This window comes from Cohnella luojiensis, from assembly GCF_004564235.1.
GTDB classification, from domain to species: Bacteria; Bacillota; Bacilli; order Paenibacillales; family Paenibacillaceae; genus Cohnella; species Cohnella luojiensis.
In genome coordinates this window covers 1-57,671 of the sequence record NZ_SOMN01000011.1, presented here as the reverse complement: position 1 = coordinate 57,671, position 57,671 = coordinate 1, and the positions used below count along the sequence as shown (strand labels likewise).

The following is a 57,671-nucleotide window of genomic DNA, read 5'->3' as shown; positions in this document are numbered from 1 at the left end:
CGGTTGATGTACTGATTTCCGTGAAATTACTATTGGACCTCACCCACTGCGGCACGTGTCCAGTCGGGTCCCACATGTTAATGGGGTTATTACCGACATATGCATAGCGATTTTGTGTATAGGGTTCATTTAATACTCCCGGCCAGGTATCCTCGGTTAGGAAACGAGCAGATGTCGAATCATACCAACGGGCATCGTAATCCATCAGCCCGGACTTGTCGTCATAATGCTGACCAGTGTAGCCTGCAGTATTGTACGGTGCGGTAATGCCGCTGAAAATACCCCCGAATGCATCGTAACGATAGCTTTCGATAACGCTGCCGTGGCGATCGGTCAGTTCACTGACGGTATGCCTGCCGTTAGACAAATAATACATTAGGCCGCCGTTTGTATCCAAATCTGGTTCTTTGCTTGGATTAGTCAGTCCGTGTAATCCGAACATCTTGCGAGATACAACCTCACTACCTGGACCCATGTAATATTCTGCGTATGGGGAGCCCTTGTCGCTGTATTCTTTATGGATGATGTTGGACATGCCCATATACTGATAGACGGTCTGTTCTAAATCTGGCTTAATCGATGGAGCTGTCGGATCACCCGTACTAGGGTCACCGTCAAGATTCTTGTACAATCCGTATTTGTTGCCTTCCCCGTTTAAAAGTGCGTTCTCATTAGGTGTTCCTTTGCCATTAGAAGAACTATTCCCATTGCCATTGCCATTGCCATTGCCATTGCCATTGCCATTGCCATTGCCATTGCCATTGCCATTACCGTTCCCGTTGTTATCAACGCAACCCACTTTACCATAAGCATTTCCGTTATTTGCATGGTCGGAGTTGCCATTGCTATTGTTGTTATTACCATTGCCGTTGCTGTTCTTTGGCTGCTCTTCGATCGTTTTCGGACCTTCAGGCGTCCATTGATGTAACGTAAGCTCTTCACGAGATACTTTTCGACCCAATCCGTCGTATGCATATTTCGCGTAGCTGCCGTCTTCAAATATAACATCCGTGAGTTGGTTCGCATTGTTGTATGCATACTCAACTCGGCTATCAGGTCCGTTTTGTGCGATTTGATTGCCGTTATCGTCATATTCGTACGACGTATCCCCGGCTTGCAGCAGTTGATTTAAAGCATTATAGCTATACTGTGTCTCGGCCCCGTCAACAGTCATGGTTAATCGGTTTCCTACCGGATCATAAGAATACGAAGCGTGAGTATATCGGTCCATTAAATAGCCTAGCTGCACCTCCTTAAAAATTGGAAACGGAATCTCTTCGACTATCTCTGTTTCGCCTTCGTTGTCAATAGCTGTCGGTTTTACAATTCCCGGCTGACACGAGGGGGCACTGTAATTCTTATTGCCATTGCCATTGCCATTGCCATTGCCATTGCCATTGCCATTGCCATTACCTTTGTTACCATTACCATTACCATTGTTGTTTCCGCTATTGTTTCCGTTATTGTTTCCGTTATTGTTTCCGTTATTGTTTCCGTTATTGTTTCCGTTATTGTTACCATTGCCATTACCGTTGCTACTATCTCCGTTACCATTATTACCTTTACCATTATCGGAAGAGCCGCTATTACCGGTGGTACCTGCATCCGGGGAACTGGAATTTCCATTACCATTACCATTACCATTACTATTGCCATTTCCGTTATTGGAACTGCTCGAATTGCCTCCTCCGTTTTCGCTGCCATTTCCCCAACTGTTCCCGCCATTGCCATTGCCATTACCCGTCTCTTTATCAGCAGCAGCAACTTGGACATAAGGTGAATATAAATAATCGTTATTCAAGCTGGCTACTTGAGTAAAAGACTGATTTGAAGCGGCTTTTCCAGTTCCATAGCTAACATCAGTCAAACGATTTAATGCGTCATAGCCGTAGTCAATACGAGAGCCTGCTTCCGTCTCGGATATCTTTCTTCCTGCCGCATCGTACTCATAAGCGAAGGACGAAATCGTCGACCCGTCAGAGTTACGGTTGTCTACCTTTACAAGCTGGCTGTCTTGGTCGTACGTACTGATGATTTGATTTCCATTAGCTAAATCGCGTTTGGTCTCTATGCCCATGGCATTATATTCAAAAGCACTTCGATTTCCTTCCGGGTCTGTCATGCTGACCATCTGATCGCGAACATCATATTCGTAACGGGTAACTCGATCCTCACTATTCGTTAGCTGCGTAAGATTGCTGTTGGCATCGTATTCGTAATTGATTGATTTCCCTATAGATACATTGTTTTGTGAAATAACTCTACCAAGCTTGTCGTATGAGAATTGCTCCTTGGATGTATGATTGGAGACCTCGGACATTCTCCCCATCAGATCGTAAGCATATTCAACCTTATCATCTGTGGATTCTACAGCGGAAATCTGACCGCGTGGTGTATAGGAATACCGAGTTTGCTGATTCTTCGGATCGAGCATTTCCTTTAGCTGTCCAGCAGCGTCATAGCTGTACTGCGTATCCTTACCAAGTGCATTGATTTCTGAGAGCGGCTGTCCGTTCAAGTTATACGTCCAGCTACGGTTATTCCCGTTGGCATCGGTTAGTTTGGCAAGCTGTCCCATTCCATCGTACGTATAGGTTGTCTTCCCGTTTAACGAGTCTGTAACAGAGACTAATTGATTTAGTGCGTCATACTCGTATTGCGTTTTATGTCCCAATGGATCAATAAGTGAAGCGAGATTACCGTTGGCATCATAAACACGCTGCTCCACTGCACCGCTCGGGCTTGTCTGTTTCACCAGCCGATTGATAGGATCATAATCGAATGAAGTTGCATCTCCCAACGCATTGGTTACAGAGGTCAGAAGACCGGAGTCATTATATCCCCATAGGGTAGAATAACCCGCTGGGTCTTTCATTTCGGTCATACGACCGACTTGATCATAAGCGTATTCGGTCCTATGCTTAAGCGGGTCTTCCATCGCAATAACATTGCCTTCACTATCATATTCATAGATGTATACCGAACCTAGAGGATCTACTGTTCTGACGGGTTGTCCCAAAGCATCATATTCATAGCTCCAGATTGATCCCAAAGCATCCTTCTGATGAGTCAACCTGCCCAGCACATCGTACTTATAAACCGTCTCTGCTCCAAGCTCATCCCGCACTACGGTCGGGAGACCCATGGCATTATACTCAAGTGATTTCTGATAGCCTAACGGATTAGTTTCAGAAACAGCCCGGCCCAATAGATCATATTCCCACTTCCATATGCCACCTTCAGCATCTGTACGCTGCGTTAAATTCCCATCTGCGCTGTAAGTGTTTTGAATCGTTCCGCCATTCGGCAATACTGCAAGGGCAAGTCGATCCAGCGCATCGTAGGAATAGACCGTCACTGCGTTCAAGGCGTTTGTCTCTTTCGTTTGATTCCCCACTAAATCATATTCAAACTTCGTAACGTCACCCTTCGGATCCTTCACTTGGATCACTTGCTGTTTGGAGTTATATTCCCACGACGTAAGGTTCCCGTTAGCATCGAGTTGCTGAACGGGAGATCCCAAAGCATTGTATACCCACTCAGTAGCGTGTCCAAGCGGATCTGTGGATTTCACGATTCGATCCAGGGCATCTGTCTGTACGGTTGTTGAAGCTCCACTCGCATCAGTAATTGTCCGAATGCCTTGAATATCGTCATAGACAATCTCCGATCGCATGCCGCGACGGTCCTTCTCAGATGTTAAACGTCCAAGATTATCATACGAAAATTGTTTGGAAGCACCTAGCGCATCCGTGATTTCTAAAGTCCGTCCCGCTCCGTCATAACGGAATGCCGTCGTTTGATGGAGCGCATCTGTTACAGATACCGTTCGGCCTAATGCATCGGTCCGATACTCGGTCGCCGCACCCTGCGGATCAACGCTCCTAATCATCCTGCCTGCCTTATCATATTCATAGGTTTCCACCTGACCGAGCACATTCGTGATCGTGGCCGGCAAGCCAAGCTTATTATAAGTCCATGTTGTTCCGTGCCCTGTCTCATTCACATAATGGATCAGTTCACCGGATTTGCTGTAATCGTAAGAAGTGACTTGGCCTAAAGCATCCGTCATTCGTTTAACCTGACCGTTCGCATCATAATGGAAACTTGTCGTGTGTCCGAGCGCATCGGTCTGATTGATCATACGGCCCAGCGCATCGTAATCCAGCTTCGTAACTGCGCCTTCCGCTTCTTTGACTTCAATCATCTGACCGAGCGCATTATATGTCAACTCCTTCTTATGACCAAGCGGATCAGTCATTTTTGTGACTTGCCCTAAAGCATCATATTCCCATGACCATCTAGACCCCAATGTGTCGACTAACGCCGTTCTACGATCCATAGCATCATAGAAAAATTCGCTCTTACGTTCACGAAAATCAGTTACCGTAGTTACATTTCCTATGACATCGTAGGTCATTTCGGTCGTTTGATTAAGAGCATTAGTAACTTTGACGATCTGATCCATCTCGTTGTAAATGTATGAGGTTGTGGCGCCTTCCGGATCGGCGGTGCTAAGCAATCTTCCAATAGCATCGTAGGTGTAGGTCGTTTGATAGCCTAGTTCATCCGTGATTAGAGTCGGCAGCCCCATATTGTTATAAGATATGGTGCTGCTATGTTCAAGCGGATCGGTCATTCGCTTGATTTGATTCCGTAGATTGAACTCATAGATGTACTTTCCACCCAACGCGTCGGTCACAATCGTTTGGTTCATTTGATCATCATAGATCCACTTCGTTTCTCTGCCTTCGGGATTAACTGTACGAACTATTCTCCCAAGTAAATCGTAGTCGTATTGAATCGTCTGGCCTAACGCATCTGTCACTTTATTCAGTTGTCCGCCCTCATCATACTCATAAGAGATAATTCCTCCAAGCGGATCGGCAACAGACGTTAATAAGTCAGATTTATTATAGGCTAGCTTCAATGTGTTTCCTTTAGGATCAATTACCTGCTGCACACGATTAGCCTCGTCATACACGTACGTAATGGCTTGTCCAAGCGCATTAATGATTTTTGCAGGTTGTCCGTTGACCCCATAGATTACTTCGGAAATACTTCCGTCGCGGTAAACGGTTTTCATTAATCGATTGGCTATATCATAGACATACTGAATAGCCGTTCCATCCGGATACGTTGTTTTCTCGAGTAATCCCAAGCTGTTATATTCGTTCGCTATAAGGCTCCCGTCGGGACGCTGTTCGGTCAATACTCTGCCAGCAGCGTCATAGGTATAATATCGGGTGCGTCCTATAGGATCTCTAGCTTCAAGCAATCTGCCCATATTGTCATAGAGGAGTGTAGTCGTACGGCCATGTTCGTCTTTGGTCTTGGAAAGTTGTCCTGCAGCATCATATTCGTATTCCAGCTTGCCATTAGGCGACTCCACAGTTTTCACACCAAACGAACCGTATGTATATTGGGTGGTTCGTCCGAGAGAGTCGATCAGCACGGTCACTCTTCCAATCGCATCTCGTGTAAAAAGCGTTATTCGACCAATCGAGTCGGTTGCTTCCGATAGCCTCCCCATTCGATCAAATTTATAAGAATCTGATCTTTGCAGTCCATCTTTGATGTGTATCAAATTTCCTTCTTCAGTTCGCTCATAGGTCGTAACGAGGCCAAGAGGATTTTTCTCCTCGACGAGCAACCCATTAAGATCATATTGATATTCAGTTATGGCAGTATTACCAGTAATGAGACGAATCGCTATGCCATCTTTATCATAGGTCATATCCGCTTGAAATCCGCCTGGAGAGGTTTCTTTCACCAATCGTCCATTTAAATCGTACTCGTATAGAGTTTCAATTCCGAGTGGATCAGTCTTCTTAACAATATTTCCTGAATCATCGTAATAAAACTGGATTAATCCGCCCTCTTCATTAGACATCGATACGAGACGTCCTCTATCGTCGTACTTAAAAAGGCCGATAACGCCGTCAGGGTTGGTCCTGAGCTTAATATTGCCACGATCGTCGTACTCGAATGTTGTCAGTGAGCCTTCAGGATGCGTGATTCTCTTCGGCAGCTTCCATTGATCGTCGTATTCGTATCTCGTCACAGCGCCACTGACTTCTGTTAGTTTAGTTACATGGCCGTCCGCATTATATTCCGTCTTTTCAATCCCACGGACCGATTCTACTCTCGTGACCTTGTCCTTGTCATTGTATTGATAGCTGATCGTTTCTTCCAATGGGTTCGTGGTATATGAGACTTTGCCATCTGCTATGCCGTATACCCACAGGTTATTTAGCGCATCCGTCAATTCGGTCTTGTCTACGCTATAGGCAAAAGCAAGCTGAACCGAGCCATTGTTGTCCTTAATGGATACGACTTTATTCTGATTATTATACTGGAAGGTCTTGATTGCTCCTTCACCATTAATGATCGAGGACAAACGATTCTTGGCGTCGTAGTCATAGCTGACAGTCCTACCTTCAGGTGACGTTACCACAATAAGACGACCAGAAGTATCGTAGTTGAAGGTGGTTTCATTGTCCATTGGATCGATGAGCTTCGAGATTACTCCGTTCTCCCACTGGAGCTGGATGTGACGATTGGCCGTATCTGTAATATTAGTCAGATTGCCGCTATCGTTATAAGTAAATGACATCGTATTTCCGTAGCGGTCCTGAAGCTTCACCATTTTCCCTGCTCTAACATCCTGCACACTGCGCCAAGGCGCAAAATAACCAGAGTATGTAACCTTCGCCCCGCTGCTTGTGGTGACAACATATTCGTTCTCGTTGATTCTTTCCAATTGTTCCCCATCACTAGGCTCATAATGGCCTTTATGTAGCTCGTAGTTGACTTTATCGTCCCCGTCGTATTTCAGAATGTATCCATCGGGATCGTCTTTCATGAAGGTATAGCTCGCAGCTGTCTCATCCCAACGAAATTCTCCCATAGCATAATCTGAGTACATGCGAAGGAGAGAACTCCAATTATAGTCCCACCCAATCCCGAAGGCGCCCGGTTCACTTGCTGTACTATCATACTTTCGTTCTAAGTCGAAGCCGAACCCGATTCCAGGTAGATGAATATCGGTAGCTTGCAGCTTTAATAGACCCGTAGCCAAGTCTACTGGGTGGTTCATTGGATCTTCAGAAGTTGGGCTTATGGCCCCACCGGTTGCAGATCCCCCTTACGAGCCTGCTCCCGGAGCTGTCGGCCGTCCGGAACTTAGACCAGAAGGCAGAGAAGGAATAGCACCCTGCATCGGATTAGGCAGCGGCGGGTGATAGCCGTCCGCTTGTCCCGGCAGCTGCTTCAATATCTCTAAAGGGTCAACATAGCTAGGAACTGTACCATCACTTCCATTCCTGGCAAAAACGGATGCTTGAATGGAACTGATAATAACAGAAAATATCAAAAAACAGACGACAAAGCGCTTCTTCATAAGTACCCTCCCAAAATTCAAACCTATTAAAAAAACAAAAAAAACAACCCGGCACGCAAAGCCGCGAGGATTGCGTTGAGCTGCATAAAGGTTTTTTTGAAAATATTACGTTCACCTTTGGGCAACCTGGCAATCGTAGCTCTTTTAGAGCTTTAGACCCACGGCTTTGCGTCATCCCCTTTCGGAGATTTTGCCTCTTTCGCCTAAATTATTACAAAAAGTGTAGATGAACATTCATTATATGGTACAAATATACTAATTTCAACAGTTTTTTTATGAGCTTGGAGACTCTGCCATGACAGTAATTAGACCAAAACTACTAGACCCCTGCGCTCATAGGTCACCACCAAGAATGAAAAACATCGCTATTCCTAAACTTGGTGTTAATATGGAAATGATTAGCAATGAAAAACATTCTAAATGCTAGCCGTCTCCTGACTTCCATCTCAGAAAATGCCGAAGTACGATGAAAATCATTCCTATTTCTTTTCTTCAACACTCACTCACTAACAGAAAACAACGATAAAAAAAATCGTACTTCCGCCATTCAAGCAAATCATCGCACTATTCTCTAACAAGCAAAAAGCCTGCCGAGAAAATTCTCGACAGGCTTGAATTTCAATTCGTTTACTCCCACTCGATCGTCGCGGGAGGCTTGGAGGTGATATCGTATACGATTCGGTTAACGTTCTGTACTTCATTCACGATACGGTTGGAGATCTTCTCCAGCACGTCGAACGGAATTCTTGCCCAGTCCGCCGTCATTCCATCGATGGAGGTGACGGCACGGATGCCCACGGTGTGAGAATACGTACGTCCGTCGCCCATGACGCCTACGCTCTTCATGTTAGGCAGAGCGGTAAAATATTGCCAGATTTCGCGGTCTAAGCCCGCTTTGGCAATCTCGTCGCGCAGAATCGCGTCGGACTCCCTTACGATCGTAAGCTTCTCTTCCGTCACTTCGCCTAGCACGCGAATCGCGAGTCCCGGTCCCGGGAACGGCTGACGCATGACGATCGCGTCGGGAAGCCCGCACTCCGCTCCGACCTTGCGAACTTCGTCCTTGAACAAGGTCTTCAGAGGCTCGATCAGCTTGAACTTCATGTCCTTCGGCAATCCGCCGACGTTATGGTGTGACTTGATCGTTTGCGCGGTAGCGGTACCGCTCTCTACGATATCGGTATATAAGGTTCCTTGCGCCAAGAACGTAAAATCGTCGAATTTAGCGGATTCTTCTTCGAACACGCGAATAAATTCGGTTCCGATAATCTTGCGCTTCTGCTCCGGATCTTCGACACCCTTCAGATTGCCTAGGAACCGCTCGCTTGCGTCTATTTTCACGACATTCATATCGAATTTGCCTACGAACGTCTCCATTACGCTCTCGGCCTCGTCTTTGCGCAGCAAACCATGGTCGATGAACATGCATGTTAATTGATCGCCAATCGCCTTATGAATCAAGATGGCAACGACCGAAGAGTCGACTCCGCCGGATAACGCGCATAGTACCTTCTTGTCGCCGACTTCCTTACGGATGTCCAGGACCATGTCTTCGATGAACGAACCCATCGTCCAATCGCCTCTGCACTCGCATACCGCGAAAAGGAAGTTACGGATCATTTCGTTCCCGTAGACGGAATGACGAACCTCGGGATGGAATTGTACCGCGAAAAACTTCCGGTTCGGATCGCTCATCGCGGCAACCGGTGCGTGCTCCGTGCTTGCATCGACGCGGAAACCTGCAGGCAGCTCCGTTACGTGATCCCCGTGGCTCATCCAGACGGTCTGACGCGTTTCCAAGCCTTTAACCAAGTGGGAATCCGCAGTGAAATCAACATCGGACTTCCCGTATTCGCGTTTGTGCGCAGGCTCGACCTTGCCGCCTTGCTGGTGCGTGATCAGCTGCATGCCGTAACAGATTCCGAGAATCGGGATCCCCAGTTCGTATATAGCCGGGTCGACCGTAGGCGCTCCTTCGGCATAGACGCTCGCCGGCCCGCCGGAGAAGACGATCCCTTTCGGCGCGAGATCCCGCAGCTTGTCCGCCGTCGTATTAAAAGGCAAAAGCTCGCTGTACACGCCCAAGTCGCGTATACGGCGGGCGATTAACTGGTTGTATTGGCCGCCGAAATCAAGCACGACGATCATTTCATGCTGGTTAGTAGTCACTGTAAGCCGAGCCTCCCTAAATCAATTGAAGTTATTATAGCTTTGCGCCTTCGACAGCGTCAAGGCGAGCGGCTGCGGTCTTATTTCATTGCCATCAGAGCTTGCTTCACGTTATCGACATGTCCCTTTACCCTGATGTTGCGCCATTCCTGGACAAGCACGCCCGATTCGTCGATAAGGAATGTTGAACGCACGATGCCCATGTAGGTTTTCCCATATAGCTTCTTCTCCTGCCATACGCCGTATAGCTCGCATACTTGATGCTCCGGATCAGCTAGCAGAAGAAAAGGAAGCTCGTACTTCTCGATGAACTTATGGTGGGTCTTTATGTCGCTCGTGCTAATGCCTAGTATGATGGCGTTCGCGTTACCAAAATTTGCGTTCGCATCGCGGAAATCGCACGATTGCTGCGTACAAGCGGGAGTCAAATCTTTCGGGTAAAAATAGATAACGACCTTGCGGCCGCGATATTCGTTTAGTCGGACCGTTTTCCCGTTCGTCGCGGGAAGCTCGAAATCCGGGACGGGCAGTCCGACTTTCAATTGAGTCATTGGTGAGGCTCCTTCCAAAATCAACGTGACAAAAAGACGGATTTCATTTATTTTAATTGTATCATCATTTCATATTTTAGCGAGCGAAGCACGCCGCGGTCTCCTTTTCGGGAGGTCGCGGTTTTTGCTTTTTATCGCCTTCGAGGAGTGTATCGTATTTGTTCGAAGAAGCCTACGGACATTGGTTAGCAAGTCAACGCAGAGGTCGAAAAGGGGAATCGCTTCGTAAGCTAGATGAAGATCATGGGCATGCCGAAAAACTGTTCCTTCAAGAAGCGTGGTGGCCTGCAGTCGGAAATCTTGATTATCTGTTCGCCGAGCATGAAGTGGCCAATTACCGTAACAGCTCCTACTATCTCGATCTCGCGTATATCCGTTCTCCATACAAATTGGATTTGGAAATCGACGACTTCAGTTCGCACGCCAAGAACGTCACGCGCCGAGGCTTCGAATACGAAAAGGAACGGCAAAATCAGCTAATAGACGAGGACTGGAAAGTGTACAGATTCTCTCTGGACACGCTCAAAGAAAGACCTCTTCATTGTCAGCAATCCGTGCTCAGAACACTTGGGAGACTATACGGCGGCAAAAGCACTGCTCAGACCGACTCTCGGCTGCCTCTCAAGCAACGGGAAATCCTTCGTATGTCTATCAGGCTGGAGCGGCCGATAACTCCAATCGAAGTATGCGTTCAACTCGGAATCGGGAACCGACTAGCGCGCATGATCCTTCATGAGCTTGTTGAAAAGGAGTTGTTGGAAAACGGTGGCGGCGGTTCGATGCGGACACGAAACTATCGGATAACCCTGAAGGGGCGATCAATGTATTTAGATTAACGGCAGAACTGCCGCTACACAGGCCGTTGCCCGCCACTTGTTCTGGCTTAACGGCAGAAACTGCCGCTACGCGGTCAGTTGTCCGCCACTTGCGCGGGCTTAACGGCAAATTCTGCCGTTACGCGGTACGTTGCCCGCCACTTGCGCGGGCTTAACGGCAAAATCTGCCGCTACGCGGTCAGTTGTCCGCCACTTGCGCGGGCTTAACGGCAAAATCTGCCGCTACGCCACCCGTTGCCCGCCACTTGCGCGGGCTTAACGGCAAAATCTGCCGCTACGCCACCCGTTGCCCGCCACTTGCGCGGGCTTAACGGCAAAATCTGCCGCTACGCCACCCATTGCCCGCCACTTGTGCGGGCTTAACGGCAAATTCTGCCGTTACGCCACCCGTTGCCCGCCGATCGTGCACTCTTTACAGGCAAAACCTGCCGCTACGCAGCCAACTCCCCACCATTCGAGCAACGCGCCCACTTAGCTCCCCGCGCCGCGATACCGTCTGACGCCGTAGTTCCAGAACCAGAGCCCAAGCGACAGCACGACGATGCCGACAACCGGAGTCAACCAGGCCATCCACCAGTCGTCCAAGCGTCCGAGGAAGAACGAGGCCGGGTAGACGCCGACGAAGGCGAACGGCAGCAGCCAAGTGAGCAAGAACTTGATCGTTTTGTTGTAAATTTCAACCGGATATCTTCCGTAGTTCTGGATGTTATAGATCAACGGACCGATGCCCGTCGGCGCATCCGAGTAGAATGAAATCGCCGATAGCGCCGTGTAAATGCCCATATAGATGAAGCATGATCCCAGCACCATGATGATCAGCACCAGCGGATCGTACCAATGAAACGGCAAGCCGAGCGTCGTCCACGCGGTGATCATAATGACAAACCCAACGATGGAGCCTACGAATGCGGGCGGATCCATATTTTCGAGCATGACTTGCGACAAGGAGTGGGCCGGACGGGTTAGTACGCGGTCCATTTCCCCTTTGACGATATACCGCTCGCTGAAATTCCATGCGCTGAAGAAGGTCGAGAACAGCCCCGAAGCGATCATGAAGTAACCGTATACGAACACGACTTCGGCCTCGCTCCAATCTCCAAGCGTAGGGGTATGCAGAAAGACGACGAAAATAAACACGAGATTGAGTCCGTTAAACATCAAATCCGACAGAACCTCGATCCAGAAATCAGCGCGGTAAGATAATTTGGTTTTCAAATAATTGGCGAAATAATCACGGTACAAACCCAGCATAAACGCAAAACGGCTCATCCCATCAACCTCCCTGCACGAACAAGCGACGTCGCGCCGCCCGCCATACGAGCATAATCGGCACGATCAGCACGGCCGTCCAGATGACTTGAGTCAGCAGGGCATTCCATACATCCCCGCCCTGAATCCGGCCCGTGAACACGGAACCCGGCAAATACGTGATCGCTTGGAACGGAAGCCAATTCATGACGGATATGGCCCAGCCCGGGAAGAAGGCAATCGGCAAGATAACGCCGGACAGCAGATCCACCATGATTCTTTTCATCATCATGACGCCTTGATTGTTCTCGAAGAAAAACGCGCTCAGCCCCGTCAGAATGTTAAGCTGCGAATTTATCAGAAAGCTGAACCAGATCATGATGAAGAACACGATCCATTGCATAGGGTCGGTAGGCAGCTCGATCGGAAAAATAAACGAAACGATGATCATCCCAGGAACCATGAACAACCCCAAACGGAACAACCCTTCTCCGAAGCCCTGCATCATTTTCACGAAGAGATACGAGTACGGACGGATAATCTGGATCGCCACGCTGCCGTCCACGATTTCCCCGGATATTTCACGGTCTAGATTATTGAAGTAAAAAGCTCTCGCCATCCAAGAAACAGCCACGTAAGTGGACATCTGGATGACCGTGAAGCCTTGAAGCGTCTCGGCCTCCCCGAAAATCGCTTTCCACAGGAAATAATAAGCTCCGATATTAATCGCGTAAATGATAATACCGCTATAATAATTGACCCGATAAGCGAGCATCATGAGGAACCGAATGCGAACGAAGTCTAAATATGCGCTTGTCATGACTCACCGGCTCCCGCCTTTACCGGCTCCTTCTCGTCAACATCCGCAGAATCCGAGGAAGACAGAGCCGACAAGTCCCGGGGAGCGTCCGCGCTGCCCGACTGATAGATTTCCCTTACGATTTCGTCCGTGTTCGTCTCGAAAATCTTGATGTCGCTAATATCTTTCATGCCCACTACCTTGGAGAGCACTTCTGAAACGTTCATCTCGCGAGGAATCCACACTTTCGCGGTCAAATCGTTCTCGAGAGTCCATCGAACGTCCAACCCGCTTGTCATCAGGCTTACCTCGCCCAATGTAATCGGATCGGAGAATTGGAACTGCACCTCGCGGCCTTTTCCCCAACGCGTTTTAAGCTCCTCTAATCCGCCGTCATAAATAATGCGACCGTCATCAAGCATGATTACGCGCGAACATAACGCCTCGATATCCTGAAGGTCGTGCGTCGTAAGCAAGATCGTCGTGCCCTGCTCCCGGTTCAACCGTTTCAAGAATTCGCGGATTTCCGTCTTCACCACGATATCGAGGCCGATCGTCGGCTCGTCCAAGAACAGGATGGACGGATTATGCAGAAGCGCCGCCACCAGCTCGCAACGCATCCGTTGACCGAGACTTAACTTGCGGACAGGCCTGTTCAGAAGCTCCTGCAGCTGAAGGGTCTCCACCAACTCGTCCAGTCTGCGGCGGAAGTCCTCTTCGCTTACCCGATATACTTTCCGAAGCAAACGGAAAGACTCGATGACGCCGATGTCCCACCAAAGTTGACTCCGTTGGCCGAAAACGACCCCGATTCCCTGCACGAATTTCTCGCGATCCTTGTAGGGAATATAACCATTGACGACAAGCTTCCCCGAGGTTGGAACGAGGATGCCGGTCAGCATCTTAATCGTCGTAGACTTACCGGCTCCGTTCTCCCCGATGTAACCGCAGATTTCTCCTTGAGGAATCTGAAAGCTGATGTCTTTAACCGCAGCCACTTCGGTATGCTCTCGTTTGAATAAGTCCTTGAGCGCGCCCTTGAGGCCTTCTCTATTTTTCTGCACCTTGAATTCTTTGCGCAATTGATGTACGTCTATAGCCAGCATACGATCCTCCTGTTTTCAGTCGCGTTTCTTGGTTAGCGAATTCGGCCGACTTAGCCAAACTTGCTTATTCCTGCGCCGAAACTTTATAATTTTAACATACAGTACCGGGAGAGGACATCTATTCATGCGCAAAAAGTGGAAATACACGCTCATCGGCGTTCTAAGCCTCATGTTTATCGTATTATGCTTCGTTGGATGGAAAGTATATGGTCTTTATAATGTAGCGGACAACGTTCAAAAGTCGAAAGAGGAATCGCGCTTCGGCCATTTCGAAGAGAAGCCCGAATATAAGCCCCCGGAATGGGAGGGCTCCGAACGCGTTAACGTGCTTCTCATGGGCGGCGATGAAAGAGGTCTAAGGGAGGGCGACGTTGCCCGTTCCGATTCCATGCTCGTGGTTTCCTTCGATCCCGCCAGCAAGAAAACCCACCTCTTCTCCGTCCTTCGCGACACTCACGTGGATATTCCCGGCTTTAGGGCAAATCGCGCCAATGCGGCGATTACCCTCGGCGGTCCCGAGTTAACGATGAAGACGATCGGCAACTTAACCGGCTTGGACATTCAGTATTATGTATATGTCGATTTCCAAGGATTCATTAAATTGGTGGACGCGATAGGCGGCGTGGATTTCTACGTCGAGAAGGATATGAAGTATTCCGATTCGGCCGACGACCATATTTACGACATTGATTTGAAAAAAGGCCAACAGCACCTGGACGGCGACAAGGCGCTTCAATATGTCCGGTTCCGGCATGATAAAATGTCCGATTTCACCCGTACCGAACGCCAGCGGGATTTCCTGAAGGCTATCGCGGCCAAGCTGAAATCCGGCTGGAATTTGATCAAGCTTCCCGAAATCCTGGGCAAGGTTACTCCTTACATGGAGTCGAATATGTCCGCCAACGATATGTTGAAGCTAGCAAGCTTAGGTTACAAATCCCATCAAGCCGGATCGGCCCAGATTCCTCCGATGGAGCTTGTTACCGACGAGATAGTCGACGGTTCCTCCGTGCTTGGCATCCGCAGTCTTGATGCCCTCAAAGAGTACGTGCAGGAAACTTTGGCCAAGGACGACTCAATAGGGACGCCGTCTCCAACGGCAAGCGGAACTGCCAGCGGGAAAAAGTAAGTTCGAATCATCACAGCGGAGGCTCATACGGAAAATGAAACCCAGATTACGTTCATCCGAATTATACGAAGAAGCCCAGCAACACATCGTCGGCGGGGTGAACAGTCCCTCCCGCTCGTTCAAAGCGGTAGGGGGCGGAGCTCCCGTGTTCATGGAACGCGGGCAAGGCGCCTATTTATGGGATGTCGACGGGAACAAGTATATCGATTATTTGGCTGCATTCGGGCCTATTATTACCGGTCACGCCCATCCGAAAGTGACGGAGGCGATCGTCCGGGCGGCACGGGACGGTACTCTTTACGGCACGGCTACGGAGCATGAAATTCGGTTGGCTAAGGTTCTGAAGGAAGCGATTCCTTCCATGGATAAGGTTCGATTCGTCAATTCCGGAACGGAAGCGGTCATGACGACGATCCGCGTTGCCCGGGCTTTTACCGGACGCAACAAAATCATTAAATTCGCAGGCTGCTATCATGGACACGCCGACTTGGTATTGGTCGCTGCCGGCTCCGGCCCGTCGACCCTCGGGATTCCCGACAGCGCGGGAATCCCGCCTAGCATCGCGAGCGAAGTCATTACCGTTCCGTTCAACGAGCTCGACGGATTGCGGATTGCGCTTGAACGGTGGGGCGACGAGGTTGCGGCCGTCATGGTCGAACCGATCGTCGGCAACTTCGGGATGGTTATGCCGAAGCCCGGTTTTCTGGAGGGACTGTGCAAGATGGCAAGGGATGCGGGCGCGCTTGTCATTTACGACGAAGTCATTAGCGCTTTCCGGTTCCATTACGGCTCCTCTCAAACATTCTCCGCGTTCTCGGATCAGGATGCCATCCGCCCGGACTTAACCGCGCTAGGCAAAATCATCGGCGGCGGCTTGCCCATCGGCGCATACGGCGGACGAGCCGACTTGATGGCGATGATCGCTCCGCTAGGACCCGCGTACCAAGCGGGAACGATGGCGGGCAACCCCGCTTCCGTGTTGGCGGGTCTAGCCTGCCTCGAAGTATTAAGGGAACCGGGAGCTTATGAGCGGATGGAAGCTATGGCTGTGCGGCTAGCCGATGGTTTGCAGAGTTCCGCAGACCGTCATGGCGTTCCGCTTACGATCAATCGGATCGTCGGAGCGTTCTCGACCCACTTCTGCGGGCATCCCGTGACCAATTACGAGGAAGCCCAAGGATCGGACGGGGAGCGGTTTGCCCGCTTCTTCCGGTTGATGCTGGAGCGAGGCATCTATTTGGCACCGTCCAAATATGAAGCGTGGTTTCTCACCATCGCGCACACCGACGCGGACATCGACGAGACGCTCGTTGCAACCCAGGAATCGTTTCGCGAGATGGCCGGAGATTGAGACTGCCGACTAAATAGCTTCACCTTTTATAGCTAGAGATACTCCTGCGCGTCGGTTGAGTGCTCTAGCTATACTTTTTATAGTTACAGCCTTTCCCGGGCTCCATCTAGGTGCTCTAGCCATACTTTTTATGGTTGCAGCCCTTCCAGGGCTCCATCTAGGTGCTCTAGCCATACTTTTTATGGTTACAGCCTCCCGCGCGCGACAATTTAGGGTTGCTCTCAACTGAGAGCAACCCTCTTAATTTTTCTTCTTATTGAAGCTGCTCTTCCAAGTGCACGTTCGACTGATTCGGAAACTCATCGTTGAAGCCTGACCACTCCATGCCCATCTCCTCGTCCGTGAGCAGACAATCGTCCAGCTCCCCGGACAACTCTTGCTGATTCATCGAGAGACCAATGAACACGACCTTGTTGATCCTATCGCCAAATGTCGGATCCCAATATTCCGTGATTTTAGGATCCTCGCTCATGGCTTCCTTTCTTTCCTCTTCGGGAAGCGCCGCGACCCAATGCCCCGCCGGGCCGAATTGTATCGAAGGCCCCGCCTGGCTGAGGTTCTGAGCCATGTCGTTGCGAGTCGCAAGCCACACCATACCTTTGGCGCGGACGACTTCGGCAGGCCAATCGCTCATCCAGTTCATCAATCTCTCAGGGTGAAAAGGACGAATTCTTTCATATACGAACGAGGAGATGCCGTATTCTTCCGTTTCCGGGACATGGTGCTCCTTGGCCATTTCCTGCATCCATCCGGCGGATTGACTCGCTTCATCGAAATCGAATAAGCCGGTATTCAGGATGTCGGATGGATTAATTTGCCCATAAGCGGAACGAATCAACTTGGCGCGAGGCTGCAAGCTGTGAAGCACCGTTTCCAATTCCTCGAGCTCCTTCTCCTCCACCCTGTCGCACTTGTTCAGAATAAGCACGTCGCAGAATTCGATCTGGTCGATCAGCAGGTCGACGACCTCGCGGGTATCGTCCTCCCCGATCTCCTGCTTCCGGTCCATCAAGGTTTCGCCCGAAGCGAAATCGCTCCAGAATCGGTAGGCGTCCACTACGGTTACCATGCAGTCCAGCCGGCAGAACTGCGTAAGGTCGATGCCGTGCTCTTCGTCGATGTAAGTAAAAGTCTGAGCGACGGGGATAGGCTCTCCCACGCCGGTCGATTCGATGAGCACGTAGTCGAAGCGATTCTCCTTGGCCAGCCTCTCCACCTCGCGCAGCAAATCTTCCCTTAGCGTACAGCAGATGCATCCGTTGGACATTTCCACGAGCTTCTCGTCCGTGCGGGAGAGCCCTCCGCCGTCTTTAATCAGATCGGCATCGATATTCACGTCGCCCAAATCGTTCACGATAACCGCAACCCGCATTCCTTCCCGATTGTTCAATACGTGGTTGAGTATCGTCGTTTTTCCCGCGCCCAAATACCCGCTCAACACGGTTACGGGAAGCTTCTTATTGTTATTCATTCTTATAACTCCCTTAACCCGGTCTTGTTTATTATTCGTTAAGCGCCTTAACTAGTCCGGCTAGGTTATTTTCCATGATTCCGATATAATCGAGCCCTTTGCTGATATCTTCATCGGTCAAGCCTTCGAGAGGATTAAGCACGTCCGTTTTGGCCCCGATTTCGTCCGCGATCGTCTGGGCGATCTTAGGATCCACCAGCGTTTCGAAGAAAATGGTCTTCACCTCATGCTCATTCGCGAAGGCGACGACTTCCGCCATCTGTTCCGGCGAAGGCTCTTGTTCCGGAGACAAGCCGGAGATCGGAACCTGAGTTAATCCGTAATCTTTAGCCAAATAGCCGAAAGCGGCATGCTGGGTGACGAATTCCTTTTGCTTGGCGCCGCTTAAGTCGTTTTTGAATTTCTCGTCCAACGCTTGTAGTTTCTCGATGTATGCATCAGCGTTCTTCTTGTACTCTTCCTTATTGTCCGGATCGGCTTTCTCCAGTCCGGCTTGAATATGGCGTACTTCTTGCTGCGCTAGTGCAGGAGACAGCCAAACGTGAGGATCGAGAGCGTGTCCTTCTTCTTCATGTCCTTCCTCCTCATGTCCTTCCTCCTCATGCTCTTCTTCTTCATGCTCATCCGTTCCTTCTATTAACTCGATGCCGTCCGTAGCCCTAACATCGACGCGGTTATCATTCTTCGCGCTCTCCAGCGTTTTTTCCGCCCAGCCCTCTACCAGTCCGTTATACACGAATAAATCGGCTTCCTGAATGGCTGCAACGTCTTTAGGAGACGGCTCCCAATCATGCGGCTCCACGCCGGAAGGAATCAATCCGACGACCTCCGCGCGATCTCCCGCTACCTGCTTCGTAAATTCTACCATCGGATAAAAAGAGGCAACGACCTTCAATTTATCCGCTTTGCCCGCGTCGTTCCCGTTCGAATTACCGCACCCTGATAATACCAATGCCGCGATCGCTACTCCTGCCATACCTTTTCCTAATTTCATTTCCTCAAACTTCCTCTCGATAAATAGGATTAATTAGTGCGCTTTTTTCCTTCAGCTTGCTGTGTTGCTTTCTCCACTTCACCGCGAACTTCTTAATCCCGATGCCGACGACTAGAAAAAGAAGCAGGGTCAGCGCGATCGTCCCCCCCGGAGGAGTGCTTAATTCATAGGAAGCCGTCAATCCGGAGAATACGCCTATCAGCCCGAACAGCATCGCCAGCCCTAAGGCGGCGGTAAAGCCCTGCGCTAGCCGGATGGCCAAAGCCGCCGGCAGCACGATCAAGGAAGACACGAGCAGAACGCCAACGATCGGCATCGCCGCCGCGACGATCATCCCGGTTATGACGCTGAACAGCAGCGAGATCAAGTTGACCGGCACCCCGTTCGTCCTAGCCGTTTCTTCGTCGAAGGTGATGAGGTACAAAGGCTTTCTTAATCCGTAGAAAAACAATGCACCCAATAGAGCCACTCCCGCGACCAAGTAAATCTCGGTCTTCTGAACCGCGACGACGGAGCCGAATAAATAGGAAGAAAAGCTGCGATTTGTTCCCGGATTCATCGACATAAGCACGAGGGCGGTCGATAACCCCCCGATCATGATGATGGCGATGGACACCTCGGAATAAGTTTTGTAAGATCTTCTGACGAATTCGACAACGACCGCGCCAATTAAGGCGATAATGAAGCCGAAGAGGGAAGGATTAACCTTTATCAACGCGCCCAGCGCAACTCCCGCCAACGAAACGTGCGACAACATGTCCGCCATAAGCGCCTGCCTTCTCAGCATTAGATACACTCCGAGAACCGAAGCGACCAAGGCGATTAGACCACCGGCGAAAAATGCCCTTTGCATGAAGTCGTAGTGCAGCATTTCCATCCTCCCGCCTCCTTCTTCTCCAGTTCGATAATGCGATCCAAATACGGGCTTGCCTCGGACAAGCTATGGGTAACCATCACTACGGTCATGTCGCGTTCCTTGACCAACCCGCCGAGCAGCGCGTACAATCTGGACCGGCTGTCCGTATCCATCCCGTTCGACGGCTCGTCTAACACGAGCAAATCCGGTTGCTGCGCCAAAGCCCTCGCGATGCATATCCGCTGCTTCTGCCCGCCTGAGAGCTCGCCGATCATACGGTTTCGCAGCTCCCACATGCCAACCTGCTTCAATGCTTGCTCGGAGAGCTCCCGATCTTCGCCGCTCGCGGGCTTGAACCATTTTCCCCGTGCATAGGTTCCCGAAAGAACGAACTCCAACACCGTGCTGGGGAATCCGCTATTAAACGCGGCGATTTGTTGAGGGACGTACCCTACGACGAGCTTCTTTCCGTCTGCGCGTTTGCTCGCTCTGGCCACCGTTCCGCTCCATGGCTGAAGCAAACCGAGCGACAGCTTAAGCAGCGTTGTTTTGGAAGCACCGTTGGGACCGGTTACGGCTACGAATTCTCCGTTGTGTATCTCTATGTCCACGTCTTCCAAGCATGGCGAGTCCCCGTAGCCGAAGACGACATTTTTCATCGATGCAAGTAACATTTTTTCACCCTTTACCTTGAAAATAATTCGATCAGAAATGGCTGCAATCGGGACAATACCCCAGCACCTCATGACGGTGCATGACCGCTTTGAAAGCGGCAGGAAGCTGCGGAGTCTCCGAAGCGCAGACGGATTCAAACGGATATACGATATCGCAGGACATGCATACGAAATGATGCTGCCCGGAAACGGCATCGGCATCGGAAGAATTGCGATTGATTCCGAATTTTACTCCGTCCTTATTGTAGAACGGTTCAAGAACTCCCATTTCCTGAAGCAGCTTCAGATTTCGATACACCGTATCGTAGCTTAGTCCCCGATGCTTCGATCCTAAGTCATGATAGACTTGCATGGGCGTCAATAAATCCGAAGCTTCAGCGAACAATCTGGCGATGGACCTGCGTTGTTCGGTAATCCGCAAGCCATTGCGGGAGATCATCCGAATGATTTGTTCTACGGGATACTCCATGCGGATGCACCTCTCTAGACAATTCGTAATTATTACGTATGATAGTTGAAAAAAAGAACGTCAATCTCATCACGCATCGTCCGTTTAATCGTAACCATTACATTTATAGATAGTAACCTTTACGATTAGGTGTGTCAAGACATTAGATCCGGTGTCCCACCATGATCATTCGCGGCGACTCCCGCTCATGATAGACGTCCTCGTCGTAGTTACCATAAACGGTGTCCAAGGCCAGACCCGCTTTGCTCAACATATCCCTTATCCGGTTAAGAGAATATAGCTTCACGTTTTCCTTATATCGTCGCGTCGGTCTGCCCGGTACCCCTACGACAATTTCTTTCGTCAAGAATTCATTCCGAATTCGACGGGTTTCTTTGATGCTATACCCATCGACCTCGCGCTCCGAAAAAAGCACAAGATGATCGGCAACGAATTGCGGATTCAAATAGTCGATAATGAACCGGCCTCCCGGTTTGAGCGCTTGGCGAATTTGCCTTAACACTTGCGACTGTTCGGCGTCCTCTTCAAAATAGCCAAAGGACGTAAACAAGTTAACGACCGCGTCGAATGCTTCTATGAACGATGCATCGCAGGGCAATGAACGCATGTCGCTCTCGATCCAACGGATAGCTTGATTGGAATCCGACACGCGTGCTTGCCTCAGCAATACGGGGGACAAATCTACTCCCGTAACCCGGTAGCCCGCTTCCGCAAGCAAAAGGGCATGTCTCCCCATGCCGCAGCATAGGTCCAGCACTTGGCTATGCTTCGGAAGCTTCAGCCACGCCATCATTTTGCCGACCTCATCAGCCGCATTCCGCCTATCTCTGTGTTTATAAACAAGCAGATAGTCCTCGCCAAAGCTTTCCTCGTACCATGGATTCATCCTTTCTTCATCCCCAGTTCCTTTTCGTATCTGGATTAAAAGAATACAGTAACCGTTCTTCTAGCTGCCGTCCTTCGATTACACGTCTAACCAACTCCTTGCCCGCAGTCGGAGTCATGTACCTGTACCACGCTCCTTCCGGATACGCGATAACGATACACCCATCCGCGCATCTTCCATTGCAACGCGTGCGCGTCGTATGGATAAGACGATCGGCACCGAGCCGGGATATTTCTTCCCTAATCGCCAAAGTCACTTCTTCTCCGCATCGAAGCATGCAGCTCTCTCCATTGCAAATGAGCAAGTGAGTCTGCATGCCTTCTAAGTTCAATGTACTCACGATTTCCCCTCCTTACATATTTAACTGTAATTATTACGATTATAAAGAGACGTCGTCGAAAAAACAAGTCTGGATTTGACTTTGATTTTGCATAAATCTATACTTGTGTTGTTCGTAAAATTTACTATTAGTAAAAGGAGTGAAACCCATGTCATTGAATCAAGATGAAGACACTCGGGTACCGGTTACCATTTTAACGGGATTTCTCGGAGCAGGAAAAACAACGCTGCTGAACCATGTTCTCACGGCCGATCACGGGCAGAAAATCGCCGTCATCGTGAACGAGTACGGTGAAGTCGGCATCGACAACCAACTCATCGTAGGCGCGGATGAGGAAATCATCGAGATGAATAACGGCTGCATTTGCTGCACGGTCCGGGGAGACCTAATCCGGATTCTCTCCGAGCTAATGGAAGCCAAGCAAGGCAAAGGCGATCAACGGAAAGGCGGATTCGATCGCATCTTGATCGAAACGACGGGTTTAGCGGACCCCGCCCCTGTTGCGCAAACCTTCTTCGTGGATGAAGCGGTCGCGGATTTCTACCGTTTGGACGCGATCGTAACGGTTGTCGACGCCAAACACGCCGGACAGCATCTCGACGAAGGCCATGAAGCGCAAGAGCAGGTGGCGTTCGCGGACGTCCTGCTCCTGAATAAAACGGATCTCGTGCCGGAAAACGACCTAGTCCGTCTAGAGCAGCGTCTTCGTGCCATGAACCCGGCCGCCAAGCAGTACCGGACGCTGCAATCGAAAATCGATATCGGGCATATTCTCGGAATCGAAGCCTTCGACTTGGCCACGAAGCTCGAGATCGATCCCGGATTCCTGGAAGAGGAAGACCATAATCATGACGACGATGTCGCTTCTTTATTTTTCCGGGAGACGCGCCCGCTCGATATCGACAAAGTGAATAAGTTCTTAAACGAGTGGTTGCAGGATCACGGTACGGACACTTTCCGTTACAAAGGCGTATTACATATCAAGGGCGTCGATCAACGTGTCGTTTTCCTAGGGATTCACATGCTGTTCAGCTCCTATGCCGATCGCGCTTGGAGAAGCAATGAAACTCCGCTAAGCGAATTCGTCATAATCGGACGCAATCTGGATGAAGCTTGGTTCAAGGAACAATTCGCTGGCTGCGTTGCATCTTAATGCTTAGAATCCGATGAGTCCGAGAATCGTTTCATTAGCAAGGGATAGGGCGTCCGGCTCCCCGATTACGACGAGAACTTCTTGAACTTCTTTCTGCGGCCGGATCGGCATCATTTCCAGCTCCCGGTACGCATACTGAATGAGATGAAGTCCTTGCTCGCCTTCGAACCGAACGATTCCCTTTATCCGATGAGGAGATCGGACGAACAAGTTAAGAAAAAACGAATTCGCCGTCTTTTAATCGATTTCATCGAATGCGTAGGGGCGAGTTGGTACGGTTTTGTTACTATCTCGGCTCGATTCGACTGTGGCGGGCGGAGTTAGCAAACTTTCTTTACTATCTCGGCTCGATTCGTCTACGGAGGGGCGAGTTGGTAAGGTTTTGTTACTATTTCGGCTCGATTCGACTGCGGCGGGCGGAGTTAGCAAACTTTCTTTACTATCTCGGCTCGATTCGACTGCGGCGGGCGGAGTTAGCAAACTTTCTTTACTATCTCGGCTCGATTCAACTGCGGCGGGCGGAGTTAGCAAACTTTCTTTACTATCCCGGCTCCATTTGCCAGTGGGTGCCTTGGATGGTACGCATTCGTTACTATCTCGGCTCGATTCGACTGCGGAGGGGCGAGTTTACTCCATTATTGTAGTATGAAAAGAAGGGCACCCCTCAGCGGGATTGCCCTTCTTCTGCGTCCTTGTCCACTTTTACTTTGTCGTACCTGTCATCCACTTCCCGCGCGAGAGTTCGATAAGCTTTCGTTTCCTCGACCACCGGATCGCGCTTCGCTTGAATGCGGATTTCCCAGCGGGGAAGCAACTGCTTGGTTGCTTTCTCTTCTGCGTTCTCTTGCGAGTCTTCAGCCTGCTCCTCGGATAATTTGCGTGCGAGAAGCTCCTCTGCTTCCTTGTGATCCAATTCCTTCGCCCCCTTCGTCATAGGATGGTCGAAAGCTCCCTATCTCATGTACGGGCTGCTACTCGAAGCTCTTCTATTAATTCATCATGTACGAGACCGTTACTTGCGACAACGTTGCGTACCCCGAGGTGAAAAGGCTGCCCTGCTACGTCCGACATGCGTCCGCCCGCTTCTTCCACGAGCAAGGAGCCTGCCGCGATATCCCATGCGCTCAGGTTGTATTCCCAGAAGCCGCTTAAACGTCCTGCTGCGACATAGGCGAGATGAAGAGCAGCGGAGCCTGCCACGCGCAGATTACGAACTTTAGGCGCCAAGGCTTGAATACTCTTCATATTCGCCGGCAATGCAACGTGCTGATCCGCAGGGAAACCCGTCGCCAGCAAGCTTTTGTTTAAAGCGTTCTCTTTCGCCACCTGCATTCTGCGGCCATGAACATAAGCGCCCTTGCCTCTCTCGGCAACGAACAGCTCGTCCCTCGACGGATCGTACACGACGCCGACGATGACTTTCCCTTGATGCGCGAGAGCTATGGATACGGAGTAGAAAGGAAATCCGTGCACGTAATTGGTCGTACCGTCTATGGGATCGACGATCCACAGGTACTCGGATTCGCTCATTTCCTGCAAAGCTTTCGCGGATGCCTCCGGCCCCGGTTCAACGCCCTCTTCTCCTAAGAAGGAGTGAGTTGGGAAATGCGTGAGGATCAGATTGCGAATCATTCGTTCGGCGCCCTTGTCGACTTCCGTGACGAGATCGTGCATCGAGTATTTCGTATCCAACTGGGTAATGCTGCCCACTTTGCTTTTAATCCATTCTCCCGCTTTGGCGGCGCAATTGACGGCTACCGCCGTAAAGCTCTTGCCACCGATAATGCTTTCCGGCTGGTTCTCGTCCATTATCCATCCCTCTAATCATCAATATCGTTTGCAACGAATATACAAATCATATCGTCTGCATGCGGACCAGGTTGTCCTATTCTTATCATATACGAAAAAGCATCTTACCGGTTACAACGAATGTCTCCCGTTTTGTAAAAAGAAGCCGCCCTTTATCGTAACGACAAAGGTGCAGCCCCATAATAGATGAGTCCTATTATCTAAATCCCCACGATATTATAGCCGTTGTCCACGTGAAGTACTTCCCCTGTAATCCCGCGGGCCCATGGGCTCATCAGGAACAATGCGGTATCTCCGACGTCGGAGGCTTCCGTGTTGCGGCGAAGCGGAGCTTTCTCCTCAACCTGCTTCAGAATCGTGTTGAAGCCCGCGATTCCTTTGGCCGCAAGCGTGCGGATCGGGCCTGCGGAAATTGCGTTCACGCGAATGTCCTGAGGACCTAGGTCGCTCGCCAGGTAACGAACCGATGCTTCAAGCGCGGCTTTGGCAACGCCCATGACGTTATAATTTTTAAGAGTGCGCTCCGCTCCTAGATAGGTCAAGGTCACGATGCTGCCGCCCTCGGTCATAAGCGGGTGTAGTCTCTGCGCGACGGCAGTCAAGGAATATACGCTGACATCGTGCGCTAACGCGAACCCGGGACGGGAAGTATCGACGTAAAGGCCGTCCAGCTCCTCTGCCTTGGCGAAAGCAATGCAGTGGGCTAGTCCATGCAGCACGCCTACCTCTTCCTTTAGACGCGAAGCAAGATCGTCAATGTCTTCATCCGAGGAAACGTTGCATTGCAGCGTCAGAGATCCTTCGATCGTATCCGCCAGCTTCTTGACGCGTTCTTCAACCCGCTCGTTCTCGTATGTAAACACCAGCCGCGCCCCTTGAGACGCAAGCGATTGCGCTATGGCCCAAGCAATGCTGCGCTCGTTGGCAACACCCATGACCACGATGTTCTTTCCTTGAAGCAATCCACTCATACCTTGGAAATCCTCCTCGCCGCAAGTAAGGTTGTCCATAGCCTCCAATCGTTGACATGACACCCTTCTTTGTCCAACGTAACTGATTTCCAAATGGATTGCAACAGTCAAATCGCTTGTATTACGGATGAAATGTAGGCGTTTTCACTAAAGCACTTCGACGCTGCCCCCATCGATCATTCGGATGGGTCCATCCGCGGCTTCAATCGCGCGGAAGTCGTCCACAAGCTTCAGTAAAGCCTCGTCCTTCCGCTTAGCCTCGATCATCACATCTATCGCGGGAGTAGATTCTGCGATTTCGTAAAGAAACTTCAGCAAGGGACCCAGGTCGATATGGTCGGAATGACCGCGCGGATCCGTCGAGCTCTTGGGACTGGAAGCATGGATCTTCGGGGGCAGCCGCTGCGGAGTGCCCGCATGCTTGACGTTCCATGAGAAGCGATCCCATGTCATCTGTATGCGCGGCCACAATTTCGCTGCCTGCTCGCTGCTCGGATTTACCGCATCGTGATGAATGTCCAGCACCATCGGCACGCCCACTTCTTCCGCGATCCATAGCGTTTCGGCAGCCGTGAACGTTTTATCGTCATTTTCCAAAGTTAGACGTTCCGTTATTCTCGGCTCGATCGTGCGAAATTGCTCGACGAACCTACGCCCGGATACATCCTTATCCCCGTAACTTCCTCCGACATGGATATTGTTCGTGGCGCGTTGATCCAAACCCATAGCTTCAAGCATTCGCACATGATGGTTTAGGTCGTTGACTGACTTCCGGAACACGTCCTTGCGAGGAGTACTTAATACCGTAAAATGATCCGGATGAAAAGAAACGCGAATGTCATGCTCACGAACAAAGGCCCCGACTTCAGCGAAAGAAGGCGCCAAAGCGGGGAACGGATCCCAATCCTGCAGGTCCTCGTGGGTGGCCAGGGGAATAAGCTTCGACGACATTCGGTACACGCGTATGCCCAAGTATCGATTATGCTTCAGCAGACGTAACGTATTGTGCAAATTTTCCTCGGCAATGCGCTCAAGACGACGCAATCCCGCCTCTCGATCGGCCAGCTTCGAAAAACTCGCCATCGTCATCGTTTTAGAAGGAGACGCGTTCTCGAGCTCGACCGACATCGCAACGTATCCGAACCTTACGATCAATTGTTTCGTCCTCCCGCACTTACTATGTACGGGTAATAGGATTGCTCTCCGAAGAACATTTCATGTGCGAGCGCGGTTTGAATACAGGCCAAATGGATTCAAGAATAGAAAACAACAGGAATAAAGCGATTCCGACAAGTTCCTCCTTTGCCGAGTTATGTCTGGGCAAAGACAGTCATGCTATACTGTAAGCGCTACCGCTATCATTCGTTGCAAGCTTGGAAGGATGTTTTACGAATGCGATATTTTCAAGAGATGTCTCTGAAACTGAAGTTCAACCTTCTAATGTTATCGTTGTTCCTTATCATCGTCGTTATGGGCATGTTGTGGTACAAGACGTCGGCCAACGCCATCGAGAACAACGCAATTGATTATACCAAGCAGATCGTCGAGCAAGTCAATTCCCATCTGGACACTTATTTCGTGGATATTCAGGAGCTGACGTTCCCGATGCTAGCCAACCCGCTGACGCAGCAATTCATGGATTACTCGAACAACGATCATTACCGCAGATACGAACTTTCCAAAGCGATCGACAAGAAGCTGTTCACTCCTATTCTGATCAACCGCGAGAACATTCACAGCATTTCTCTCATCTCTGATCAGTCGATCGCCAGCTCCAGCAGAAGCTTTATTTCAGCGGAGGAGCGATACGCCGACTACATTTCGCGTATTCCATCGCCAGGCAAGTACCAGATCATGGGTCGGGAAACGATACTGTCGACTAATGTCATCGCGATGGCGCTACGGTTCCTGGACGCGAGCAAACAGAAGGCGACCGGGCTGCTCATCGTCGACCTGAAGCTGAACGAGATTATCCGCATTTGCAAGAGCGTAAAGCTAGGCCGAACCGGATTCATGTGGATCGCCGACGCAAACGGCAACCTGCTCTACCACCCGGACGAAGAGTTGATGAAACAGAGAGCGTTGCCGGAGTACGTTCCTGAATCTCTCCCGAAAGAAAGCGGTTCTAAAGTCGTCGATTCGCCCGAGGGCAAGAAGCTTGTCCTGTTCAATTATTCCGCCAAAACGAATCTCGTGCTCGTATCCGAGGTGCCGTATCGGGAGCTGAACGCGCCGCTCGTCCGCTTCAGTCTCATTTCCATACTCATCGTTATTGTTCTCATGCTAGCGTTGTCGCTGCTTATCGTAGGATTGATCGTCCATCCGCTAACGAATTCGCTGCTGTTGCTCAAGAAGCTGATGTTTCGGGCAGAACGGGGCGATCTGGATGCCAAGGCGCCGGAAAATAAAACAAACGAAATCGGCAGCCTGTTCCTGAGCTTCAATCGGATGGTAAGCGAAATCAAGCAATTGATCGAGCTTGTGCGCCATGCCCGGCTGAAGGAAAAGGAGATGGAAGTCAAGCAGAAGGAGTCACAGCTGCGCTACATGCAATCGCAAATCAACCCTCATTTTCTTTACAATACGCTGGAGGTAGTCAACTCCAATGCCATTGTAGAGGGCAATTTCAAAATCAGCAAAATGATCGTCTCTATTAGCGAAATATTCCGCTACAGCGTCGGTAACCCCGGCGACCGCGTTACTCTCCGGCAGGAAGTGGAACATACCGACTTCTATCTGGAAATTCAAAAGGAGCGGTTCGGGAGCCTCGAAACGGAGGTTTCGATCGGGGAGCCCGGAATGACCGCCGTCCCGGCCGTCCGGCTGATGCTGCAGCCGATCGTCGAGAACAGCTTCAAGCACGGCTACGAGAATCATCGCATGAAGCCCGGTTATCTCAGCATTGCGGGCCGAACGACGCCGGACGGATACGAGATTCTCGTATCCGATCGCGGTGGAGGAATGGACGCGGCTATTATGGAACGTTACAACGCCCTGTTCAGTCAAGCTTCGCAGGAGGAATCCGGCGAGCATCAGCACATCGGTTTGTGGAACGTGCATAATCGGATTAGAATGACGTTCGGAGAAAGTTACGGCTTACATATAGTTCAATCGAACAAAACGGGTACCGTCATAGCCATCCGACTGCCCGTCATGACGGATAACCTGTAAGGGGGAATTTCACATGCTCAAGGTCATCACGGTGGATGATGAGAAAGCGGTCAAGCAAGGCCTGCGTAAAATCATCGAGCTTCATTGCCCGGGGTTCGAGGTTGTCGGCGAAGCCGAGGACGGGCTCGAAGCGCTGGAGCTCGTCCGACTGCACAACCCGCACGTCGTTATTACGGATATTACGATGCCGGTGATGAACGGAATCGAACTGATTGCGCGCATTCGGGAGTGGAGCGCTGCGACCGAGTTGATCGTCATGTCGGGCTACGACGATTTCAAATACGCGCAAGAGGCGCTGCGGTATGGAGTGAAGGACTATTTGCTCAAGCCGATGAAAATAGAGTCGGTCAGCAAGCTGCTGAACGGCTTGCGGGAAGAGAACGTCCGGCGCAGCGCCGAGCTTGAACGCTACAGAAGCTGCTTATGGGCTTGCACGGGGATCGTCGAAAAGCTGGCGGAGCAGCTATGGCTGCTCGATGAAGCGGGCTGGAACGGCAGCTTGACCGCTATATCGGAGCGGATTGGCGGGGATCTTCTGACCGATGACGAGAAGGCTCTGCTGTATGCCGATCTGACCGCTTATTTGCGCAGGCAAATCCGCGAACGCGGGCTGGAGCTCGAAGACGTCGCGCCGACCGAACGCGGTTCTGAGGATTTGTTCGTTCGCAACGTCGACCATGCGGCAGACGTCATCCGCGCCAACCGCAATTGGGGACAGCGTGTAGCGATCCGCAATGCGCTCAACCATATTCACGAACGGTATCACGACCCCGAATTGTCGCTCGAGGAGGTCATTGCGCTCGTTAACGTATCCCCGGCTTACTTCTACAAAATGTTCAAGGAAGAAACGGGCCGCAATTTCAAAACGTACCTGATCGAATTCCGGTTGGACAAAGCTCGGGAGCTGCTTGCCGGCGGCCAATACAAAACGTATGAAATCGCCGAACGGATCGGCTACCCGGACTACCCTCATTTCACCAAAGTATTTAAAAAATACGTCGGATTATCGCCCAGCGAATTTCGCAAAAACATGGGGATCTTCTGAAAGCGCTTTTATAAAGTACCGAAAACCGCAACTTCTCGAAGCTAATGACATGTTGCAAACGCTCCCGGCGATCTACAATGACAATTACGAAGCGGGAGCCAGGTAGTCGTTTCCGCCGAGGCACAACATCTAAAGGGGAGAACCGGATTGAAAAAGATGTGGAATGCCGTCCTTGCGGCGGCGATTGCGGTTGGGGTTACGGCGGGATGCTCGTCCGGCAAGAATGAATCGGAGCCATCGGCGTCGGGTTCGGCGTCGGCTTCAGAGTCGGGTTCGGCTGCGCCCGAAGCAGCGGCGAATTTGTTCGGCTGGACACCGCCCGCGGAGACGACCGTGATCGACTTTTACCAGGGAGACCGGGATAATCCCGACAAGGTCGCCAGAAACACGGAGAAAATTCACCGGTACATTTTAGACAATTTCAACGTCGATCTGAAGAAAACGGTGTATGACGTCGATCCGAAGGAGCGGCTGAATCTGATGCTCGCCTCCGGCGATTATCCGGAAGTCATCGTCGCGATGGACGGCGACAACGTATCGAAATGGAACGCGCAAGGAAAAATCTTCGATCTTGCGCCGCTGGTGGATCAATACGGTCCGAACATCAAGAAGGCGCTTGGCGACAAATACAAATCGTATTTGGATAAGGACGGCAAGCTGCTCGGAATTCCGCGCGGCTGGGGCCTCTTGCCGATTACGGATTTCAGCGCCCACATTCGTCTCGACTGGTACCAGGAGATGGGTTCGCCGCCAATCGAGACGCCGGAGGATTATTACAACGTCCTCAAGCAGATGGTCGCCGCTCACCCGACGAACGCTCAAGGCGAGAAGGTGTATGCCCTATCTTGGAACGACCAGATCAAAATCAACAACGTGATGGGCATCTGGGGTTTGAAGGACGGCTACAAGGAGGATGCGAACCACAATCTAACGCACTGGGTCAATACGGATGAGGGAATGGAAGCTGCCCGGTATTACAACCGCTTCTATCGCGAAGGTCTTCTGGATCCCGACTTGTTCATCAACAAATTCGACGATTGGAAAATCAAGTTCACGAACGAAAGAATCGTCGGCCATATCGGATTGTGGTGGCAATCGTGGGACGCCGGTCACGAAATGTGGCGGACGACTTTGCCGGACTACAAGGATAATATGCGTTACGTCCAGATCGCGCTCAAAGCGCCTGGCGCGGAGAAAGCGTATCTGTCGCCCAAGGATACGACCGGCTGGAACTACACCGTACTGACCGACAAAGTTAAAAATCCGGAAGCGATCATCAAGTTCTTCGATTTCATGATGTCTCCTATGGGTACTCGACTCATGGGCTGGGGTGTTCCGAACCTTGAGGATTCCGGGTGGAACTACGAAAGCGGCGGCGTTTGGAGCTTCAACGAAACTCAGAAGCAGGCGCTGCTGAACGGCACGTTCGATTACGACCATTTCGAACAGTTGGGCGGCAACGCGTACTGGATCGTTCACGGGCAAGGCTTGCTCGAGGACGATGGGAAGAGCACGGCTTGGTACGATCAAAATTTCAACGGTGAAGACAAGTGGAAAAAAACAATGAACGACAATTTGAAGGATACGATTTACGACAATACCGCCCGACGCATCGTATTTGCTGCAGACAATCCTTTCACGCTGGTCAACGAGCAAGTTGAGGATATGGTAACGGACGGCTTCGCCAAAGCCGTCATAAGCAAAACCGAAGAAGACTTCGTTTCCAATTTCAATGAGTTAAGAGAAAAGGCGAATAAGCTTGGCTTGCACGATCTCGAAAAATACAGGACCGAAGAGTACAAGAAACAACTTGCGCTCTTGAACGAATAAGCCGTCCGAACAAAGAGGAAGGTGTGCCTGTCATATCCTCCTCTTTGTTTTTGTTTCGGCTCACAGGAGGCAGCTTGACATGCAAAATTTGATGCGCCGCATCGTCCGGGAGCGGCAGATTTGGATCATGGCCGTCCCCATGATCGCATGGGTGCTCGTGTTCTCGTATTACCCGATGTACGGCATGATTATCTCGTTTCAAAATTACGTACCCGGAAATTCGTTTTTCTCCGGCGACTGGGTAGGCTTCGCGCATTTCGAGCGTTTTTTCTCGTCGCCCGACTTTTTGCAGGTCATGCGCAATACGCTGGCGATGAGCGGACTGAATATTTTATTCGGCCTTCCCGCTCCGCTTATACTTGCCCTGCTCCTGAACGAGTTGAGGAACAAGACGTTCAAACGAGTGACCCAAACGCTCTCTTACATTCCTTATTTTATTTCGTGGGTTGTCGTGGCAAGCATTTTGTTCACGCTGCTCGGCAGCGACGGGCTGCTTAACAGGCTGCTGCTCGATTTCGGCATGATCAAGGACCCGATTTCCTTCCTTGGCGAAGGAAAATATTTCTGGACGATCATCACGGCTTCGAATATATGGAAAGATATCGGCTTCAATTCAATCATTTACTTATCCGCCCTCGCCAGCATCGACCGTGAACTGCTGGACGCGGGCAAGGTCGACGGCATCAGCCGGTTCGGCACGGTCTGGCACATCTATCTGCCCGGTATCCGCACGACGATTATTTTGCTATGGATTCTCGGGATCGGCGGCATTCTGAACGCCGGCTTCGAGCAGCAGCTGTTGCTCGGCTCGCCGACGACTTCCGATTATTCCGAAGTCGTCGACACCTACGTCTACAAATACGGCGTGCAGCTCGGCTACTACTCGTTTGCATCGGCAGTCAACCTGCTGAAAGCCGTAGTCAGCGTCGTCCTTGTCTTAAGCATGAACCGCATCGCCAAGAAGTTGTTCGATACATCCATCGTCTGAGGTGAACGCATGAAGAGCGAATTCTTGAGAACATCGGTCGGCAGTAAACTTTTCGATGCGGGCAACATCGCCTTGATGCTCGCTTTCGGCTGTATCATGATCTATCCGTTCCTGAACTTGCTGGCTTTGTCGTTCAACGACGGAATCGATGCCGCGCGCGGCGGCATATACCTGTTCCCGCGCAAGTTGTCGTTGTCCGCGTACGAGCTGCTGTTTCAGAATCACAAAATGCTGGAAGGATTAATGTGGTCCGTGCTGCGCGTCGTCGTCGGAACGTCGCTATGTCTGTTCGCTACGGGGCTGCTGGCGTATCTGGTGAACATCCGCCACTTTTCCGGCAAGCGGCTGCTGCGCATTCTCTTTTTCGTAACCATGTACTTCAACGGCGGCTTTTTCCCGGCTTATCTGCTTATGTTGAAGCTGGGCTTGACCAATTCATTTCAAGTTTATTGGCTGCCTTCCTTATTCAACGTCTACTTTATGCTGCTGATCGCCTCCTACATCCAGAATCAGCCGGAAGCGCTGTTCGAGTCGGCCAGAATAGACGGCGCGGGCGAATTTCGCGTCTATTGGCGAATCGTTATCCCGATTTGCATGCCCGTCTTCGCGGCGGTATCCGTTTATTTGGCGGTATCTCACTGGAATTCGTGGTTCGACGTCGTGCTCTACAACCCGAGCGGAGATTACGACACGCTGCAAGTTTATCTGCGACGGCTGTTACTGGAGATGGAGGGCTTGCAGCAAATCCAAGATCAGCAGATGCTTTACAACAAATTCAGGGATTTATCGCCTTTGACGCTGCGAGCCGCAACGACGATTATCGTTACCGTTCCGATTCTGCTGGTCTACCCTTTCCTGCAGAAGTATTTCATCGGCGGCATCACGCTCGGCTCGGTTAAAGGCTGACACAGGAGGAAAATATCGCATGACTGCCAATGAAAAACTTAAGATGAATCAACAAGTAACCTTCTCGTCCTCTGAGGCCGTTCTTGACGCCGGCTTCCAGTGGGCTGTTGCGCAGGCGCTTGCCTACTCCCATAGCGGCGGAGATCCGGTCGGTTTATGGTACGAGGCTGCCCTTCCCGGACGGGGAGCCTTTTGCATCCGGGATGTCGCGCATCACAGTGCGGGAGCATCCGTGTTGGGGCTGTCTTCTCATACGAAGAACATGTTCATCCGTTTTGCGGAAAATATCTCGGCATCGCGCGACTGGTGCACCTATTGGGAGATGACCGGAGACAACCTCCCGGCGTCGGTCGACTATACCGACGACAACGACTTCTGGTACAACCTTCCCGCGAACTTCGATCTGATCGATGCCTGTTACAAACAGTGGCTGTGGACGGGAGACGCCGACTACTTGCGGCATCCGGTGCTCACGCAGTTTTACCGGCATAGTTGCGAAGATTACGTCCTTACTTGGGACAAGGACGGCGACGGTATCGTCGAGCATTTGCCCGAATACGGCAGAAGAGGTATCGCTTCCTATAACGAAGACGGCTTGCAGCCGCTTGTCGGGGGAGATTTGTTGGCCGCTCAGTTCGCCGGCTTTCGGGCATATGCGGAATTGTTGGCGCTGAACGGGGATTCGCGCGGCTTCGCGAGCTATTCGGCACGGGCGGAATCGTTCAGGTTGCTGTACGAGAAGGATTGGTGGAACGGGGAAAGCGACCGGTTCTACGGCGCTTTGTTGCAGGACCGGACGTACTACGAGAGGTACTACCAGGAAGGGAACTATCTCCCGCTTTATTTCGGCATTGTGCGGGAGAAGACCAAGCTCCGCTCCGCGCTTTCGGATGTGGCCCGCAACGGAGCGGCCAACGTCGAAGCGAAAACGTACATGCCCGATATCTTCTACCGATATGGGAACAACGAGGACGCGTACAGGGAGTTGCTTGAGCTCGTCGATCCCAAGTTGGATCGAAGGGAATACCCCGAGGTTTCCTTCTGCGTCGTCGGCGCGATCGCAACCGGTTTGATGGGCTTGTCCGCAGACGGCGACGACGGCGTTGCGACGGTGAGTCGGCTTACCAATCGGCTTCCGTTCGCGCGACTCAGGTTCGTTCCGGTCTTGAACCGGGTGATCGACGTCGAACACGACGGGACGACCGAAACACGGTTGACGGTACGACGCGGCAAATCGATAAAGTGGACGGCCGCGTTCCCGGGAACCCATTCGCATTTAGTGCTTAACGGCACACCGACCGCAACGCAGATCGAGATTGATGCGGGCGGAAAAATGGTATCCTACCTGCTCGTCGACGTCGGAGAAGGGCAAAGTCATTCCGTTCGCGTCGCCGGAGCTTGACGAAAGTTGAGCCGTCCTCTCAGAGGGCGGTTTTGTTCATGTTACTTGTGACTTCGACTAGGATTGCTCTCCGAAGAACATTTCATGTGCGAGCGCCGTTTGGATACGGGATTCCTCATCTGTTAGCCGGCGAATGAGCTCCATCTCCACCTGCGTGACTTCCTCGCCTTGAAAATTGATTTCCGCGATGGACGCGACGATTCGCACGATAGCGACGGCTTGGTTATCGGGCGCATAAGCAATGACCTTCTGTCCCGTGGGGAAAACGCGAAATTGTTTTTTGACCATTTTACCCCGGCCATATTCCAATAGTTCATACAATTCTTGCTCGGATTTGAACTTGCACACCGAATTAAACTCCGTTTGAAAACCCACAGCGATTCCTCCCGACTTCCTATAATAAATCTTAGTATCCGTTCATTATAACCTCCAGCAGCTCATGAGGAAAAGTGGGGATAACTCGCAAAAATTGCGACTGCGATTGGGTTGTGCACACTCGAGGTTGTAGAATAGGGAATGCCGGATAGTTCTCCACATGTGGATAAGAGTTGTTTCGGGGAAACAAGGGCTGTTTTCCACACTGGATTGTGGATTAGAGGGGATAATGGGAGGATAAGTTGGAGGAAATAGTGACATTCGTTGACGGTTGAACTAAGATATTCACATAGCGAGTTTAGCGAGGCATAGCGATTTAGCTAGACATAGCGAGACATAGCGAGTGAAGCACACCGCCATCGATCCCATTCGGGATTGGGGCGGTTATTTTTATTTTATGGGAGTTGGGTGACGGATGAAGAAGGATTTCGAGAGGGAGTATCGGAGTTGGATGGATAAGCACTTTGCATTAGGCACAGGGGAGCGGCTGCGAAGGCTAAGAACTCGTCACGGATTCGGCGAAAAAAGCTTCCTCGAACGCGTATGGTGGCCGCTCGTCGGAAATTTGGACGATTTATTCCCGGAATACGAGTTCGTGGATGCGGACGGCAGGTATTATTATTTGGATTTCGCGTATTTGCGCTTGCCGAGATTCACCTGCCTGGAGTCGGACGGCTTCGGTCCCCATGCACGCGACGCGGATCGGGATTCTTTCTCCAACGGCTTAGATCGGCAGAACGAAATCGTTCTCTCCCAATGGAACATTCTTAGGTTCTCGACTGACAAGCTGAAGGAAAATCCGCTCGGTTGCCAGAAGCATGTTCGGCGCATGCTCGAGGAATGGTATGGGGAGGATGGCGCGGACGTGAGTAAGTTGTCTGTCTATCAGCGGGAAATCGTGCGATTAGCCACCCGTTCGAGAGTTCCGATTACTCCTGAGATGGTGTGCATTCTTATTGAAAAAAGCGACAGGTTCGCACGAGTTCAGCTACACCAGTTGGTGTCGAAAGGGTTTTTAGAGCATGCTAGTGGAGATAACCGCGTTCGTAGCTATCGACTGAAACGATAGTGGAAGCAACTTACAACTCCAAGCAGCCCCAATAGCGGAACCCCGTTCCGCTGATATGAACGAAACCTGTCAAATCGAAGCGCCTAGTCCTGTTATTTTTCAGCCTAAACTAAGCCTGTCAAGCGACTTTCTTTACAGGCGACTTACCTTCAACACATACTTTCATATAGCTTCCGACGTTCGGCGGAAGCCCGCCATACGGCGAGTAACGGGGTGCAGGGGGCGTGATCCCTGCGTCTCCCCTTTAGGGGACGGAAGGGGGAATCATTTTTTAGCTCGAAGGCAAAAGCAATTCGCCGGTTGGCAATCTGATATTCGTGGGTTCACACACATTTTACATACGTCTGAAGAGCTTACCGCTAACTATTTTCGAGCATGCATTGAGAAATTACTCAAGCGGAACACGCGGGTTGTTCTATTCACCTTGCCTGATTTTGCCTCCGAGATAAGAAATAATTCCTCCCCGAATCGCCTCCTTTTATTGCGTTTTAGTATTCATTACGTTGGAATTCATAGCTTATCCAGCGAGCTTCTGTAGCTGTAACTTCTCCAACTCTTTGGTAATGGCCCATACAAATCCCGCAAGTTCTCTAGCGATGGCAGTTACGATGCACCCTTTATGTTTGCCTTTGTACATCATGCTTTTGTATTTTCTGTTTAGCCGGTTTTGTGCGATCCATGCAATCGCTTGTATTTCAGCGGGAAGACCCGAGATACGCTCGGCCATCTTTCTTCGAATGGCTGGCGAGTAGCGGTAACTCCATGCTGCTTCCACTAACACCCTGCGAAGGTGCGCGTTGCCGGCTTTTGTGATTCTCCCTTGCCACCGACTGTCTCCGGACGAATACTCGCTAGGAACAAGCCCGCAGTAACTCATGAACGAAGTGGAGTACGCAAACCGAGAAATGCTCGCAATCTCAGTAGAAAGTGTCGCAGCGGTAACTAAAGCGACCCCTCGCAAAGCTTGGAGGGCTTGAATGACCGGTGCTTGCGTACTCGTTACAGCCTGCTTTTCGATTTCTTGCTCGTAGCGTTTAATGCGTTCTTTCGTCTCCCAAATGGACTGGCGGTACTCTTGAAACGCCAGACGCTGGCAGTCATCATTAAAGCGCAATGTATCGAGCCATTCCTCATACCTAGAGCTACCTGGCTTTGAGCCCTTAGGATCTGACAGTTGGAGCCGGAGCAGTAGCTTGCCTAACCGCTGTTTATGCCGGTTCAGATCTTCCTTCGCATCTTCGCGAGCGCGAACCAAATCCCGCAGCGCCTCGTCCTCAGGCGTTGGGACATATACGGCCGTCAGTTCGCCGGCACGATACAACTGTGCTAACCTAAGCGCGTCTCGCTTATCTGTTTTCACCCGGTCGCCCGCCTTTTTAGGAATGAGCGACGGAGCGACGACGTTACAGAAGACGCCCAACTCAAGAAGCCAGCGATACAAGACATAACCAGTCGGACCAGCTTCATAACAAACATTGAGCTTTACATCTTCGCGACTCAGTTGTTGCACAAGTTTAGTTACCGCTGCTTTCGAGTGTTCGATGCTCCCCCAATAACGCGCTTCCTGTCTGCCTTCTTCCGCGCAAGCGACTGCAATTTTGATTTAGACACGTCTAAACCCACATATTTTACGGCAATACTCATAATAAACCGACTCCTTATTGTTTATAGCTCTGACTTGGTCTTTGGTGGCTTTACACTCACCATTTTTACCAAGTTAACCTACGAAATAACAATTAGGCTGTCGGTTTCGTTCATTATAACTATTGGGGCTGTTCATGCTCCGGCAGACGAAATAGCGGAACCTCGTTCCGCTATTGGGGCTGTTCATGCTCCGGCAGACGAAATAGCGGAACCCCGTTCCGCTATTGTGGCTGCTCGTGCTCTGGCAGACGAAATAGCGGAACCCCGTTCCGCTATTGGGGCTGTTCGTGCTCCGGCAGACGAAATAGCGGAACCCCGTTCCGCTATTGGGGCTGTTCGTGCTCCGGCAGACGAAATAGCGGAACCCCGTTCCGCTATTGGGGCTGTTCATGCTCCGGCAGACGAAAGCTCATAAAACCCTACTCCCCGCCGCCGTAGTCGATGGATTGGCGTTCGGCGTGGCGCTCGAGGGCGAGCTCGATCAGGGTATCGAGCAGCTCGCGGTAAGAGACGCCGGATTCCTTCCACATAAGCGGATACATGCTATAAGGCGTAAAGCCAGGCAGCGTGTTCACCTCATTGATGAACAGCGCGCCGTCCCTCCGGCGGAGGAAGAAGTCCGCTCGGCACAGTCCCGAGCCGTCGATCGAGCGGAATGCTTGCACAGCCATGGCGCGCACCGATTCCGCTACCTCAGGCGACACTTCCGCGGGAATCACCATCACCGACTTGCCGTCGATATATTTGGCTTTATAGTCGTAAAATTCATTAGAGCTGAGAATTTCGCCCGGCACGGAGGCGCGCGGATCGTCGTTACCTAGCACGCTAACCTCGATCTCGCGAGCATCGACGAACTCCTCGACGATGACCTTGCGGTCATAGCGCAGAGCTTCTTCTACCGCGGCAACCAATTCCTCGCGGTCGCGGGCTTTGGATACGCCAACGCTGGAGCCCAGATTCGCGGGCTTTACGAAGCATGGGTATCCAAGCTCTTCGACGCTGCGAACGCACTTCTCCCGATCCTTTTTCCACTCATAGCGGATAAAGTGACGATAAGCGACCTGCGGCAGCCCCGCATGCGCGAACATCGTTTTCATTGCCACCTTGTCCATCCCGACGGAGGAAGCTAGAACTCCCGCGCCAACGTAGGGTAGTCCTGCCATCTCGAACAGCCCTTGAATCGTGCCGTCTTCCCCAAACGTGCCATGAAGCAGCGGCAGCATGACATCGATGGCTTTACCGTCGTTCACGGCCGATCCTTCCGTTAATACGATCTCCGACATCCCTTGAAGAACGGGCATAAGCGCAGTATCGTTACTCCCCGCTGCCTCTCCCGAATCAGTCGAGAACTGCAACTCCGCGACCGCCGTTGGCGGCGCATTCAGTAAAGCTCCCGATCTCCATTGCCCCTTAGGCGTAATATAGAATGGAATAAGTTCGTATTTTTCGTAGTCAAACGCCTTCAATACGGCCAACGCCGTCTGCAACGACACCTGATGCTCGCCCGAACGCCCGCCGTACACGAGTCCTACTCGTATTTTGTTTCCCATAATGTAATTTACCTCCGGCTTAGTCGACATTTCCGCTCACGAAACTCCATAGGGAATAACTTCACGCAAATTCGGGTATAATCAAAATTCATCGGCAATATGGTAAAAAAAGTACCGGGTTTTCTCCGTCCATGCGTACGAATCCTTGTAATCCCAATACCGATGGCGGCTGCTAACCGTGTTCGCGTTAACGAGCGGCATCCCATCCGGCGTAAATGCGGTTACGATCGTATTATGGCCCACGCGTCCGCTGCCTTCCCAGTCATAGCAGATGACATCTCCGAGTTGAAGCCTATCGGGGCTTCGAACGGGTTCCGCACGAAGTCCGAATGCTCGCGGATTACTCAGATAATGCTGCAGCGAATTCGCTACGGCCCAACTGAAGCTCCACATTTCCTCTTTATTGGAGTAGCCCTTGTACCACCAGCCCGATGGCCTTCTCCCAGTATAATTCATAGGCGCTCCGCCTGCAAAGAGACATTGGGAGACGTAATTCGTGCAATTCACTTCGAAATTCTCGTAATTCGGATTGGGCTCGTTCCACCATCTCTCGGCGTAGGTAACAGCTGACTCCCGCAGGTAGGGAATCCCGCGGAGCGTCCTTCCAAGGCCATTCTCGAAGCCATTCCCGTAGCTGCCGCCGTACCCGTTCTCTAGATCTCCCCCCGACGATCCGGCATACACCTTAGACTTAAAACCATACAGAGCTTGCGGGTTCATATAGGGAGCCGAAGGCTGAGGAGTTTTCCGCTGGCCATCCCAAGGATCTTGAACCTCATCCTCATCCGCGGAGAACGGTTGTGCCGGCATTTCCACCGCCAGAGGCTTAACGGTATCCAACCGCCAGCTCTTCCCCGCGCGCACGAAGCGGATTTTTTCCCGCTCCACCCGCTCTTCTCTCCACGGTTGTTTTCGCTGCTCCATAGAACGAACCAAGTGAATGGATATATCGGCTACAACCTCGCCTCGAACCGCATTAAAGCGTTCGATCCGGGCCCGCATCTCGCTGCGGATTGGCCGAATCGCCCATTTCGCTTCCCTCTGCGCGGTCAACAGGAGTCGCTGAGCAAGCCGATCGCGGTGCTCCCTGTCGGGAATATCGCGCAGCTTACGAGCATCCGTATGCAAGGCCGCTTCATTAATCGTGCTTACATAACCGAATAAGGCTTGTTTCCAATCCGTCTCTTCGCTGGGCATGAGCATTCCTCCCTTAACGGCATCGAGGTTAAACAACGCCGGATTGCGCCACTTCATCCTATGTTTCGAAATTCCATTCCATACCTCCCGGTTAGCCGAATCTTGTAACATGCGCGACGGATGAAAACTCGGGGTAATGCGGCATTCTAATGAAATGAAGATTTACGGAATAGCCATGAATTGGACCCCCATTTCCCTCAAAACGTCTTTACGGAGCACCGACAACGGAGTATACTTAGAGCATAGAGTATTTTTTTGAAATCGCGTTTCACAGAGTGAAACTAGAACTGGTTAGCCATCTCTAATACACTCCATTCAAGAACACGATTCCGATAAAAATACAGTTGAGAATCATGATGCTAATCTAGGAGGCTACACACTTGTCCAAATTTCCTTATCAAGTACAAGAAAACCTGCAGTCATCGGGTCAATCTTACCGTTACTTCCGCCTGCAAGCCTTGGAAGAGCAAGGCCTAGGCCCCGTTTCCAAACTTCCGTTCTCCATTAAAGTACTGCTTGAAGCGGCGATCCGCCAATTCGACGGACGCGCCATCACGGAAGAGCACGTCAAGCAACTGGCTAAATGGACAGAAGGACGCGAAGACAAAGAAATTCCGTTCATCCCTGCTCGTATCGTTCTGCAAGACTTCACGGGCGTTCCCGTCGTTGTCGACCTCGCCGCTATGCGCGAGACGGTTAAACAAGCCGGCGGAGATCCGAAACAAATCAACCCTCTCGTTCCCGTCGATCTCGTTATCGACCACTCCGTCATGGTTGATGCTTTCGGTACGCCAGACGCATTGCAATACAATATGGACGTTGAATTCGAGCGCAACGAAGAACGTTACCGCTTCCTTCGTTGGGCGCAAACGGCATTCAACAACTTCCGTGCCGTTCCTCCGGCAACCGGTATCGTTCACCAAGTTAACCTCGAGTACTTGGCGTCCGTTGCCGCTACGAAATCCAAAGACGGCGTTATCGAAGTATATCCGGATTCCCTCGTCGGAACCGATTCCCACACCACGATGATCAACGGACTTGGCGTAGTCGGTTGGGGCGTTGGCGGTATCGAGGCGGAAGCCGGCATGCTCGGACAACCGCTTTACTTCGTTATGCCTGAAGTCGTCGGATTCAAGCTGACGGGTAAACTTTCCGAGGGCGCGACCGCGACTGACCTTGCATTGACCGTTACCCAAATCCTTCGCAAAAAAGGCGTTGTCGGCAAATTCGTCGAATTCTTCGGCTCCGGCCTTTCCAATATCAGCCTTGCAGACCGTGCTACGGTTGCCAACATGGCACCGGAATACGGCGCGACGATCGGGTTCTTCCCTGTCGATGGCGAAACTTTGAACTACCTGAGACTGACTGGCCGCGCGGAAGACCAAATCGATCTCGTGGAAGCTTATTACAAAGCCCAAGACATGTTCCGTACCGATGAGACTCCGGATCCGGTGTTCACCGAAGTCATGGAACTCGACTTGTCCACTATCGTTCCAAGCTTGGCTGGCCCTAAGCGTCCTCAAGACCGCGTAGAGCTTACGGCTATGAAGCAATCCTTCAACGATATTATCCGTACGCCGATCGACAAAGGCGGCTTCGGCTTGTCCGATTCCCAAATCGAGCAAACGGTCGACGTTAAACATCCGAACGGCGCGAATAGCCGCATCGGCACGGGCGCGGTCGTGATTGCCGCGATCACGAGCTGTACGAACACATCCAACCCGAGCGTTATGATCGGCGCCGGACTTGTCGCCAAGAAAGCCGTAGAACGCGGCTTAAAGAAACCGGCTTACGTGAAAAGCTCCCTGACTCCGGGATCTCTCGTCGTTACCGATTACCTGAACAACGCGGGTCTCCTACCCTACTTGGAGAAACTCGGCTTCTACGTAGCAGGTTATGGATGCGCGACTTGTATCGGTAACTCCGGTCCGTTGCCGGATGAAGTTAGCCTGGCAATCGCCGAGAACGATCTTTCCGTTTCCGCGGTTCTATCCGGTAACCGTAACTTCGAAGGCCGCGTGCACGCGCAGGTGAAAGCCAACTACCTAGCTTCGCCGCCGCTCGTTGTCGCTTATGCATTAGCAGGTACGGTTAATATCGACCTCGTTAACGATCCGATCGGATTCGACGATAAGAATCAGCCGGTATACCTGAAGGACATCTGGCCAACGAACGAAGAAATTCAACAAGCCGTCCATGCTTCCTTGACGCCGGATATGTTCCGCGCCAAGTACGAGAACGTGTTTACGCAGAACGAGCAATGGAACCAAATCCCGGTACCGAAAGGCGAGCTGTACGAGTGGGACGATAAATCCACATATATCGCCAATCCTCCGTTCTTCACGGATCTTGCTCCGCAACCGGGCGATATTTCCGACGTTAAGAACGCACGCGTGCTGGCTTTGCTGGACGATTCCGTAACAACGGACCATATCTCCCCTGCCGGTAACATCAAAGCCGACAGCCCTGCGGGTAAATATTTGCTCGAGCATGGCGTAGATAAGAAAGATTTCAACTCTTACGGTTCCCGCCGCGGCCATCACGAAGTTATGATGAGAGGCACGTTCGCAAACATCCGTATCCGGAACCAAGTGGCTCCCGGAACGGAAGGCGGCGTAACGACTTACCTGCCGACCGACGAAGTGATGTCCATCTACGACGCTTCGATGAAATATCAAAAGAACAATACGAACCTAATCGTTATCGCGGGTAAAGAGTACGGCACCGGAAGCTCCCGCGACTGGGCGGCCAAAGGTACGTTCCTGCTAGGCGTTAAAGCCGTCATCGCGGAAAGCTTCGAGCGGATTCACCGCTCCAACCTCGTCGGCATGGGCGTTCTTCCGTTGCAATTCCCAACAGGCCAAGGTTGGAAAACGCTCGGAATAACCGGACGCGAAACGTTCGAAATCAGCGGAATGTCCAACGACGTTACGCCTGGTCAGACCGTTACCGTAACCGCGAAACGCGAAGACGGAACAACGTTCGAATTCCAAGCGATCGCGCGTTTGGATTCGATGGTCGACGTAGATTACTACCGGAACAGCGGTATCCTGCAAACCGTGCTTCGTCAGATGATCGCCGCACAATAATTTTCAAACTAAGAAAGCTCTTAAACCCATCATCCGAGGATGATGGGTTTTTCGAAATTCAATGCTTATCGTGCTTTTGTTTCCGAGAGGTCACATAAGTTATAATAGTCCCACAAACCCTTTGCCGCTGGCAGCATAATTGGAGGCGAGCCCGGATGGCTTCAACGAACAGACTTGGGATACGCCGTTACCGGACGGCCCTCCTCATCGGATTTCTTTTCCTGCTATTCTTATTCGCTTACTTAAAACCTTGGCCCTATATGTTGTATGGACCAGGCTCCGCCGAGTCCGTTCACCCCCGCGTGGAGACCGGACACAAGCTCGACGAAAAAGGCGCGTTATTGTTTACGACCGTTTCAACCTATTCGAATCCGAATATTTTCTCCATTATCTATGCACGGTTGAACCCGCGCATGGAGGTCAAATCGCAGGAAGAGGCGACTGGCGGCGTGACGAACATTAAGGCTTACCGCAACTTGTTATCCTGGATGCGGGACAGTTCGGAAGCCAATGCCCTAATGGCCGCGTATAAAGTCATGAACAAGCCCATCGACGTGAAACAGGAGGGCGTTATCGTTTACGCGCTGTTGCCCGAATCGAAGGCGCGCGAGAACGGCTTGCAGGAAGGCGATATCATTACCCATGCGGACGGCAAAGAAACCAAAACGGTCAAAGAGCTTTCCGGGTACCTCTCAGGGAAAAAACCGGGGGATAAAGTAACCGTATCGGGAACGAGAGGCGAAGAGAAATTCGAAGCGACCGTGCCTCTTATCAAAATGAATCCCGGCAACCGAACCGGAATCGGTTTCCAGAACGATACCGTCCTGAAGGTAACTCCGTCGGACCCCGTTAAGTTCGACTTCGCGGACACGGGCGGACCGTCGGCGGGATTGATGATGACGCTGGAGATCGTGGCGCAGCTGACCGGGGAGGACCTGACGAGAGGCTTTAGGATCGCGGGTACAGGCACGATCAGCGCGGATGGTACCGTCGGCCTGATCGGCGGAATCAACTACAAGCTCATGGCGGCGGACAGGGAGAATGCCGACTATTTTCTAGTCCCCTACAATGAGAAAAATAAAGCGAACTGGACCTTGGCCGAAAAGACGGTGAAGGACCTGAAATTATCGCCTAAGCTCGTGAAGGTATCCACGCTGCAGGAGGCGCTCGATTTTCTGAAGGGGTTAGCGCCGAAGAAGACTTGACTACCCCAATATCGTGCCCATTCGGTGAGCCGCTTCTATAATCGCGGGAGCATGCTCGTGCATCCGGTCAGGGGTCAGACGGTTCGATGGACCGGATACCGATAAAGCTGCTACCATCTTGCCCGAACGGTTGAAGATCGGCGCGGAGACCGCCGCGGCGCCCGGCTCCCTCTCCTCGAAACTGGTCGCGTAACCCGCCGCTAAGATATCGTCGAGTTGTTTCCCGAACGCTTCTCGGTCCAATTGAGTTGGCCATGCGGTATCCGACATGACGATTCCGCGGACTGCCGGTTCGGCGAAGGCGAGCAGCACCTTGCTCGAAGCTCCTACGGAAAGGGGAAGACGCGCGCCGACCGTAGCGACGCGGCGAATCGCCTGCGTGCTCTGCACCGCTTGGATTCTAACGCGTTCCGTGCGGTCTCTCACGTATAGGCTGACCGTCTCGCTTAACTGATCCCTGAGTTTCTCCATCTCCGGGAGAAGAACGACGGAGGGATCGTCCGAGCGCGATAGATTCGCCGACAATTCCAAAACGCTTAAGCCCAGCCTATATTTATCGGTTGCGGCATCTCGTGTAACGAAGCCCCTGTCCTCTAACGTAGCCAGCAGCCGATGCACGGTGCTCTTATGGAGACCGACGCGGCCCGCTATTTCCGTTAAGCCCCATTCATGACCGGATGCGAAGCACAAGAGCACGTCCAATGCCCTCTCGACCGCGCGTACGGTTCTTTTTTCCTCTTCCATATCGTTCCCCTCCTCGTACCGTTACGTTTCACTCTGTGAAACCCTGTTACGCCTAGTATAACCCAAACACCGATTCTCGTAAATGTTGGAAGCGCTTTATTACAATTTGATTACGCGCGATTTACAAGTCGCTCCAGCTTATTGACGCTGTAGGTCTTGCGTTCTACGATAATATTACTAGAGTCCCCCGAGTGCTCCCGATAAAGCGAGGCGATCCCTGATGACAACGATGTCGACGCCCCTTCCACTAGCCGGATCAGGATCGGTTATTCCGACTCCCGCCCTATCCTCCGAACGCAGTTCGATTCGAAAGTTAAGCCGGATTGTACTACACTCGCTTTTTGTCGTATCTTGTCTACTTGTCCTTCTGTTCCTCGCTTTTCACGCTTACGTCGCTTGGGCACTTTCTCACCCGGTAGTGATCACCCTAGGCTCGAATCCAATGCTAGCCAAGAACTTAATCTATTCAGAGGTTACCTTCGCGAGCGCCGATGAACGATCAACGGTCGAAGGCTGGTGGATTCCCGCGGATCAAAGCCGTCGTACGATCATCCTTAGCCATGGCTACGGGGCAAATCGCGAGGAATCCTGGGTACCGATGTACGATCTTGCCGATCTGCTGCACGGATTGAAATATAATGTCTTGATGTTCGACTACGGTTTTGCGAGCAAATCCCATGCAACTCCCGCAACCGGCGGATTGATAGAGTCTAAACAGCTTCTCGGAGCGATAAACTACGCGCGTCAACAAGGAAGCGTCGAGCTCATCGTCTGGGGCTTCTCCATGGGAGCCGGGACCGCTTTGCAAGCCGGATTGCAGGGCGCTCCCGTCGATGCGATGATTTTAGACAGCACCTTTATCCCCGACGAAGATACTATCTATCATAATATGCGCAATTACGTCGATCTTCCGAAATATCCGTCCGTATCGCTTATCCGTTGGTTTTTCCCGCTCGTGAGCGGAACCCGTTTAGAGCAAATCCCGTCCGCGCAGGTTCAGGAAAAAGCATACGATTTCCCGATCCTCCTCATTCACGGCACCGCAGATGACAAAGCGCCCGTATATCTTTCCGAGAATGTCGCGAAAGCCCAAACGAACTTGCTCTCCCAACTGTGGATCGTTCCGGATGCCATTCATGAAATGATTTACCGAACTCATACCGATGAATACGTGCAACGTACGACTTCTTTTCTTGAACACGTGCATACGAGAGTATTGGCCAAAATTCAAACGGGCGAACCCGCTCAGGTATAATCTATAGTTCTGCAGTTCTGATACAACCCTCCTCTCGCATACGCTTGGTACGAAGGTTACTTCGGCCAAGAGCGATACAAGTAATCAGAGGAGGTTTTTTATGCAGTCCGTATACGGCAATATCGTCCCCTTGCGCTTGTTGGAGGAAATCGTGTATTGGAAAACGCAAGAACAGGAACACGCGGTCGTGGCACGCTCTCTTATTCCGGAATTCGAGCCTCATTACGTGCAATTGCTGTCGGATTGGGAAAATGTTTTCGCGAGGACGGCGCAGTTCGCGCAGGAAACCAAAGAAGCTGCCCAAGAGGACTCGGCTCAGGTCGGACCGGTCGAATGGGCGGCTCTCTTCCCTCGGCTGTTAGAGGACTCCCTGAACCAATCGAGGGAGTATGCCCGCCAGTTGCAGCTATTGCCCGAGCATAGCGGTGCGATTTCCCGGATGAGCGATTCTTCCGTGGCTCTGGCTTACCTGAATCGGCAGCCGGAATATTTCAATAGCGTGATGGAACGGTTGGAGAGATCGGGAGCCATCAACTGGGGGCGGCCGTTAAGTTCGGAAGACGACAGCCCGGAAGGCTATGGCGGTCCGGAACCCGCTGATGGCGATCTGAGCTTGCGGCCGAACGGCAACGATCAAGCTAATCGTCCGGATGGTACGTGGTCAGGCCAGTTGGGCGACATCGGGCATGCCCCGCCTTCCGCTTGGAATCCCGTACCGATCGGCGGGCACAAGCTCCCCCCGCTCCCTTATCCTTATAGGGCTTTGGAGCCATACATCGATGAGAAAACGATGCGGATCCACCATGACAAGCATCATCAAAGCTATGTGGACGGGTTAAATAAGGCGGAGAAAAAGCTTGAGGAAGCAAGGCGTACCGGCGACTTCGACTTGGTGAAGCACTGGGAGAGGGAGCTCGCCTTCCACGGTGCAGGTCATTACCTTCACACGCTATTCTGGGACACGATGTCGCCAAAGGGCGGTGGCAAACCGAAAGGCGCCCTGCTCGAAGAAATAAACCGCAGCTTCGGGAGCTACGACGCCTTTAAAAAACAGTTTACCGAAGCCGCCAATAACGTGGAGGGCGGAGGATGGGCCATACTCGTATGGAGTCCTCGCAGCCACCGGTTGGAAATCCTGACAGCCGAGAAACATCAGAATCTGTCGCAATGGGATGTCGTCCCTCTGCTGCCGCTCGATGTCTGGGAGCACGCCTATTACCTCAAGCATCAGAACGAGCGTCCCGCCTATACGCGCGACTGGTGGAACGTCGTGAACTGGCCCTACGTCGAGGATAGGTATGCAAGGGCAAAAACCTTGCAGTGGGTCCCTTATTGAGGGTATTCAAGGCACTATTTTGGCCTTCGGGCAAGCAAAAAACTTATTTAAGTTGCTTGGGCAATTAAATAATCAAAAAGAGGCTGTCTCACAAGTAGAAATTTCACTTGAGCGACAGCCTTTTTCACTGCATGCCTTCTCATACGACGTATCTCGCTACTGGACGCCATATGCTCGAGCTGAATATTACAAGGCCTACGATTCTGAAGGTAGCAACCTCGAGCGGGCACGACGATTCCTTGTCCGTTAATTGAAAAAGGAGCAGCCTAAGCTGCCCCCTCACTTATATTTCAATTATCATAAAAAGCGCAATTATTACAATGCCTAATGCTGCTATAGCAATGGATAGGACAACTTTCCTTGATTTTTTATTTTCAACCTGGGGTATTTCATCCTCAGATCGAGTTGTTGGAAGACCACAATATTTGCAAAATAGAACACCATCATCGAATTTCTCATTACATTTTGAACAAAATTTCGCCGCCATTTCACATCACCCGCAATCTTATGGATTTTGTAAAAAAAGCACTTTATATTTATATGTTTGAACACAACGAAAAATGCAGGCTTATCTCCTTGTGTTACGGATGAATTCTTCATGGTAGTAGCAACTATTCCGGCACCAAGTTCGTCCCGATCTAAAAAAAAATTAAGAAACTGCTCAAAAGTTTTCACTTTTGAGACAGCCCCTTAATCTCACTAATCAATTTCTATCTTACAGGCTCCAATCGAGCTTCACTTCGCCGCCGTTACGGGAAGATTCGTAGATCGCGTCGATGATCAAGTTGCTGCGCAAGCCCGTCTCCGCGGAAGTCCAAGGCGTCTTGCCCGTGCGGACGCATTCCAGGAAATGACGGCTTAAGCGAACGCGTGCGCCTTCATCTTCAGTTGGCGATGTCAATGGAACGTCAACCGTCTGGTCGAAGCGCTCGGTCAAGAATTTCCCTTCGTTGCCGCGAAGCACGGCGCCGCCGTCCGAACCCATCAGATGCAGGAATGGGGAACTGTCCGTATCCATGTGAACCGCCCAACTGACTTCGAGCGTTAGCGATGTCCCGTTGTCCATCTTGATGATCGCGGTCGCAAGGTCCTCCACGTCGTAAACTCCGTTCCAATCGGGCTTGCCCCAAGATCCGATCCCTTTTTTCCGAGGACCGAACTCCGCGTATGTGGAACCGTAGACGGATACCGGCTTCGGCTCGCCCATCAGGAAGAACGCAAGATCGAGCATATGAACGCCGATATCGATAAGCGGTCCTCCACCGGATTGACCGTGCTGGGTAAACCAAGTTCCCCAACCCGGAATACCCTTACGGCGGTACCAACCGGTCTTAGCCGTATAGATGTTGCCGAGCTCTCCACGATCGATTTGTTCTTTCACTTGCAGGGAAAGCGGCTCCCAACGCATTTGATGCGCAACCATGACAGTTTTGCCCGTGCGCTTCTGAGCCCTAACGATTTCTTTGGCTGCTTCGGAGTTGAGTCCCATCGGCTTCTCGACCAGAACATGTTTTCCATGCTCGAGAGCGAGAATAGTCAACGGAGCGTGAGCTTGATTCGGTACCGCGACGATAACGGCATCCACGTCTTCCCGGCGAATAAGCTCCTCCGGAGACGGGGATACGGCCGGAATGCCGTATTGTTGCGCTCTCTGCTCCGCTAGCGGAAGAAAAGTATCCGTTACCGCAACGAATTCGCATTCGTCTTTCAGCTTGCCGAATTCCTGTAGATGTACGTTACCGATATTGCCTGCACCGATGAGGCCGATGCGAATTTTCTTGTTACTCATAAGTTTCCCGATTCCTCCATTGATCCTGTATGATTTAAGCGTCTCTCCCTATCATAATCCACTGACCCTTCCAACTGTCATGCCCATTTTAGCTTACTTTGTATGGTCTTTTGCAAAAAACGCCCGCGAATGAACGCAGGCGTTTAACGTAAAGAACTCTTTTTCTACCTTTACCGCTTAAGCAGCTCCAGAAACTCCGAACGAAGCGCGGCGCTTTGACGGAATTGTCCCCTGACCGCGGACGTAACCGTCTTGCTTCCCGGTTTCTTAACGCCGCGCGAGCACATGCACATATGCTCGCCTTCCACGACGACCATGACTCCGTGCGGTTGGAGGACTTCCTCCAGGATATCCGCGATCTGCGAAGTAATCCGTTCCTGTACCTGCAACCGCCTGGATACCGCCTCGACTAGACGCGCAAGCTTGCTTAATCCCGCGATCTTGCCGCTTGGGATGTATCCGATATGCGCCATGCCGAAGAACGGCGCCATATGGTGTTCGCATTGGCTGTAATAGACGATATCCTTGACGATAACAAGCTCTTCGTGCCGTTCGTCGAAGGTCACGCCGAGAACGTCCCTTGGATCAACCGCATAACCCGCGAAAATCTCTTCGTACATCCGCGTGACGCGAGCCGGCGTCTCGAGCAGACCTTCGCGCTCGACATTCTCGCCGATGAGCTTCAATATTTCCCGAACATGAAACTCAACCTGCTCGCGATTATTGCTGACTTGCGAATTGGAGTAATCTTTGGCTCCTGCCACTGTAATAATCCCCCTCTACCCTATCTACGAAACTTAGGATTGTTTCTGTTGTTCGGGTTAGCGCCTTGCTTCGGGGCCGCTCCACCGCCCTGGTTTTGGTTTTTCATCATTTGCTGCGCTTTCGCCAGCTGTTGGCTGTTCATGTTATAGCCCATTTGCTTAGCCATCTTCTGAAGCATTTCCGGATTGTTCTGCATTTTCGTCATTTGGGAGCGCAGGTAGTACACCCCGACGATAAAACCAACGATTAAACCGACGATTAACGTCAGAATCGGAATGATATAGGACCACATAATCAAAACGCCTCCACAATGTCTCATAATAAAACCCTGCTAACGCCACGATGCGTCTGAGCAGGGCTGTCGTACTATGATAGCATGGTCGAACTACGGGGCGCAAACGTAAAACCCGATAACGGGCTAAGATTCCTCTACGATAAAACGGACTCTATGAAAATGGTCGGATGCTGGGCCAAATCGATCTCGCGATAGCTTACCGCCTCATCGTCTTCCTTGTCGATAACCCTAATAATCGGCCTTCCGGGAAGCCCCCTATGTTGTCCTACGACTACTCCGGTCTGGCGATTGGTCAACTTAACGGAAATCCCGTTCGGATAGATCGATACGATTCGCATGAAATGAACGAGCACTTCGTGATCGAGCAGCGTGCCCGACATCGCATTCAACCTTTCGCAGGCTTCATGCGGCAATAACGGCATTCCATCGACCGAGTTGTAAATCATATTGTCGTACACATTGGCAACGGCGGTTATTTTCGCATAGATGTGTATATCTTCCCCAGCCAATCCGCGCGGTACGCCTGTTCCGTTGATAGTCTCGTGATGCTGAAAGGCCACGTGCGCGATGAGCAAGCTATATTCACGCTTGTTCTTCAATAGATCGAATCCGCGCCATGCATGGTGCATGCGCCCTTCTTGCACCTCCGGCGCGCCAAGCTTGCCAATATCATGAAGCAAGGCCCCGATTGCCAATTCTTTAAGCTGAATCATATTTAATCCCATGTTCAGCCCAAGCAACGAAGATATCATGCATACGTTCATCGCATGGAGGAACATCGCGTTGTCGGCCGTGCGGATATCCGAAAGATGAATGAGGATGTTCTGGTTCTTCAACACGTCATCCAGCAGATCGTCGATGGTTTGTCCGATGGCCTTCGAGCTAAAAGATTTACCGGACCGCAGAGATCCGAACATCTCCGACATCTGGTGGATGACCGCTCTTTTCGTATCTTCAGAAAGCATTTCATCATGTGAAATATCGCGGTACATCGGATTATCGATATAGATCGTCGTAACGCCGATCCGCTTCAAGGTGCTGATCATATACACGGTCAATTGAACTCCCGTGGATAGCAGAACCGTCCCGTTAGAGGAGAAGATCGTTTTTCCTAATATTTGCCCCGGTTCGACCGTCTCGATATCGACTAATTTCATCTTGTATCTCTCCTACTTTTTCGCAGAGTTATATCTTGGATGCCTAGAACTATATTTCGGCAAAAAAGACGCAAAAGTGAATGCGCGAAGGTTGAAATCGTCTCATTTCCTCGGAAATAATCAGTTAAGCCTCCTAAAGGGATAACGCCCTTGCTATGGACGATAAAACTTCGTCATCCTTCTCGCTTGATTGCGCGTCGCGCAAATGTTCGACCGCTTCCGGAGAACCTATTCTCCCGAGCGCCCAAGCAGCCGTTGCCCGAAGTACGGGGCGGGGATCGTTGCGCAGCACTGCCGCCACATCCGGCACGGACTCCGCATCGCGGAAGTTGCCGAGCGCGATGAGCGCATTGCGCTGAATTGGCTTCCGACCGCGCCACGCCGCGGAACTCGAACCGAATTTCTCGCGAAATTCGCGGTTCCCCATCGTTAGCAATGGTCTGAGCAGCGGTTTGGCAACCTCCGGATCGGGAAGCAGCTCCGTATGATGCCTCGTATCGATCTTCCGATTAACGGGACAGACGATTTGACAAGTATCGCAACCGTATAAGCGGTTGCCAATCTTCGCCATCATCTCATCTTCCACGATTCCCTTGGTTTGGGTTACGAAAGAGATGCACTTTTGAGCGTTTAGTTGGCCGGGACCGACCAGCGCGCCGGTTGGACAAGCATCGATGCAAAGCGTGCAATCCCCGCAACCATCCAGCAACGCCTGATCCGGCGGCAGCGGCAGATTCGTGATCATCTCTCCTAAATACACCCATGAACCCCATTCCGGCGTCAGAGTGGAGCAATTCTTCCCGCTCCACCCAATACCGGCACGCTCCGCGACGGCCCGATCGGACAGCGCGCCCGTGTCGACCATCGACATCAGCTTCGCTTCCGGTACCCGCTCCATGATCCACTCGGCAAGCTTCGTTAACCGTCGGCGCAACGCCTGATGATAATCCTCGCCCCAAGCCGATCTCGACAGGATTCCCCGGCGCTTGCCTGGCTCCGATACGGGTGCTCCCTTCATCTTGGAAGGATAAGCGACGGCAATCGCGATAATCGAACGCGCTTCCGGCATTATCAAGGCCGGTTCCGTCCGTAAATCCAAGTCGGGCTCTTCGAACCCTGATTCATGCCCGAGCTCGCGATGGCGAACGAGCTGTTCCTTCAGTTCCAGGAAAGGATCCGCCGTCGTTACTCTAAGCTTATCGATTCCAAGTTCCGGCGCCGCGGCGATCATCTCTTCCTTCAACTGCTTCCAGAAAGCGGTATCCTTCCGCATGGTTAGGCTATTCACAGCTTAGTCCAACGGCTGATCGGCCAGATGATCATGTCCGCCCTGCCTTTAATCCTATCCTCGGGCACTTCTTTGAACGCGCGGCTGTCTTTGCTCGCGCTTTGATGGCGGTTATCCCCCAATACGAAATAATGCCCGGGGCTTACCGTCGTCGGACCGAAGTCACCGTCTTCTATTTTCACGTCCGTATAGGACTCTACTTTTAATTCTCCGTTGATGTATAGCTCGCCTTTTCGGATCTCCAGCTTGTCTCCGGGCATTCCTACGATCCGCTTCACGAGATATTCCTTGCGGTCGGGACCCTTGCTCGGATCCTTAAGGATTACGACGTCTCCTCGTTCCAAGCTTCCGAACTCCATCACGATCTTGTTTATGAACAACCATTCGTTCTCGTGCAGCGTCGGTTCCATCGATATCTTCTTTACAGTGGAAAGCTGAAAAACGAAAGCCCTAAGCAGCAGCACGATGATTACGGCCACGATAAGCGCTTTAGACCAATCCCACAGTTCCTTGCGCCATCCGCTCATACCTGGCTTCGGCGCCGGGGACGAATTCCTTCTTCTGCCGGAAGCCGTCTGCTCCGCTTGTTGTCTCATGGCGATTCGCTCTCTCCTTCAGCGTTCGGCTGTTTTTTTCCACTGTTCGTAATAATGATAAACCTCGGCATCGCCGAAGGGGAAGTCCTTATTTGTTATCTTATCCAGAAGCTCTTGCAGTCCCGATTCGACTTGATTCTCGACGGCCTCTCCATAGCGGTATTCCTCTTTATGAAGCAGAAATTCGTCCCGATCAAGCTCATGCACGGCTCCGCCGGGCATAACCACGACGTCCAAGTCGTAATCGATATAAGTGAGGACGTTCCCGTAACGATAGGGAGGCGATGCCAAGTTGCAATAATACCGGATTCCCTTGTCTTCAATAAGAGCAACGACATTATACCATCGCTCCGGCATGAAGAAGGACACGGCGGGAACTCTGCTGACCCATTCTTTGCCGTCGGCTTCCACGATCGTCGTGTGATCGTTCAATACGACCCAAACCGCCTGCGCGGCATGCCGAGGATGAAGAAGGTCATCCGGCACTCGCCAGTTTTCAAGCCATACCCGGTGCAATGAACCATCATGTTTAAAGCTTTTGATGACGTACTTCCGATATGGACCATCCGCTCTGCTCATGATGGCATGCCCTCCCGATATTATAAGAAAAGCATATCTCTCCGCCAAAAGCAATGGCGCAAAAGATATGCTTCCAAAAAGAGCAGTCCGCTATCGAATTAACCAGCTACGATCGAGAGCGGCTGCGTTAACCGAACGAAATCGACAGGCTTTAAACCGAGCGAATCGTAAAATGGCCGCAAAAGTTCATTATGCTTGTCCCCTGCAATAAGCACCTTCAGCACGTTGCGCTGACGAAACCGATTGTTCATGTGGGACACGAGCGCTCGTCCGACGCCTTGGCGCCTGAATTCCTTCCGGACGGCTACGCGGTAAACATAACCCTTTTGCTGATCTATCGTTCCAATTAGAACCCCCGCGATGTTGCCCGCTATTTCCGCAACAAGCACCAACTCGCTGTCCCAAGACAATTGACGGGCAAAAGCACCCATCGTCTCTTCGCAGCATTCTTCCGACAATACTTCTTCCAGAAGCTCTGCAACCGACCTGTAGTCTGACAATTGGAAAGAACGAATCTGCATGCTGTAGAATTCCCCCGGGCATAAAGTTTTACATCCAGATAACAGTCTCTTAATTCTACGACAATTTAGCGAAAATTCTAGTTCTTTTCTAAAAAAAATATAAATATTTTCGTATAAACGCTAGAAAAAAGGATGAAAACGCTTTAAAATAGGCGATTGCTGGGGATTAGTTAGAGTTAACGAGATTAATTAGCGATTTTCGAATCAATTCGGGAGTTAATTGAACCTAAATTGGAAACGATAAAGAAGTTGTCGATGTTTGAACAATGTCGTAAGTACCCGACTTTTGACTTTTTATACATCTATGTTGATTTACTCTTACAGATAAGGGATAATAATAAACGTGAGCAACAAAAAGCTACATATAGAACATCAATATTAGGAGGTTTTCACCCATGGCACACGAATTGCCGGCACTACCGTACGCAACAGACGCATTGGAACCGAACATCGATACCGCAACGATGGAAATCCATCACGGTCGTCACCACAACGCTTACGTGACTAACCTGAACAACGCTTTGAAATCCGCTCCCGAGTTGGAAAGCAAAAGCGTGGAAAACCTGATCGCCGACCTGAACGCTGTTCCGGAAAGCATCCGTACTGCCGTTCGCAACAACGGCGGCGGACATGCAAACCACTCTCTGTTCTGGAAAACGATCAGTCCAAGCGGCGGCGGACAACCGTCCGGCGCATTGGCGGCGGCGATCGACAGCGAGCTTGGCGGATTCGACAAGTTCAAAGAAACTTTCGCTGCTGCGGGCGCGACTCGCTTTGGCTCCGGCTGGGCTTGGCTTGCTCTTACGAAAGACGGCAAACTGAAAGTATACAGCTTGCCTAACCAAGACAGCCCGATCATGGAAGGCGAAACTCCCCTTCTTGGCCTAGACGTATGGGAGCACGCTTACTACTTGAAATACCAAAACAAACGCCCTGATTATATCGCTGCTTTCTGGAACGTCGTCGACTGGAACGCAGTCGGCGCGATCTACAACGCTTCGAAATAAAAACCGGTTCCAAGTATAAACGGCTTTCGCCGTACTTTGTCGGCGTATACGTTTATATCGGAGCAATCAGATGAGTATAAGTAGCTCGAAAACTTATACTTTCTGATTGTCCAAGAAAAACCGCTCCATTCCCGGAAAGCTCGGGGAACGGAGCGGTTTTTTTACGTTTGTTGAGGATAGCAATTATAGCAATTCACTATTTAATGCCGCTCATTTTGATGCCTTCAACCAAGTACTTTTGCGTGATGAAGAAACGGATAAAGGTTGGTATCGGCGCCTGCCAGCACGACGTTCCAAGCGTTCCAGTTAGCCAGGAAAAACCAGATCGTAAGCGGAACGATGACCGGAACGGACAAGGCAAACACGATTCGGAAAACAATAACATGAATTCAAGAGTAATTATGTGATTTAGCGGGAGGGGAGGTTGCGGGATAGATTGATGATCAGTTTTCGCAAACTCGTGACTTCAGTCGTGAGTTAGAAAACTTCGGATAGGGCGTGGCTTTTGCCATGTTAACTATCGCATATGTTTAGGAAACGGATACAAACAAAAACAACACTTCAATGCGAACATGTGTGCTAAAATAGATGTATATGCCAAAACGAAAGGAGACCGTGTTCGTCATGCTGCATCATAAAGCCTACAAATTCCGC

Annotated in this window: 49 protein-coding genes, 1 pseudogene and 1 riboswitch (1 of these 51 running past the window's edge); of the genes and pseudogenes, 16 read left to right on the top strand and 34 right to left on the bottom strand. The window is 51.2% G+C overall.

Annotated features, from left to right (window positions below; translation table 11 throughout):
* From E2980_RS10590 to bcp, 5 genes and pseudogenes are all read right to left on the bottom strand, one after another.
* On the bottom strand, nucleotides 1-6,928 hold the 5' portion of the coding sequence (locus tag E2980_RS10590; protein WP_167747066.1) for a polymorphic toxin-type HINT domain-containing protein. The gene continues 2,015 nt to the left of window position 1, outside the view; the window shows 6,928 of its 8,943 coding nt (coding positions 1-6,928); its start codon is at nucleotides 6,926-6,928; the stop codon falls past the left edge of the window.
* A pseudogene (locus E2980_RS25105) lies at nucleotides 6,929-7,099 on the bottom strand (DUF6531 domain-containing protein); the annotation flags it as partial.
* A 48-nt stretch (nucleotides 7,100-7,147) separates the two neighbouring features.
* Nucleotides 7,148-7,402, bottom strand: a complete 255-nt coding sequence (locus tag E2980_RS10585; protein ID WP_135152154.1) for a hypothetical protein — start codon at nucleotides 7,400-7,402, stop codon at nucleotides 7,148-7,150.
* Nucleotides 7,403-7,519: 117 nt separating this feature from the next.
* A riboswitch (cyclic di-GMP riboswitch) is annotated at nucleotides 7,520-7,607 on the bottom strand.
* A gap of 422 nt (nucleotides 7,608-8,029) precedes the next feature.
* Complete coding sequence (guaA, locus tag E2980_RS10580; protein ID WP_135152215.1) at nucleotides 8,030-9,550, bottom strand: glutamine-hydrolyzing GMP synthase; 1,521 nt, start codon at nucleotides 9,548-9,550, stop codon at nucleotides 8,030-8,032.
* A 101-nt stretch (nucleotides 9,551-9,651) separates the two neighbouring features.
* Nucleotides 9,652-10,122, bottom strand: coding sequence for a thioredoxin-dependent thiol peroxidase (bcp, locus tag E2980_RS10575; RefSeq protein ID WP_135152153.1), 471 nt, complete (start codon nucleotides 10,120-10,122; stop codon nucleotides 9,652-9,654).
* Between the two features lie 158 nt (nucleotides 10,123-10,280).
* Between bcp and E2980_RS10570 the strand changes: the two genes are divergently transcribed.
* Nucleotides 10,281-10,958, top strand: a complete 678-nt coding sequence (locus E2980_RS10570; RefSeq protein WP_135152152.1) for a DNA-binding response regulator — start codon at nucleotides 10,281-10,283, stop codon at nucleotides 10,956-10,958.
* Nucleotides 10,959-11,429: 471 nt separating this feature from the next.
* Here E2980_RS10570 and E2980_RS10565 read toward each other — a convergent pair whose 3' ends face one another.
* The 3 genes from E2980_RS10565 to E2980_RS10555 are packed head-to-tail and all read right to left on the bottom strand — an operon-like array spanning nucleotide 11,430 to nucleotide 14,111.
* Complete coding sequence (locus E2980_RS10565; RefSeq protein WP_135152151.1) at nucleotides 11,430-12,227, bottom strand: ABC transporter permease; 798 nt, start codon at nucleotides 12,225-12,227, stop codon at nucleotides 11,430-11,432.
* 4 nt (nucleotides 12,228-12,231) lie between these two features.
* Nucleotides 12,232-13,026: an ABC transporter permease gene (locus E2980_RS10560; protein ID WP_135152150.1), complete on the bottom strand. Its 795-nt coding sequence runs from the start codon at nucleotides 13,024-13,026 to the stop codon at nucleotides 12,232-12,234.
* Complete coding sequence (locus E2980_RS10555) at nucleotides 13,023-14,111, bottom strand: ABC transporter ATP-binding protein (protein WP_135152149.1); 1,089 nt, start codon at nucleotides 14,109-14,111, stop codon at nucleotides 13,023-13,025. Before E2980_RS10555 ends, E2980_RS10560 begins: the two co-directional genes overlap by 4 nt.
* A gap of 124 nt (nucleotides 14,112-14,235) precedes the next feature.
* On the opposite strand from E2980_RS10555, the gene E2980_RS10550 reads away from it, so the two are divergent.
* Nucleotides 14,236-15,240 carry an LCP family protein gene (locus E2980_RS10550; RefSeq protein WP_135152148.1) on the top strand — a complete coding sequence of 335 codons (1,005 nt, stop codon included), beginning with the start codon at nucleotides 14,236-14,238 and terminating at the stop codon, nucleotides 15,238-15,240.
* A gap of 34 nt (nucleotides 15,241-15,274) precedes the next feature.
* Nucleotides 15,275-16,591 carry a glutamate-1-semialdehyde 2,1-aminomutase gene (locus E2980_RS10545; RefSeq protein WP_135152147.1) on the top strand — a complete coding sequence of 439 codons (1,317 nt, stop codon included), beginning with the start codon at nucleotides 15,275-15,277 and terminating at the stop codon, nucleotides 16,589-16,591.
* A gap of 253 nt (nucleotides 16,592-16,844) precedes the next feature.
* Here E2980_RS10545 and E2980_RS10540 read toward each other — a convergent pair whose 3' ends face one another.
* The 7 genes from E2980_RS10540 to E2980_RS10510 form a co-directional block, all read right to left on the bottom strand.
* Nucleotides 16,845-18,062, bottom strand: a complete 1,218-nt coding sequence (locus E2980_RS10540; RefSeq protein ID WP_135152146.1) for a GTP-binding protein — start codon at nucleotides 18,060-18,062, stop codon at nucleotides 16,845-16,847.
* Between the two features lie 31 nt (nucleotides 18,063-18,093).
* The gene (locus E2980_RS10535; protein ID WP_135152145.1) at nucleotides 18,094-19,056 is read right to left on the bottom strand and encodes a metal ABC transporter substrate-binding protein; all 963 of its coding nucleotides are present in this window, start codon (nucleotides 19,054-19,056) and stop codon (nucleotides 18,094-18,096) included.
* 4 nt (nucleotides 19,057-19,060) lie between these two features.
* Nucleotides 19,061-19,933 carry a metal ABC transporter permease gene (locus E2980_RS10530; protein WP_135152144.1) on the bottom strand — a complete coding sequence of 291 codons (873 nt, stop codon included), beginning with the start codon at nucleotides 19,931-19,933 and terminating at the stop codon, nucleotides 19,061-19,063.
* Nucleotides 19,879-20,586 (bottom strand): metal ABC transporter ATP-binding protein, encoded by a 708-nt coding sequence (locus E2980_RS10525; RefSeq protein ID WP_135152143.1) that lies wholly within the window; start codon nucleotides 20,584-20,586, stop codon nucleotides 19,879-19,881. The genes E2980_RS10530 and E2980_RS10525 overlap by 55 nt, the downstream gene beginning before the upstream one ends.
* A gap of 31 nt (nucleotides 20,587-20,617) precedes the next feature.
* Entirely contained in the window at nucleotides 20,618-21,055 is a 438-nt protein-coding gene (locus E2980_RS10520) for a Fur family transcriptional regulator (protein ID WP_135152142.1), read from the bottom strand.
* A 142-nt stretch (nucleotides 21,056-21,197) separates the two neighbouring features.
* The gene (locus E2980_RS10515) at nucleotides 21,198-21,941 is read right to left on the bottom strand and encodes a class I SAM-dependent methyltransferase (RefSeq protein ID WP_135152141.1); all 744 of its coding nucleotides are present in this window, start codon (nucleotides 21,939-21,941) and stop codon (nucleotides 21,198-21,200) included.
* A 7-nt stretch (nucleotides 21,942-21,948) separates the two neighbouring features.
* Nucleotides 21,949-22,281: a (2Fe-2S) ferredoxin domain-containing protein gene (locus tag E2980_RS10510; protein WP_135152140.1), complete on the bottom strand. Its 333-nt coding sequence runs from the start codon at nucleotides 22,279-22,281 to the stop codon at nucleotides 21,949-21,951.
* A gap of 148 nt (nucleotides 22,282-22,429) precedes the next feature.
* On the opposite strand from E2980_RS10510, the gene E2980_RS10505 reads away from it, so the two are divergent.
* A complete protein-coding gene (locus E2980_RS10505) occupies nucleotides 22,430-23,434 on the top strand; it encodes a CobW family GTP-binding protein (protein ID WP_135152139.1) in 1,005 nt (334 codons plus the stop codon).
* Between the two features lie 3 nt (nucleotides 23,435-23,437).
* Here E2980_RS10505 and E2980_RS10500 read toward each other — a convergent pair whose 3' ends face one another.
* The 5 genes from E2980_RS10500 to uvsE form a co-directional block, all read right to left on the bottom strand.
* Nucleotides 23,438-23,644, bottom strand: coding sequence for a GTP-binding protein (locus tag E2980_RS10500; protein ID WP_135152138.1), 207 nt, complete (start codon nucleotides 23,642-23,644; stop codon nucleotides 23,438-23,440).
* 454 nt (nucleotides 23,645-24,098) lie between these two features.
* Nucleotides 24,099-24,347 (bottom strand): hypothetical protein, encoded by a 249-nt coding sequence (locus tag E2980_RS10495; protein WP_135152137.1) that lies wholly within the window; start codon nucleotides 24,345-24,347, stop codon nucleotides 24,099-24,101.
* A 44-nt stretch (nucleotides 24,348-24,391) separates the two neighbouring features.
* Entirely contained in the window at nucleotides 24,392-25,243 is an 852-nt protein-coding gene (locus E2980_RS10490) for an inositol monophosphatase family protein (RefSeq protein WP_135152136.1), read from the bottom strand.
* 200 nt (nucleotides 25,244-25,443) lie between these two features.
* Nucleotides 25,444-26,214 (bottom strand): enoyl-ACP reductase FabI, encoded by a 771-nt coding sequence (gene fabI / locus E2980_RS10485; protein WP_135152135.1) that lies wholly within the window; start codon nucleotides 26,212-26,214, stop codon nucleotides 25,444-25,446.
* 147 nt (nucleotides 26,215-26,361) lie between these two features.
* Nucleotides 26,362-27,369 (bottom strand): UV DNA damage repair endonuclease UvsE, encoded by a 1,008-nt coding sequence (uvsE, locus tag E2980_RS10480; RefSeq protein ID WP_135152134.1) that lies wholly within the window; start codon nucleotides 27,367-27,369, stop codon nucleotides 26,362-26,364.
* A 237-nt stretch (nucleotides 27,370-27,606) separates the two neighbouring features.
* Here uvsE and E2980_RS10475 point away from each other — a divergent pair, with 237 nt between their 5' ends.
* The 6 genes from E2980_RS10475 to E2980_RS10450 all read left to right on the top strand — a co-directional run bounded on the left by E2980_RS10475 (nucleotide 27,607) and on the right by E2980_RS10450 (nucleotide 35,556).
* Complete coding sequence (locus E2980_RS10475) at nucleotides 27,607-29,385, top strand: sensor histidine kinase (RefSeq protein WP_167747065.1); 1,779 nt, start codon at nucleotides 27,607-27,609, stop codon at nucleotides 29,383-29,385.
* Nucleotides 29,386-29,398: 13 nt separating this feature from the next.
* Nucleotides 29,399-30,430, top strand: a complete 1,032-nt coding sequence (locus E2980_RS10470) for a response regulator transcription factor (RefSeq protein WP_135152132.1) — start codon at nucleotides 29,399-29,401, stop codon at nucleotides 30,428-30,430.
* Nucleotides 30,431-30,586: 156 nt separating this feature from the next.
* The gene (locus E2980_RS10465) at nucleotides 30,587-32,260 is read left to right on the top strand and encodes a type 2 periplasmic-binding domain-containing protein (protein ID WP_240702980.1); all 1,674 of its coding nucleotides are present in this window, start codon (nucleotides 30,587-30,589) and stop codon (nucleotides 32,258-32,260) included.
* 79 nt (nucleotides 32,261-32,339) lie between these two features.
* Entirely contained in the window at nucleotides 32,340-33,248 is a 909-nt protein-coding gene (locus E2980_RS10460) for an ABC transporter permease (RefSeq protein WP_135152130.1), read from the top strand.
* A gap of 9 nt (nucleotides 33,249-33,257) precedes the next feature.
* Nucleotides 33,258-34,154: a carbohydrate ABC transporter permease gene (locus E2980_RS10455; RefSeq protein ID WP_135152129.1), complete on the top strand. Its 897-nt coding sequence runs from the start codon at nucleotides 33,258-33,260 to the stop codon at nucleotides 34,152-34,154.
* Between the two features lie 19 nt (nucleotides 34,155-34,173).
* Nucleotides 34,174-35,556, top strand: coding sequence for a hypothetical protein (locus E2980_RS10450; RefSeq protein WP_135152128.1), 1,383 nt, complete (start codon nucleotides 34,174-34,176; stop codon nucleotides 35,554-35,556).
* A gap of 57 nt (nucleotides 35,557-35,613) precedes the next feature.
* On the opposite strand, the gene E2980_RS10445 is transcribed toward E2980_RS10450, so the two are convergent.
* On the bottom strand, nucleotides 35,614-35,931 hold the full coding sequence (locus tag E2980_RS10445; RefSeq protein ID WP_135152127.1) for a hypothetical protein: 318 nt from the start codon (nucleotides 35,929-35,931) through the stop codon (nucleotides 35,614-35,616).
* A 415-nt stretch (nucleotides 35,932-36,346) separates the two neighbouring features.
* Between E2980_RS10445 and E2980_RS10440 the strand changes: the two genes are divergently transcribed.
* Nucleotides 36,347-37,000 carry a DNA-binding response regulator gene (locus tag E2980_RS10440; protein WP_135152126.1) on the top strand — a complete coding sequence of 218 codons (654 nt, stop codon included), beginning with the start codon at nucleotides 36,347-36,349 and terminating at the stop codon, nucleotides 36,998-37,000.
* Between the two features lie 517 nt (nucleotides 37,001-37,517).
* Here E2980_RS10440 and E2980_RS10435 read toward each other — a convergent pair.
* The 3 genes from E2980_RS10435 to E2980_RS10420 all read right to left on the bottom strand — a co-directional run bounded on the left by E2980_RS10435 (nucleotide 37,518) and on the right by E2980_RS10420 (nucleotide 41,391).
* A complete protein-coding gene (locus E2980_RS10435; protein WP_240702979.1) occupies nucleotides 37,518-38,543 on the bottom strand; it encodes an IS110 family RNA-guided transposase in 1,026 nt (341 codons plus the stop codon).
* Between the two features lie 520 nt (nucleotides 38,544-39,063).
* Nucleotides 39,064-40,194, bottom strand: a complete 1,131-nt coding sequence (locus E2980_RS10425; RefSeq protein ID WP_135152124.1) for a D-alanine--D-alanine ligase — start codon at nucleotides 40,192-40,194, stop codon at nucleotides 39,064-39,066.
* Nucleotides 40,195-40,275: 81 nt separating this feature from the next.
* The gene (locus E2980_RS10420; RefSeq protein ID WP_135152214.1) at nucleotides 40,276-41,391 is read right to left on the bottom strand and encodes an amidase domain-containing protein; all 1,116 of its coding nucleotides are present in this window, start codon (nucleotides 41,389-41,391) and stop codon (nucleotides 40,276-40,278) included.
* 380 nt (nucleotides 41,392-41,771) lie between these two features.
* Here E2980_RS10420 and acnA point away from each other — a divergent pair, with 380 nt between their 5' ends.
* Both acnA and E2980_RS10410 read left to right on the top strand, forming a co-directional pair.
* Complete coding sequence (gene acnA / locus E2980_RS10415; protein WP_135152123.1) at nucleotides 41,772-44,480, top strand: aconitate hydratase AcnA; 2,709 nt, start codon at nucleotides 41,772-41,774, stop codon at nucleotides 44,478-44,480.
* A gap of 155 nt (nucleotides 44,481-44,635) precedes the next feature.
* Nucleotides 44,636-45,685, top strand: a complete 1,050-nt coding sequence (locus E2980_RS10410) for a SepM family pheromone-processing serine protease (RefSeq protein ID WP_135152122.1) — start codon at nucleotides 44,636-44,638, stop codon at nucleotides 45,683-45,685.
* Here E2980_RS10410 and E2980_RS10405 read toward each other — a convergent pair whose 3' ends face one another.
* Nucleotides 45,686-46,429: an IclR family transcriptional regulator gene (locus tag E2980_RS10405; RefSeq protein WP_135152121.1), complete on the bottom strand. Its 744-nt coding sequence runs from the start codon at nucleotides 46,427-46,429 to the stop codon at nucleotides 45,686-45,688.
* A 220-nt stretch (nucleotides 46,430-46,649) separates the two neighbouring features.
* Here E2980_RS10405 and E2980_RS10400 point away from each other — a divergent pair, with 220 nt between their 5' ends.
* Nucleotides 46,650-47,684: an alpha/beta hydrolase gene (locus E2980_RS10400; protein WP_135152120.1), complete on the top strand. Its 1,035-nt coding sequence runs from the start codon at nucleotides 46,650-46,652 to the stop codon at nucleotides 47,682-47,684.
* Between the two features lie 100 nt (nucleotides 47,685-47,784).
* Nucleotides 47,785-49,020 carry a Fe-Mn family superoxide dismutase gene (locus E2980_RS10395; RefSeq protein ID WP_135152119.1) on the top strand — a complete coding sequence of 412 codons (1,236 nt, stop codon included), beginning with the start codon at nucleotides 47,785-47,787 and terminating at the stop codon, nucleotides 49,018-49,020.
* A gap of 283 nt (nucleotides 49,021-49,303) precedes the next feature.
* Here E2980_RS10395 and E2980_RS10385 read toward each other — a convergent pair whose 3' ends face one another.
* The 9 genes from E2980_RS10385 to E2980_RS10345 form a co-directional block, all read right to left on the bottom strand.
* A complete protein-coding gene (locus tag E2980_RS10385; protein ID WP_135152118.1) occupies nucleotides 49,304-49,507 on the bottom strand; it encodes a zinc ribbon domain-containing protein in 204 nt (67 codons plus the stop codon).
* Nucleotides 49,508-49,735: 228 nt separating this feature from the next.
* Complete coding sequence (locus tag E2980_RS10380) at nucleotides 49,736-50,809, bottom strand: Gfo/Idh/MocA family protein (protein WP_135152117.1); 1,074 nt, start codon at nucleotides 50,807-50,809, stop codon at nucleotides 49,736-49,738.
* Between the two features lie 170 nt (nucleotides 50,810-50,979).
* A complete protein-coding gene (gene folE, locus E2980_RS10375) occupies nucleotides 50,980-51,573 on the bottom strand; it encodes a GTP cyclohydrolase I FolE (protein WP_135152116.1) in 594 nt (197 codons plus the stop codon).
* A gap of 20 nt (nucleotides 51,574-51,593) precedes the next feature.
* On the bottom strand, nucleotides 51,594-51,866 hold the full coding sequence (locus E2980_RS10370) for a YneF family protein (RefSeq protein ID WP_135152115.1): 273 nt from the start codon (nucleotides 51,864-51,866) through the stop codon (nucleotides 51,594-51,596).
* 137 nt (nucleotides 51,867-52,003) lie between these two features.
* Complete coding sequence (locus E2980_RS10365; RefSeq protein ID WP_135152114.1) at nucleotides 52,004-53,026, bottom strand: HD-GYP domain-containing protein; 1,023 nt, start codon at nucleotides 53,024-53,026, stop codon at nucleotides 52,004-52,006.
* Between the two features lie 133 nt (nucleotides 53,027-53,159).
* The gene (gene queG / locus E2980_RS10360; RefSeq protein WP_135152113.1) at nucleotides 53,160-54,299 is read right to left on the bottom strand and encodes a tRNA epoxyqueuosine(34) reductase QueG; all 1,140 of its coding nucleotides are present in this window, start codon (nucleotides 54,297-54,299) and stop codon (nucleotides 53,160-53,162) included.
* An 11-nt stretch (nucleotides 54,300-54,310) separates the two neighbouring features.
* A complete protein-coding gene (lepB, locus tag E2980_RS10355; RefSeq protein ID WP_135152112.1) occupies nucleotides 54,311-54,910 on the bottom strand; it encodes a signal peptidase I in 600 nt (199 codons plus the stop codon).
* Nucleotides 54,911-54,928: 18 nt separating this feature from the next.
* Nucleotides 54,929-55,489 carry a DUF402 domain-containing protein gene (locus E2980_RS10350; RefSeq protein WP_135152111.1) on the bottom strand — a complete coding sequence of 187 codons (561 nt, stop codon included), beginning with the start codon at nucleotides 55,487-55,489 and terminating at the stop codon, nucleotides 54,929-54,931.
* A gap of 98 nt (nucleotides 55,490-55,587) precedes the next feature.
* Nucleotides 55,588-56,010 (bottom strand): GNAT family N-acetyltransferase, encoded by a 423-nt coding sequence (locus E2980_RS10345; RefSeq protein ID WP_135152110.1) that lies wholly within the window; start codon nucleotides 56,008-56,010, stop codon nucleotides 55,588-55,590.
* Nucleotides 56,011-56,405: 395 nt separating this feature from the next.
* Between E2980_RS10345 and E2980_RS10340 the strand changes: the two genes are divergently transcribed.
* Nucleotides 56,406-57,017 (top strand): superoxide dismutase, encoded by a 612-nt coding sequence (locus E2980_RS10340; protein WP_135152109.1) that lies wholly within the window; start codon nucleotides 56,406-56,408, stop codon nucleotides 57,015-57,017.
* Nucleotides 57,018-57,671 lie beyond the last annotated feature (654 nt).

Bases quoted from the DNA above. Each gene is read 5' to 3' on its own strand.
- E2980_RS10560 (WP_135152150.1), bottom strand. From the start codon at position 13,026: ATGACAAGCGCATATTTAGACTTCGTTCGCATTCGGTTCCTCATGATG.
- lepB (WP_135152112.1), bottom strand. From the start codon at position 54,910: ATGAGACAACAAGCGGAGCAGACGGCTTCCGGCAGAAGAAGGAATTCG.
- E2980_RS10555 (WP_135152149.1), bottom strand. From the start codon at position 14,111: ATGCTGGCTATAGACGTACATCAATTGCGCAAAGAATTCAAGGTGCAG.
- E2980_RS10525 (WP_135152143.1), bottom strand. From the start codon at position 20,586: ATGTTACTTGCATCGATGAAAAATGTCGTCTTCGGCTACGGGGACTCG.
- E2980_RS10550 (WP_135152148.1), top strand. From the start codon at position 14,236: ATGCGCAAAAAGTGGAAATACACGCTCATCGGCGTTCTAAGCCTCATG.
- E2980_RS10350 (WP_135152111.1), bottom strand. From the start codon at position 55,489: ATGAGCAGAGCGGATGGTCCATATCGGAAGTACGTCATCAAAAGCTTT.
- E2980_RS10540 (WP_135152146.1), bottom strand. From the start codon at position 18,062: ATGAATAACAATAAGAAGCTTCCCGTAACCGTGTTGAGCGGGTATTTG.
- E2980_RS10530 (WP_135152144.1), bottom strand. From the start codon at position 19,933: ATGGAAATGCTGCACTACGACTTCATGCAAAGGGCATTTTTCGCCGGT.
- E2980_RS10420 (WP_135152214.1), bottom strand. From the start codon at position 41,391: ATGCCCAGCGAAGAGACGGATTGGAAACAAGCCTTATTCGGTTATGTA.
- E2980_RS10340 (WP_135152109.1), top strand. From the start codon at position 56,406: ATGGCACACGAATTGCCGGCACTACCGTACGCAACAGACGCATTGGAA.
- E2980_RS10440 (WP_135152126.1), top strand. From the start codon at position 36,347: ATGAAGAAGGATTTCGAGAGGGAGTATCGGAGTTGGATGGATAAGCAC.
- E2980_RS10505 (WP_135152139.1), top strand. From the start codon at position 22,430: ATGTCATTGAATCAAGATGAAGACACTCGGGTACCGGTTACCATTTTA.
- E2980_RS10425 (WP_135152124.1), bottom strand. From the start codon at position 40,194: ATGGGAAACAAAATACGAGTAGGACTCGTGTACGGCGGGCGTTCGGGC.
- E2980_RS10490 (WP_135152136.1), bottom strand. From the start codon at position 25,243: ATGGACGAGAACCAGCCGGAAAGCATTATCGGTGGCAAGAGCTTTACG.
- E2980_RS10370 (WP_135152115.1), bottom strand. From the start codon at position 51,866: ATGTGGTCCTATATCATTCCGATTCTGACGTTAATCGTCGGTTTAATC.
- E2980_RS10450 (WP_135152128.1), top strand. From the start codon at position 34,174: ATGACTGCCAATGAAAAACTTAAGATGAATCAACAAGTAACCTTCTCG.
- E2980_RS10470 (WP_135152132.1), top strand. From the start codon at position 29,399: ATGCTCAAGGTCATCACGGTGGATGATGAGAAAGCGGTCAAGCAAGGC.
- E2980_RS10345 (WP_135152110.1), bottom strand. From the start codon at position 56,010: ATGCAGATTCGTTCTTTCCAATTGTCAGACTACAGGTCGGTTGCAGAG.
- E2980_RS10365 (WP_135152114.1), bottom strand. From the start codon at position 53,026: ATGAAATTAGTCGATATCGAGACGGTCGAACCGGGGCAAATATTAGGA.
- E2980_RS10535 (WP_135152145.1), bottom strand. From the start codon at position 19,056: ATGAAATTAGGAAAAGGTATGGCAGGAGTAGCGATCGCGGCATTGGTA.
- E2980_RS10400 (WP_135152120.1), top strand. From the start codon at position 46,650: ATGACAACGATGTCGACGCCCCTTCCACTAGCCGGATCAGGATCGGTT.
- E2980_RS10405 (WP_135152121.1), bottom strand. From the start codon at position 46,429: ATGGAAGAGGAAAAAAGAACCGTACGCGCGGTCGAGAGGGCATTGGAC.
- E2980_RS10410 (WP_135152122.1), top strand. From the start codon at position 44,636: ATGGCTTCAACGAACAGACTTGGGATACGCCGTTACCGGACGGCCCTC.
- E2980_RS10395 (WP_135152119.1), top strand. From the start codon at position 47,785: ATGCAGTCCGTATACGGCAATATCGTCCCCTTGCGCTTGTTGGAGGAA.
- E2980_RS10520 (WP_135152142.1), bottom strand. From the start codon at position 21,055: ATGGAGTATCCCGTAGAACAAATCATTCGGATGATCTCCCGCAATGGC.
- bcp (WP_135152153.1), bottom strand. From the start codon at position 10,122: ATGACTCAATTGAAAGTCGGACTGCCCGTCCCGGATTTCGAGCTTCCC.
- E2980_RS10515 (WP_135152141.1), bottom strand. From the start codon at position 21,941: ATGAATCCATGGTACGAGGAAAGCTTTGGCGAGGACTATCTGCTTGTT.
- E2980_RS10455 (WP_135152129.1), top strand. From the start codon at position 33,258: ATGAAGAGCGAATTCTTGAGAACATCGGTCGGCAGTAAACTTTTCGAT.
- E2980_RS10565 (WP_135152151.1), bottom strand. From the start codon at position 12,227: ATGAGCCGTTTTGCGTTTATGCTGGGTTTGTACCGTGATTATTTCGCC.
- E2980_RS10465 (WP_240702980.1), top strand. From the start codon at position 30,587: ATGTGGAATGCCGTCCTTGCGGCGGCGATTGCGGTTGGGGTTACGGCG.
- E2980_RS10585 (WP_135152154.1), bottom strand. From the start codon at position 7,402: ATGAAGAAGCGCTTTGTCGTCTGTTTTTTGATATTTTCTGTTATTATC.
- queG (WP_135152113.1), bottom strand. From the start codon at position 54,299: ATGCGGAAGGATACCGCTTTCTGGAAGCAGTTGAAGGAAGAGATGATC.
- E2980_RS10475 (WP_167747065.1), top strand. From the start codon at position 27,607: ATGCGATATTTTCAAGAGATGTCTCTGAAACTGAAGTTCAACCTTCTA.
- E2980_RS10460 (WP_135152130.1), top strand. From the start codon at position 32,340: ATGCAAAATTTGATGCGCCGCATCGTCCGGGAGCGGCAGATTTGGATC.
- E2980_RS10380 (WP_135152117.1), bottom strand. From the start codon at position 50,809: ATGAGTAACAAGAAAATTCGCATCGGCCTCATCGGTGCAGGCAATATC.
- E2980_RS10545 (WP_135152147.1), top strand. From the start codon at position 15,275: ATGAAACCCAGATTACGTTCATCCGAATTATACGAAGAAGCCCAGCAA.
- guaA (WP_135152215.1), bottom strand. From the start codon at position 9,550: ATGATCGTCGTGCTTGATTTCGGCGGCCAATACAACCAGTTAATCGCC.
- E2980_RS10385 (WP_135152118.1), bottom strand. From the start codon at position 49,507: ATGGCGGCGAAATTTTGTTCAAAATGTAATGAGAAATTCGATGATGGT.
- fabI (WP_135152135.1), bottom strand. From the start codon at position 26,214: ATGAGTGGATTGCTTCAAGGAAAGAACATCGTGGTCATGGGTGTTGCC.